Annotated in this window: 48 protein-coding genes and 1 pseudogene (2 of these 49 running past the window's edge); 38 read left to right on the forward strand and 11 right to left on the reverse strand. The window is 64.7% G+C overall.

Annotated elements, in window-relative coordinates:
• The 9 genes from AC2CGW_RS13385 to AC2CGW_RS13425 all read left to right on the forward strand — a co-directional run.
• Positions 1–562, forward strand: the 3' portion of a protein-coding gene (locus tag AC2CGW_RS13385) for a response regulator (protein ID WP_189657787.1). 137 nt of this gene lie to the left of the window's left edge; only the last 562 of its 699 coding nucleotides appear in the window; the start codon falls outside the window, past its left edge; it ends in the stop codon at positions 560–562.
• The gene (locus AC2CGW_RS13390; protein ID WP_426352558.1) at positions 543–2,009 is read left to right on the forward strand and encodes an ATP-binding protein; all 1,467 of its coding nucleotides are present in this window, start codon (positions 543–545) and stop codon (positions 2,007–2,009) included. Before AC2CGW_RS13385 ends, AC2CGW_RS13390 begins: the two co-directional genes overlap by 20 nt.
• 218 nt (positions 2,010–2,227) lie before the next feature.
• Positions 2,228–3,481, forward strand: a complete 1,254-nt coding sequence (locus AC2CGW_RS13395; protein WP_484574157.1) for a D-mannose isomerase — start codon at positions 2,228–2,230, stop codon at positions 3,479–3,481.
• Positions 3,482–3,588: 107 nt separating this feature from the next.
• On the forward strand, positions 3,589–4,875 hold the full coding sequence (locus tag AC2CGW_RS13400; RefSeq protein WP_484574158.1) for an ABC transporter substrate-binding protein: 1,287 nt from the start codon (positions 3,589–3,591) through the stop codon (positions 4,873–4,875).
• 138 nt (positions 4,876–5,013) lie between these two features.
• The gene (locus AC2CGW_RS13405) at positions 5,014–5,925 is read left to right on the forward strand and encodes a carbohydrate ABC transporter permease (RefSeq protein ID WP_054895154.1); all 912 of its coding nucleotides are present in this window, start codon (positions 5,014–5,016) and stop codon (positions 5,923–5,925) included.
• Complete coding sequence (locus tag AC2CGW_RS13410; protein WP_186667963.1) at positions 5,915–6,760, forward strand: carbohydrate ABC transporter permease; 846 nt, start codon at positions 5,915–5,917, stop codon at positions 6,758–6,760. The genes AC2CGW_RS13405 and AC2CGW_RS13410 overlap by 11 nt, the downstream gene beginning before the upstream one ends.
• 3 nt (positions 6,761–6,763) lie before the next feature.
• Positions 6,764–7,918: an ABC transporter ATP-binding protein gene (locus AC2CGW_RS13415; protein WP_186667965.1), complete on the forward strand. Its 1,155-nt coding sequence runs from the start codon at positions 6,764–6,766 to the stop codon at positions 7,916–7,918.
• Between the two features lie 40 nt (positions 7,919–7,958).
• The gene (locus tag AC2CGW_RS13420) at positions 7,959–9,302 is read left to right on the forward strand and encodes a carbohydrate porin (protein ID WP_484574159.1); all 1,344 of its coding nucleotides are present in this window, start codon (positions 7,959–7,961) and stop codon (positions 9,300–9,302) included.
• Between the two features lie 117 nt (positions 9,303–9,419).
• The gene (locus AC2CGW_RS13425; RefSeq protein ID WP_186667969.1) at positions 9,420–10,274 is read left to right on the forward strand and encodes a D-hexose-6-phosphate mutarotase; all 855 of its coding nucleotides are present in this window, start codon (positions 9,420–9,422) and stop codon (positions 10,272–10,274) included.
• Between the two features lies 1 nt (position 10,275).
• Here the strand turns inward: AC2CGW_RS13425 and hexR are convergent, their stop codons facing one another.
• Entirely contained in the window at positions 10,276–11,130 is an 855-nt protein-coding gene (hexR, locus tag AC2CGW_RS13430) for a DNA-binding transcriptional regulator HexR (RefSeq protein ID WP_200604055.1), read from the reverse strand.
• A gap of 210 nt (positions 11,131–11,340) precedes the next feature.
• Here hexR and zwf point away from each other — a divergent pair, with 210 nt between their 5' ends.
• Genes zwf through AC2CGW_RS13445 form a run of 3 tightly spaced genes read left to right on the forward strand, consistent with a single transcriptional unit; the run spans position 11,341 to position 14,202 of the window.
• A complete protein-coding gene (zwf, locus tag AC2CGW_RS13435) occupies positions 11,341–12,810 on the forward strand; it encodes a glucose-6-phosphate dehydrogenase (RefSeq protein ID WP_186667971.1) in 1,470 nt (489 codons plus the stop codon).
• Complete coding sequence (pgl, locus tag AC2CGW_RS13440) at positions 12,797–13,510, forward strand: 6-phosphogluconolactonase (RefSeq protein ID WP_484574160.1); 714 nt, start codon at positions 12,797–12,799, stop codon at positions 13,508–13,510. Before zwf ends, pgl begins: the two co-directional genes overlap by 14 nt.
• Positions 13,511–13,527: 17 nt before the next feature.
• Positions 13,528–14,202: a bifunctional 4-hydroxy-2-oxoglutarate aldolase/2-dehydro-3-deoxy-phosphogluconate aldolase gene (locus AC2CGW_RS13445; RefSeq protein ID WP_054895162.1), complete on the forward strand. Its 675-nt coding sequence runs from the start codon at positions 13,528–13,530 to the stop codon at positions 14,200–14,202.
• A gap of 146 nt (positions 14,203–14,348) precedes the next feature.
• On the opposite strand, the gene leuA is transcribed toward AC2CGW_RS13445, so the two are convergent.
• The 3 genes from leuA to xseA form a co-directional block, all read right to left on the reverse strand.
• Positions 14,349–16,022, reverse strand: coding sequence for a 2-isopropylmalate synthase (gene leuA / locus AC2CGW_RS13450; protein WP_186667975.1), 1,674 nt, complete (start codon positions 16,020–16,022; stop codon positions 14,349–14,351).
• 386 nt (positions 16,023–16,408) lie between these two features.
• The gene (locus AC2CGW_RS13455; protein WP_186711603.1) at positions 16,409–17,236 is read right to left on the reverse strand and encodes a M23 family metallopeptidase; all 828 of its coding nucleotides are present in this window, start codon (positions 17,234–17,236) and stop codon (positions 16,409–16,411) included.
• Between the two features lie 3 nt (positions 17,237–17,239).
• Entirely contained in the window at positions 17,240–18,619 is a 1,380-nt protein-coding gene (gene xseA / locus AC2CGW_RS13460; protein WP_186667979.1) for an exodeoxyribonuclease VII large subunit, read from the reverse strand.
• Between the two features lie 228 nt (positions 18,620–18,847).
• On the opposite strand from xseA, the gene AC2CGW_RS13465 reads away from it, so the two are divergent.
• The 4 genes from AC2CGW_RS13465 (at position 18,848) to guaA (ending at position 23,431) form a co-directional block, all read left to right on the forward strand.
• Positions 18,848–19,603: a sulfite exporter TauE/SafE family protein gene (locus AC2CGW_RS13465; protein WP_484574161.1), complete on the forward strand. Its 756-nt coding sequence runs from the start codon at positions 18,848–18,850 to the stop codon at positions 19,601–19,603.
• 49 nt (positions 19,604–19,652) lie between these two features.
• Entirely contained in the window at positions 19,653–20,204 is a 552-nt protein-coding gene (locus tag AC2CGW_RS13470; RefSeq protein WP_054895166.1) for a hypothetical protein, read from the forward strand.
• Positions 20,205–20,305: 101 nt separating this feature from the next.
• Entirely contained in the window at positions 20,306–21,775 is a 1,470-nt protein-coding gene (gene guaB, locus AC2CGW_RS13475) for an IMP dehydrogenase (protein WP_054895167.1), read from the forward strand.
• Positions 21,776–21,853: 78 nt separating this feature from the next.
• Positions 21,854–23,431 (forward strand): glutamine-hydrolyzing GMP synthase, encoded by a 1,578-nt coding sequence (guaA, locus tag AC2CGW_RS13480; RefSeq protein ID WP_426352500.1) that lies wholly within the window; start codon positions 21,854–21,856, stop codon positions 23,429–23,431.
• Between the two features lie 33 nt (positions 23,432–23,464).
• Here the strand turns inward: guaA and treR are convergent, their stop codons facing one another.
• Positions 23,465–24,169 (reverse strand): trehalose operon repressor, encoded by a 705-nt coding sequence (treR, locus tag AC2CGW_RS13485; protein WP_411383872.1) that lies wholly within the window; start codon positions 24,167–24,169, stop codon positions 23,465–23,467.
• A 219-nt stretch (positions 24,170–24,388) separates the two neighbouring features.
• Here treR and treP point away from each other — a divergent pair, with 219 nt between their 5' ends.
• The 9 genes and pseudogenes from treP (at position 24,389) to tadA (ending at position 35,763) form a co-directional block, all read left to right on the forward strand.
• Entirely contained in the window at positions 24,389–25,831 is a 1,443-nt protein-coding gene (gene treP, locus AC2CGW_RS13490) for a PTS system trehalose-specific EIIBC component (protein ID WP_484574162.1), read from the forward strand.
• 28 nt (positions 25,832–25,859) lie between these two features.
• On the forward strand, positions 25,860–27,506 hold the full coding sequence (gene treC, locus AC2CGW_RS13495; protein ID WP_484574163.1) for an alpha,alpha-phosphotrehalase: 1,647 nt from the start codon (positions 25,860–25,862) through the stop codon (positions 27,504–27,506).
• A gap of 69 nt (positions 27,507–27,575) precedes the next feature.
• On the forward strand, positions 27,576–28,796 hold the full coding sequence (locus tag AC2CGW_RS13500) for a carbohydrate porin (RefSeq protein ID WP_484574164.1): 1,221 nt from the start codon (positions 27,576–27,578) through the stop codon (positions 28,794–28,796).
• A gap of 42 nt (positions 28,797–28,838) precedes the next feature.
• On the forward strand, positions 28,839–31,370 hold the full coding sequence (ptsP, locus tag AC2CGW_RS13505; RefSeq protein WP_484574165.1) for a phosphoenolpyruvate--protein phosphotransferase: 2,532 nt from the start codon (positions 28,839–28,841) through the stop codon (positions 31,368–31,370).
• Between the two features lie 2 nt (positions 31,371–31,372).
• On the forward strand, positions 31,373–31,654 hold the full coding sequence (locus tag AC2CGW_RS13510) for a PTS sugar transporter subunit IIB (protein ID WP_186668777.1): 282 nt from the start codon (positions 31,373–31,375) through the stop codon (positions 31,652–31,654).
• Between the two features lie 255 nt (positions 31,655–31,909).
• Positions 31,910–32,512 (forward strand): alpha/beta fold hydrolase, encoded by a 603-nt coding sequence (locus AC2CGW_RS13515; protein ID WP_353886857.1) that lies wholly within the window; start codon positions 31,910–31,912, stop codon positions 32,510–32,512.
• 43 nt (positions 32,513–32,555) lie between these two features.
• Positions 32,556–33,733, forward strand: a pseudogene (locus AC2CGW_RS13520) (heavy metal sensor histidine kinase).
• Between the two features lie 162 nt (positions 33,734–33,895).
• Complete coding sequence (locus tag AC2CGW_RS13525) at positions 33,896–35,278, forward strand: multicopper oxidase family protein (RefSeq protein WP_288374389.1); 1,383 nt, start codon at positions 33,896–33,898, stop codon at positions 35,276–35,278.
• Complete coding sequence (gene tadA, locus AC2CGW_RS13530) at positions 35,278–35,763, forward strand: tRNA adenosine(34) deaminase TadA (RefSeq protein WP_186668771.1); 486 nt, start codon at positions 35,278–35,280, stop codon at positions 35,761–35,763. Before AC2CGW_RS13525 ends, tadA begins: the two co-directional genes overlap by 1 nt.
• Positions 35,764–35,780: 17 nt before the next feature.
• On the opposite strand, the gene mltF is transcribed toward tadA, so the two are convergent.
• Positions 35,781–37,238, reverse strand: coding sequence for a membrane-bound lytic murein transglycosylase MltF (gene mltF, locus AC2CGW_RS13535; protein WP_484574166.1), 1,458 nt, complete (start codon positions 37,236–37,238; stop codon positions 35,781–35,783).
• Positions 37,239–37,498: 260 nt separating this feature from the next.
• Here mltF and purL point away from each other — a divergent pair, with 260 nt between their 5' ends.
• Positions 37,499–41,398 carry a phosphoribosylformylglycinamidine synthase gene (gene purL / locus AC2CGW_RS13540; protein WP_186668768.1) on the forward strand — a complete coding sequence of 1,300 codons (3,900 nt, stop codon included), beginning with the start codon at positions 37,499–37,501 and terminating at the stop codon, positions 41,396–41,398.
• 3 nt (positions 41,399–41,401) lie between these two features.
• Positions 41,402–41,713 carry a YqfO family protein gene (locus AC2CGW_RS13545; protein ID WP_186668766.1) on the forward strand — a complete coding sequence of 104 codons (312 nt, stop codon included), beginning with the start codon at positions 41,402–41,404 and terminating at the stop codon, positions 41,711–41,713.
• Between the two features lie 75 nt (positions 41,714–41,788).
• Here AC2CGW_RS13545 and AC2CGW_RS13550 read toward each other — a convergent pair whose 3' ends face one another.
• From AC2CGW_RS13550 to tatA, 4 genes are all read right to left on the reverse strand, one after another.
• The gene (locus AC2CGW_RS13550; RefSeq protein WP_484574167.1) at positions 41,789–43,810 is read right to left on the reverse strand and encodes an HET-C-related protein; all 2,022 of its coding nucleotides are present in this window, start codon (positions 43,808–43,810) and stop codon (positions 41,789–41,791) included.
• An 84-nt stretch (positions 43,811–43,894) separates the two neighbouring features.
• Positions 43,895–44,638 (reverse strand): twin-arginine translocase subunit TatC, encoded by a 744-nt coding sequence (gene tatC, locus AC2CGW_RS13555; RefSeq protein WP_186668762.1) that lies wholly within the window; start codon positions 44,636–44,638, stop codon positions 43,895–43,897.
• Complete coding sequence (tatB, locus tag AC2CGW_RS13560) at positions 44,635–44,898, reverse strand: Sec-independent protein translocase protein TatB (protein WP_186711438.1); 264 nt, start codon at positions 44,896–44,898, stop codon at positions 44,635–44,637. The genes tatC and tatB overlap by 4 nt, the downstream gene beginning before the upstream one ends.
• Positions 44,898–45,098 (reverse strand): twin-arginine translocase TatA/TatE family subunit, encoded by a 201-nt coding sequence (tatA, locus tag AC2CGW_RS13565; protein ID WP_186668758.1) that lies wholly within the window; start codon positions 45,096–45,098, stop codon positions 44,898–44,900. The genes tatB and tatA overlap by 1 nt, the downstream gene beginning before the upstream one ends.
• Before the next feature lie 147 nt (positions 45,099–45,245).
• Here tatA and gspK point away from each other — a divergent pair, with 147 nt between their 5' ends.
• Positions 45,246–46,211 (forward strand): type II secretion system minor pseudopilin GspK, encoded by a 966-nt coding sequence (gene gspK, locus AC2CGW_RS13570; RefSeq protein WP_186668804.1) that lies wholly within the window; start codon positions 45,246–45,248, stop codon positions 46,209–46,211.
• Positions 46,212–46,272: 61 nt separating this feature from the next.
• Here the strand turns inward: gspK and AC2CGW_RS13575 are convergent, their stop codons facing one another.
• Positions 46,273–48,336, reverse strand: coding sequence for a PhoX family protein (locus AC2CGW_RS13575; RefSeq protein ID WP_484574168.1), 2,064 nt, complete (start codon positions 48,334–48,336; stop codon positions 46,273–46,275).
• 226 nt (positions 48,337–48,562) lie between these two features.
• Here AC2CGW_RS13575 and AC2CGW_RS13580 point away from each other — a divergent pair, with 226 nt between their 5' ends.
• The 10 genes in view from AC2CGW_RS13580 to gspL are tightly spaced (at most 14 nt apart) and all read left to right on the forward strand, a layout consistent with a single transcriptional unit that may run on beyond the window.
• Positions 48,563–50,203 (forward strand): bifunctional UDP-sugar hydrolase/5'-nucleotidase, encoded by a 1,641-nt coding sequence (locus tag AC2CGW_RS13580; protein WP_484574169.1) that lies wholly within the window; start codon positions 48,563–48,565, stop codon positions 50,201–50,203.
• Complete coding sequence (locus AC2CGW_RS13585; protein ID WP_288374397.1) at positions 50,200–50,625, forward strand: pilus assembly protein PilZ; 426 nt, start codon at positions 50,200–50,202, stop codon at positions 50,623–50,625. The genes AC2CGW_RS13580 and AC2CGW_RS13585 overlap by 4 nt, the downstream gene beginning before the upstream one ends.
• Positions 50,626–50,628: 3 nt before the next feature.
• On the forward strand, positions 50,629–52,584 hold the full coding sequence (gene gspD / locus AC2CGW_RS13590; protein WP_484574170.1) for a type II secretion system secretin GspD: 1,956 nt from the start codon (positions 50,629–50,631) through the stop codon (positions 52,582–52,584).
• Complete coding sequence (locus AC2CGW_RS13595) at positions 52,584–54,032, forward strand: GspE/PulE family protein (RefSeq protein WP_484574171.1); 1,449 nt, start codon at positions 52,584–52,586, stop codon at positions 54,030–54,032. Before gspD ends, AC2CGW_RS13595 begins: the two co-directional genes overlap by 1 nt.
• 2 nt (positions 54,033–54,034) lie before the next feature.
• Positions 54,035–55,237 carry a type II secretion system inner membrane protein GspF gene (gspF, locus tag AC2CGW_RS13600; protein ID WP_288374401.1) on the forward strand — a complete coding sequence of 401 codons (1,203 nt, stop codon included), beginning with the start codon at positions 54,035–54,037 and terminating at the stop codon, positions 55,235–55,237.
• A 14-nt stretch (positions 55,238–55,251) separates the two neighbouring features.
• Entirely contained in the window at positions 55,252–55,686 is a 435-nt protein-coding gene (gene gspG, locus AC2CGW_RS13605; RefSeq protein WP_186711446.1) for a type II secretion system major pseudopilin GspG, read from the forward strand.
• Position 55,687: 1 nt separating this feature from the next.
• Positions 55,688–56,125, forward strand: a complete 438-nt coding sequence (gspH, locus tag AC2CGW_RS13610; RefSeq protein WP_186668741.1) for a type II secretion system minor pseudopilin GspH — start codon at positions 55,688–55,690, stop codon at positions 56,123–56,125.
• Entirely contained in the window at positions 56,122–56,490 is a 369-nt protein-coding gene (locus tag AC2CGW_RS13615; protein WP_186668739.1) for a type II secretion system protein, read from the forward strand. Before gspH ends, AC2CGW_RS13615 begins: the two co-directional genes overlap by 4 nt.
• On the forward strand, positions 56,487–57,077 hold the full coding sequence (locus tag AC2CGW_RS13620) for a type II secretion system protein (protein ID WP_186711447.1): 591 nt from the start codon (positions 56,487–56,489) through the stop codon (positions 57,075–57,077). The genes AC2CGW_RS13615 and AC2CGW_RS13620 overlap by 4 nt, the downstream gene beginning before the upstream one ends.
• Positions 57,074–57,209, forward strand: the beginning of a protein-coding gene (gene gspL, locus AC2CGW_RS13625; RefSeq protein WP_484574172.1) for a type II secretion system protein GspL. 938 nt of this gene lie beyond the right edge of the window; the window shows 136 of its 1,074 coding nt (coding positions 1–136); its start codon is at positions 57,074–57,076; its stop codon lies off the right edge, out of view. Before AC2CGW_RS13620 ends, gspL begins: the two co-directional genes overlap by 4 nt.

A 57,209-nucleotide genomic window follows, 5' to 3' on the forward strand; every position in this document is an offset into this window, starting at 1 on the left:
CGACGTGATGCTGCCCGACGAGGACGGCTTCAGCCTGTGCCGTTGGGTGCGTCAGCATCCGCGTCAGTCGCGGGTGCCGATCATCATGCTCACCGCCAGCTCCGATGAAGCCGACCGTGTCATCGGCCTGGAGCTGGGCGCCGACGACTACCTGGGCAAGCCATTCAGCCCGCGCGAGCTGCAGGCGCGGATCAAGGCCCTGCTGCGTCGCTGTGACTTCACCACGGCCACCCCCGCCAGCGCGGTGCTCACCTTCGAAGACTGGCGCCTGGATACGGTCAGCCATCGCCTGTTCCACCGCGATGGTGAAGAAGTGATTCTCTCCGGTGCCGACTTCGCCCTGCTCAAGCTGTTTCTCGACCATCCCCAGCAGATCCTCGACCGCGACACCATTGGCAATGCCACCCGCGGGCGTGAACCGATGCCGCTGGACCGCATCGTCGACATGGCGGTCAGCCGCCTGCGCCAGCGCCTGCGCGACACCGACAAGCCACCGCGGCTGATCCGCACCGTGCGCGGCAGCGGCTACCTGCTTGCAGCGAATGTCAGCTGTGCCGGCTGAGCAGGCCAGCGAGCGCCGCTTGCGCCTGTTGCCGCGCTCGCTGCTCGGGCGCATGTTGCTGCTCACCTTGCTGGTGGTGCTGATCGCCCAGGGGCTGTCGAGCGTGATCTGGGTCGCCCAACTGCGCGCCAGCCAGCTGCAGGGGCTGCGCGCCAGCGCCAGCAGCCTTGCGCACTCGATGAGCGCCAGCGTCAGCTACTTCCGTTCCCTGCCGGTGGCCTACCGGCCGATGGTGCTCGACCAGTTGCGCAGCATGGGCGGTACGCGCTTTTTCGTCTCGCTCAACGAAAAGCCGCTGGGCATGCCGGTGCTGCCCATCACCCCGCGCAAGCAGGCGGTGATCGAGGTGTTCCAGCAGGTGCTGCACGAACGCCTGGGCCAGCAGATGGAAATCTCCGTCGAGTTCGTCAGCCCCGACGACCTGCGCATCTTCAACAGCGGCCTGAAGCTCGACGAGCTGCCGCGCTCCTGGGCCCACTACGCGCTGACCCTCGAACCGCTCAATCCGCCGGTGCTGGTCACCCAGATCCGCCTGGACGAAGGCGAGTGGCTGTACATCGCCTCGCTGCTGCCCGAGCCCTATACCGGCCTTGAACCCGAGCGCCTGCCGCGCCAGCAGATCGGCTTCATCGCCCTGACCACCCTGTTGCTGCTGTTGTTCATCGGCCTGCTGGTGCACTGGCAGAGCTGGCCGCTCAAGCGCCTGGCGCGGGCGGCGCGCGAGATGTCACTGGGGGCGGACGTGCCGCCGGTGGCTGAAGGTGGCGGCAGCGAAGTGGTCGAGGTGGGGCGCGCGTTCAATGCCATGCGTGAGCGCATCAGCCGCTACCTGACCGAACGCTCGCAGCTGTTCAGCGCCATCTCCCACGACCTGCGCACGCCGATCACCCGACTGCGCCTGCGCGTGGAACTGCTTGAAGACGAGCACCTGCAGGCCAAGTTCAGCCGCGATCTCGACGAGCTGGAGCTGCTGGTCAAGGGCGCGCTGCAATGCGTGAAAGATACCGACATCCACGAAAACATCGAACCGATCGACCTCAACCAGGTACTGGAGATTCTTGCCGAACCCTACCTGGGCGATGGGCGCATCACCTTGGAGGGCCGCGCGCTGGCGCCGTACCCTGGCAAGTCGCTGGCGCTGCGCCGCTGCATCGGCAACCTGATCGACAACGCCATCAAGTACGGCGAGCGTGCGCACCTGCGCATCATCGACAGCACCGAGGCCTTCGTGCTGCAGGTCGACGACCAGGGGCCGGGGGTGCCGGAGCAGCGCCTGGAGCAGGTGTTCGAGCCGCATTTCCGCCTGGCGGGGCAGCAGCAGGGGTATGGGCTGGGGCTGGGGATCGCGCGTAACATCGCCCACAGCCATGGCGGGGAGGTGAGTTTGTTGAACCTGCGTGAGGGTGGGTTGCGGGTGACCTTGTTCCTGCCCCGGAATATCGATTGATTGGGCCAGCCCTATCGCGGGACAAGCCCGCTCCCACAGGGCCCCGCTGATTTCGAAACCAGCGGGGCCCTGTGGGGCTTGTCCCGCGATGAGGCCACTGCAAGTGTCACAGGATGGTGACATTCAGGCAGGCCTTCGTGACATGCCCGCCGGGACGGCTGGCTAGAATTCGCTGACGACAGGCACCCGGCCTGTCCCTGGCAAGGATTGAGCAGGTGATGGACAGCGTTGATTTCCCTTTCTGCAGTTGGCTCGACTCCCCGGTTCACAACGCCTGGCTGGTCGCCGAGGGCCAGCGCCTGGTGACCTTCGCCAAGGCCTCGCGCCTGCCAGACGGCTTCGGCAGCCTCGATGCCCATGGCCTGCTGCCCGACAGGGCGATCGCCGAAACCCTGCACACTGCGCGCATGACCCACTGCTTCGCCATGGCGCATGTGCAGGGCATTCCTGGTTGCCTGCCGCTGGTGGAGCACGGCGTCGCAGCACTGCTCGCAGGGCCGTTGCGCGATGCGCGGGATGATGGCTGGTTCGCCCGCGCCGACGGTGAGGGCGACACCGGCAAGACCGCCTACCTGCATGCCTTCGTTGCCTTGGCCGCCAGTTCTGCGACAGTCGCCGGTGCACCAGGCGCCGAGCAGTTGCTCGGCGCGGCCATCGCGATCATCGAGACGCGCTTCTGGAGCGAGGAGGAGGGCGCCCTGCGCGAGTCCTTCGCCCGTGACTGGACGCAGCCGGAAGCCTACCGTGGCGCCAACAGCAACATGCACGCCACCGAGGCTTTCCTCGCCCTGGCCGATGTCACTGGCCAGACGCACTGGCTGGACCGTGCCCTGCGTATCGTCGAACGGATCATCCACACCTATGCCGCTGGCAATGACTTCGCTGTCATCGAGCATTTCGACGTCAACTGGCAGGCGCTGCCCGAGTACAACCACGACAACCCCACCGACGGCTTTCGCCCCTACGGCACCACGCCCGGTCATGCCTTCGAGTGGGCACGCTTGGTCCTGCACCTGGAGGCCGCGCGCCAGCGTGCCGGCCTGCCCGCCCCGCAGTGGTTGCTGAGCGACGCGCGCGGGCTGTTCGCCAATGCCTGTCGTCACGCCTGGCACGCTGATGGCGCGCCGGGCATCGTCTACACCCTCGACTGGCAGAACCGGCCAGTGGTCCGGGCGCGCCTGCACTGGACCCACGCCGAAGCCTGTGCGACGGCTGCAGCGTTGTTGCGTCGTACCGGGGAAGGTGAATACGAGCAGTGGTACCGGCGCTTCTGGGACTTCATCGACAGCCATTTCATCGATCGCGTCCACGGCAGCTGGCACCATGAGCTGGACCCGCAGAACCGCCCTGGCGCAAGCATCTGGGGCGGCAAGCCCGATCTCTACCACGCCTACCAGGCGGTGCTCCTGCCGCGCCTGCCGTTGGCACCAAGCCTGGCCACTGCGCTGGCCCTGGGCAATGTAACCAAGTGATGACATTCGCGCATCGCTTCGTTACCTGCCCTGGTCTGCGCGCTCATTAGACTTCATGCAACGCAAGCGAACGACTTGCACCGCATAACAACAAGAAAGGTATACCGATGAATTCCACTCTGCGCCTCGCCGCCGCTATTTCCCTCGCCTCGCTCATGCCCCTCAGCGCCTTCGCCGCCGAATCCAAAGGCAGCGTCGAGGTGGTGCACTGGTGGACCTCCGGTGGTGAGAAAGCTGCCGTTGATGTCCTCAAGGCCCAGGTCGAGAAAGACGGCTTCACCTGGAAGGACGGCGCTGTTGCCGGTGGCGGTGGTTCCACCGCGATGACCGTGCTCAAGAGCCGCGCCGTCGCCGGCAACCCGCCCGGCGTTGCCCAGATCAAGGGCCCGGACATCCAGGACTGGGCGGCCACCGGCCTGCTCGACAGCGATGTGCTCAAGGACGTCGCCAAGCAGGAGAAGTGGGACAGCCTGCTCGACAAGAAGGTCGCCGACACCGTCAAGTACGAAGGTGACTACGTCGCCGTGCCGGTGAACATCCACCGCATCAACTGGCTGTGGATCAACCCTGAGGTGTTCAAGAAGGCCGGCATCGACAAGGCGCCGACCACCCTCGACGAATTCTATGCCGCAGCCGACAAGCTCAAGGCCGCAGGCTTCATTCCCCTGGCCCACGGTGGCCAGCCATGGCAGGACAGCACCGTGTTCGAGAACGTGGTGCTGGCGGTGATGGGGGTGGAGGGCTACAAGAAGGCCCTGGTCGACCTCGACGAAAAAGCCCTGACCGGCCCGGAGATGGTCAAGGCCCTGACCGAGCTGAAGAAGGTCTCCACCTACATGGACCCTGACGGCAAGGGCCAGGACTGGAACCTCGAGGCCGCGAAGGTCATCAACGGCAAGGCCGGCATGCAGATCATGGGCGACTGGGCCAAGAGCGAGTGGACCCTGGCCAAGAAGACCGCCGGCAAGGACTACCAGTGCGTACCCTTCCCCGGCACTGACAAAGGCTTCCTGTACAACATCGACTCGCTGGCGGTGTTCAAGCAGAAGAACGAAGGCACCACTGCAGGCCAGCAGGACATCGCCAAGCGTGTGCTGGGTGAAGACTTCCAGAAGACCTTCAGCATTAACAAGGGCTCGATCCCGGTGCGCAACGACATGCTGGCCGACATGAGCAAGTATGGCTTCGACAGTTGCGCCCAGACCGCTGCCAAGGACTTCCTGGCGGACGCCAAGTCGGGTGGCCTGCAGCCGAGCATGGCGCACAACATGGCGACCACGCTTGCCGTGCAGGGGGCGTTCTTCGATGTGGTGACCAACTACATCAACGACCCGAAGGCCGATCCGGCCGATGCGGCGAAGAAGCTCAACGCAGCGGTCAAGGCCGCCCAATAACGGCCCAATCGCGGGACAAGCCCGCTCCCACAGGTTTGGCGCCATGCGCTGAACCTGTGGGTGGGCCAGATCTTTGTGGGAGCGGGCTTGTCCCGCGATGCGGTGCGCAGCACCGCCCTCGTTCCGGTATCTGAAATCATGACTACGACCACCGCCCAACTGCGGGCCTCACCCCTGGACGCGCTCCAGCGCTGGTTACCGAAACTGGTACTGGCGCCGAGCATGTTCATCGTGCTGGTGGGCTTCTACGGCTACATCCTGTGGACCTTCGTCCTGTCGTTCACCACCTCGACCTTCCTGCCCACCTACAAGTGGGCGGGCCTGGCCCAGTACGCGCGGCTGTTCGACAACGACCGCTGGTGGGTGGCGAGCAAGAACCTGCTGGTCTTCGGCGGAATGTTCATCGGCATCACCCTGGTGATCGGCGTGCTGCTGGCGGTGTTCCTCGACCAGCGTATCCGCCGCGAAGGGGTGATCCGCACCATCTACCTGTACCCCATGGCACTGTCGATGATCGTGACCGGCACCGCCTGGAAGTGGCTGCTCAACCCGGGCATGGGCCTGGACAAGCTGCTGCGCGACTGGGGCTGGGAGGGCTTTCGCCTGGACTGGCTGATCGACCCTGACCGGGTCGTCTATTGCCTGGTGATCGCCGCGGTATGGCAGGCCTCGGGCTTCATCATGGCGATGTTCCTTGCCGGGCTGCGCGGCGTCGACCAGTCGATCATCCGTGCTGCGCAGATCGACGGTGCGAGTATGCCGCGCATCTACTGGACCGTGGTGCTGCCGAGCCTGCGCCCGGTGTTCTTCAGCTCGCTGATGATCCTCTCGCACATCGCCATCAAGAGCTTCGACCTGGTGGCCGCGATGACCGCCGGTGGTCCTGGCTATTCCTCGGACCTGCCCGCGATGTTCATGTACTCGTTCACCTTCAGCCGCGGGCAGATGGGCATGGGCTCGGCCAGCGCGATCCTGATGCTCGGCGCGATCCTCGCGATCCTCGTGCCCTACCTGTATTCCGAGCTGAGGACCAAGCGCAATGACCACTAATCTCGACAAGCCGGCCCTCAGCCTGGGTCGCATCGCCATCCACGCCGTGCTGCTGCTGGCGGTGCTGCTCTACCTGGTGCCGCTGGTGGTGATGCTGCTGACCAGCTTCAAGACCCCGGAAGACATCAGCACCGGCAACCTCTTGAGCTGGCCGGAGCTGTTCACCGCGATTGGCTGGGTCAAGGCCTGGGGCACGGTCAGTGGGTATTTCTGGAACTCGATCCTGATCACCGTTCCGGCGGTGCTGATCTCCACGGCCATCGGCGCCCTGAACGGCTACGTGCTGTCGATGTGGCGCTTCCGTGGCTCGCAACTGTTCTTCGGCCTGCTGCTGTTCGGCTGCTTCCTGCCATTCCAGACCGTGCTGCTGCCAGCCTCGTTCACCCTCGGCAAGCTGGGCCTGGCCAGCACCACCTCGGGGCTGGTGCTGGTGCACGTGGTCTATGGCCTGGCCTTCACCACGCTGTTCTTCCGCAACTACTACGTGAGCATTCCCGAGGCGCTGGTCAAGGCTGCACGCCTGGATGGTGCCGGGTTCTTCACCATCTTCCGCCGCATCATCCTGCCGATGTCGACGCCGATCATCATGGTCTGCCTGATCTGGCAGTTCACCCAGATCTGGAACGACTTCCTGTTCGGCGTGGTGTTCTCCAGCGGCGATTCGCAACCGATCACCGTGGCCCTGAACAACCTGGTCAACACCAGCACCGGTGCCAAGGAATACAACGTCGACATGGCCGCGGCAATGATCGCCGCACTGCCAACCCTGCTGGTCTATGTGGTCGCAGGCAAGTATTTCGTGCGTGGGCTGACCGCCGGCGCAGTCAAGGGGTAAGTCATGGCAACGCTCGAACTTCGCAATGTAAACAAGACCTACGGCACCGGCTTGCCGGACACCCTCAAGGATATCCAGCTGGCGATCAAGGACGGCGAGTTCCTGATCCTGGTCGGCCCTTCCGGCTGCGGCAAGTCCACCTTGATGAACTGCATCGCCGGCCTTGAGAACATCACCGGCGGGGCGATCCTGATCGATGACCAGGACGTCTCCGGCATGAGCCCGAAGGACCGTGACATCGCCATGGTGTTCCAGTCCTATGCGCTGTACCCGACCATGAGCGTGCGCGAGAACATCGAGTTCGGCCTGAAGATCCGCAAGATGCCGCAGTCGGCGATCGACGAGGAAGTCGCGCGGGTGGCCAAGCTGCTGCAGATCGAGCACCTGCTCAATCGCAAGCCGGGCCAGCTCTCCGGTGGCCAGCAGCAGCGCGTGGCCATGGGCCGGGCCCTGGCGCGCAGGCCGAAGATCTACCTGTTCGACGAGCCGTTGTCGAACCTCGACGCCAAGCTGCGGGTCGAGATGCGCACCGAAATGAAACTGATGCACCAGCGCCTGAAAACCACCACGGTGTACGTGACCCACGACCAGATCGAGGCCATGACCCTGGGGGACAAGGTCGCGGTGATGAAGGACGGCATCATCCAGCAGTTCGGTACGCCCCAGCAGATCTACAACGATCCGGCCAACCTGTTCGTCGCCAGCTTCATCGGCTCGCCACCGATGAACTTCATCCCCGTGCGCATCAGCAAGCAGGACGGGCGCCTGTTCGCCCTGCTCGACAGCGGCCAGGCCCGCTGCGAACTGCCCCTGGGCGCGGCCAGCGAAGCGCTGGACGGCCGTGAGGTGATCCTCGGCGTACGCCCCGAGCAGATCGCACTCGGTAGCGCCGAAGGCAACGGCTTGCCGGCGGTGCGTGCAGAAGTGCAGGTCCTGGAGCCCACCGGGCCCGACCTGCTGGTGTTCGTCACCCTCAACCAGACCAAGGTCTGCTGCCGGTTGGCGCCGGATGTCGCCTGCAATGTCGGTGACAGCCTGAACCTGCAGTTCGATCCGGCGCGGGTCCTGCTGTTCGACGCGAGCAGCGGCGAGCGCCTGGACCTGCCGGCAGCGGACGCGCCAGTCAAGGACAACGTGACACGTATCAAGGGACGTTGAAGCAGCAAACCATCGATAACAAGAAAAGAGGAAACAAGGGATGGACCATCGCAAGCGTATCAAGGCACTAGGCTCGCTGACCCTGCTCGCCCTCGTGGGCAGCAATGGCGTGCATGCTGCCGAGGCTTTCTCCAGCGAGTCGAAATGGATGACTGGCGACTGGGGTGGGGCTCGCACCGAGCTGTTGGAAAAAGGCTACGACTTCACTCTCGACTACGTGGGTGAAGTGGCCGGTAACCTGCACGGTGGCTACAACAACGACAAGACCGCGCGCTACAGCGATCAGTTCGCCCTCGGCGCGCACCTGGACCTGCAGAAGATCCTTGGCTGGCACGATGCGGAGTTCAAGCTGGCGATCACCGAGCGTAGCGGACGCAACCTGTCCAACGACCGCATCAGCGACCCGCGCGCCGGGCAGTTCAGCTCGGTGCAGGAAGTCTGGGGCCGTGGCCAGACCTGGCGCCTGACGCAGATGTGGGTCAAACAGAAGTACTTCGACGGCGCGCTGGACGTGAAGGTCGGCCGCTTCGGTGAAGGCGAGGACTTCAACAGCTTCCCCTGCGACTTCCAGAACCTGGCGTTCTGCGGTTCGCAGGTGGGTAACTGGGTGGGCGGCATCTGGTACAACTGGCCGGTCAGCCAGTGGGCGCTGCGGGTGAAGTACAACATCACGCCGGAGTTCTTCGTCCAGGTCGGTGCCTACGAGCAGAACCCGTCCAACCTCGAGACCGGCAACGGCTTCAAGCTCAGTGGCAGCGGGACCAAGGGCGCGATCCTGCCGGTGGAAATGGTCTGGTCGCCGAAGGTCAACGGCCTGCCGGGCGAATACCGCCTGGGCTACTACTACAGCACCGCCAAGGCCGACGACGTCTACGACGACATCAACGGCAACCCGCAGGCGTTGACTGGCCAAGCCTTCAAGTCGCACTCGAGCAAGCATGGCTGGTGGGTCGTGGCCCAGCAGCAGGTCACTGCGCACAACGGCGATGCCAACCGCGGCCTGAGCCTGTTCGCCAACTTCACCGTGCACGACAAGGCCACCAACGTGGTGGACAACTACCAGCAGGTGGGGATGGTCTACAAGGGCGCGTTCGATGCACGGCCCAAGGATGATATCGGCTTCGGCATCGCACGCATCCACGTCAACGACGACGTGAAGAAGCGCGCCGAACTGCTCAACGCCCAGAGCGGTATCGACGACTACGACAATCCGGGCTTCGTGCCACTGCAGCGCACCGAGTACAACGCCGAGCTGTACTACGGCTTCCACGTCACCAACTGGCTGACCGTGCGCCCGAACCTGCAGTACATCAAGAGCCCGGGCGGTGTGGACGATGTCGACAACGCGTTGGTCGCAGGCTTGAAGATTCAGTCGTCATTCTAAGAAAAATTGTTGTAAATTTACGCCATCCACCCCCACACCCCGAGATCCACTGTTCTGCAGTGGATCTCGGGCTTGGGTAAAGACAGCGCTATCTCAAACAACAAGAGCTTTCTGAACATGTCTGAACATCCGCTCCATCGCTTTTTCACTTCGCAACGGCCACGGCCGGTTTTCGAGTGGGAGCGTCACCAGCAGCGCGATGTCCTGATCATCGATCACCCATGCTGCCAGGCGGTGTTCAGCCGCCAGGGGGCACAATTGCTGCACTTTCAGCCGACCGGCGAGAAACCCTGGCTGTGGTGCGCCGAACAATGGCCACAGGTCGGTGCGATCCGTGGCGGCGTGCCGGTGTGCTGGCCCTGGTATGGCCGTCATCCCAGCGAGGACCTGTGGCCGGCTCATGGCTGGGGGCGCTTGCTGGACTGGAAGCTGCTCGACAGCCGCGAAGACGAGGAGGGCGTCACGCTCAAGTGGCGTCTGGACCTGTGCGACTGGCAGGTCGACTTGCACGCCCGGCTGGGCTCGAGCATGGAACTGCGCCTGTGCACCGAGCACCAGGACAGCGAACCCTGCCAGCTGAGCCACGCATTGCTGGCGTTCTGGCGCATCAGCGATGTGTCGCAGATCGCTTTGTCGGGCCTGGAGGATATCGACGGCTACGACCGCCTCAACCGACAGGCATGCCGTGAAGATGGCGTGCTCACGCTCAAAGGGGGTTGCCAGAAGGTCTACCCGGGCACGCCGAAGGTGCAGTTGCATGACTCGGCCTGGGCGCGCGAACTGTGCATCGACACCAGCGACAGCGACGACACGGTGGTCTGGCACCCTGGCAATCGCCCATTGATGGGGGTGAGCGGGCGCGAGAGCCAGGGGTTCGTCTGCGTCGAGGCTGCCAGTGGCAGCGGCGAAGGATTGAGCCTGGCGCCCGGGCAGCGCGCGCAGTTGCGGCTGCAGGCGCATCGGCTCAGTTGAGTCAGCTGTCTTCGGCGGGGTAGCGGCTGGCGTTGAGGCTTTCCTTGATCTTGCGCAGGTGTGGCTGGAAATCCGAGCCGCGGCGCAGGGTCATGCCGGTGGCCAGCACATCGAGCACCGTCAACTGGATGATCCGCGAGGTCATCGGCATGTAGATGTCGGTGTCCTCCGGCAGCGGCAGGTGCAGGCTCATGCTGCAGGCCTTGGCCAGGGGCGAACCGGCGGCAGTGATACCCAGCACCGAGGCGCCGTTTTCCCTGGCCTGTTTCGCCACTTCGACCAGTTCGCGGGTGCGCCCGGTGTAGGAAATGATCACGAACAGATCGCCGGTGTGCGCGACCGATGCCAGCATGCGCTGCATCAGCACGTCGGGGTGTGCCGACACCGCCAGGTTGAAGCGGAAGAACTTGTGCTGGGCGTCCATGGCCACCGGCGCCGAGGCGCCCAGGCCGAAGAAATGGATCTGCCGGGCCTGGATCATCATGTCCACGGCGCGGCTGACCTGCTGCGGGTCGATCTGCTGGCAGGCGCTGTCGAGCGATGCGATGGCGCTGGCGAAGATCTTCTGGGTGTAGGCGGCAGGATCGTCGTCGGCTTCCACCGCGCGGCTTACGTAGGCCGCGCCGCTGGCCAGGCTCTGCGCCAGTTGCAGCTTGAGCTCGGGGTAGCCGCTGACGCCGAACGAGCGGCAGAAGCGGTTGACGGTCGGTTCGCTGACCTTGGCCGCCTGGGCCAGGGCGGCAATGCTGAAACGGGTGGCTTGCTGCGGGTTGAGGAGGATGACTTCGGCGACTTTGCGTTCGGCCTTGTTCAGCTCGTCGAGGCGTCCCTGGATCTGTTCCAGGAGGTTTCGCACACGGTCCATGGGATGTCCTTGGGTCGGAAAGACGGCCGGCTGAGGGAACAGTCGGCTTTTTGCACGGTTGTCTATCGTACTGATGGTGGGATTGTCATACCACTTGTCTGTAATCGCTGTACGAGATGTTGTTATTTTTACTACATCGCGCTTGAAAATTGTCATCGAAAACGGTATTTCTAGGCCAACTTTAATAAAAGAACCAACATCATGGTTGCTATCAGTGTAGAACCTTGCACATTCGCCCTCTTTGGCGCCCTTGGCGACCTGGCGTTGCGCAAGCTGTTTCCTGCCCTCTACGAGCTGGACCGCGCCGGCCTGCTGCATTCCGACACCCGGCTGCTGGCCCTGGCCCGCGAAGCTGGCACCCCCGAGCAGCACCTGGCGAACATCGAAGCCCAGTTGCGCCGCTTCGTGCCGGCTGCCGATATCGAACCCCAGGCCCTGCAACGGTTTCTCGACCGCCTGAGCTACCTGCACCTGGACTTTGTCCAGCCCGAAGGCTACCAGGCCCTGGCCGAGCAGGCCGGTGAAGGACAGCCACTGATCGCCTATTTCGCCACTGCGGCGGCGGTCTACGGGGCCATCTGCGAAAACCTCGACAAGGCCGGCCTGGCATCGCGCACCCGCGTCGTGCTGGAAAAACCCATCGGGCACGACCTGGAGTCGTCGCGTCGGGTCAATGACGCCGTGGCGCGCTTCTTCCCCGAAAGCCGGGTCTATCGCATCGACCACTACCTGGGCAAGGAAACGGTACAGAACCTGATCGCCTTGCGCTTTGCCAACAGCCTGTTCGAAACCCAGTGGAACCAGAACTCCATCTCCCACGTGGAGATCACCGTTGCCGAGAAAGTCGGCATCGAAGGGCGCTGGGGCTACTTCGACAAGGCCGGCCAACTGCGCGACATGATCCAGAACCACCTGCTGCAGCTGCTGTGCCTGATCGCCATGGACCCGCCCAGCGATTTGTCGGCCGACAGCATCCGCGACGAGAAGGTCAAGGTGCTCAAGGCGCTGGCGCCGATCACCGGCGAGGGGCTGAGCACCCGTGTGGTGCGCGGCCAGTACATCGCCGGCTACAGCGACGGCACGCCGGTGCCGGGCTACCTGGAAGAAGAGAACGCCAACGCCCAGAGCGACACCGAAACCTTCGTCGCCCTGCGCGCCGACATCCGCAACTGGCGTTGGTCGGGCGTGCCGTTCTATCTGCGTACCGGCAAGCGCATGCCGCAGAAGCTGTCGCAGATCGTCATCCACTTCAAGGAAACGCCGCACTATATCTTCGCCCCGGAGCAGCGTTTGCAGATCGGCAACAAGCTGATCATCCGTCTGCAGCCCGACGAAGGTATCTCGCTGCGGGTGATGACCAAGGAGCAGGGGCTGGACAAGGGCATGCAACTGCGCAGCGGCCCACTGCAACTGAATTTTTCCGACACCTGGCGCAGCGCGCGGATTCCGGATGCCTACGAGCGTTTGCTGCTCGAAGTGATGCGCGGCAACCAGAACCTGTTCGTGCGCAAGGACGAGATCGAGTACGCCTGGACCTGGTGCGACCAGTTGATCGCCGGCTGGAAGAACGCCGGTGACGCGCCCAAGCCTTATGCGGCCGGGTCCTGGGGGCCCATGAGCTCGATTGCACTGATTACACGCGATGGGAGAGCCTGGTATGGCGATATCTGAACTGCAACTGCCGGCGACCGCGAAGGTTCACGCGCTGACAGACGCCAAGCGCCTGGCCGCGACGCTGGCCGGCGATGTGGCCGAGCGCCTGCGCGCCGCCATCGCCAGCAAGGGTCAGGCCTGTGTGGTGCTGTCTGGCGGGCGTAGCCCGGTCCCGTTTCTCGAGCAACTGGCCCTGGAAAAACTCGACTGGTCGAAGGTGACCGTGTCGCTGGCCGACGAGCGCTGGGTGCCGGTCGAGCATGCCGACAGCAATGCCGGGCTGCTGGCCCGGCACCTGCTCAAGGGCGAGGCGGCCAAGGCGCGGTTCATGGGCCTGTACCAGCGCGCCGACAACCTCGACGCCGCGGCGCAACAGGCCGACCAGGTGCTTGCCGACCTGCCGCCGATCGACGTGCTGGTGTTGGGCATGGGCGACGACGGCCATACCGCATCGCTGTTCCCGGACAGCCCGAACCTGGTCGAGGGCCTCGATCCAGAGAGCGCGCGCCGCTGCCTGCCATTGCTGGCACCGAGCGTGCCGCACCAACGCCTGTCGATGACCCGCGCGCTGCTGTCGAGCGCTGCTTTCGTCGCACTGTCCGTGCAGGGGTCAAGCAAACTCGCTACCCTGCGCGCCGCTCTGGCTGGCGACGACCTCACGCAAATGCCCATTCGCGCCTTTCTTCACGACCCCCTGGACATCTACTGGTGCCCATGAGCCAAGGATCCACTGTCATGACCACGCTTGAACGTCCACAACCTCTGCTCTCGATGGCCGAGAAAGCCGCCCGGATCGATGAAATCTGCGGCAAGGCGCGCATCCTGCCGGTGATCACCATCGCCCGCGAGGAAGACATCCTGCCGTTGGCCGATGCCCTGGCAGCCGGTGGCATCCGTACCCTGGAGGTGACCCTGCGTTCGCAGCACGGTCTCAAGGCCATCCAGGTGCTGCGTGAGCAGCGTCCTGAACTGTGCATCGGTGCCGGCACCGTGCTCGATCCTGCGATGTTCGCGGCCGTGGAAGCGGCGGGGGCGCAGTTCGTGGTGACGCCGGGGATTACCCGCGAAGTGCTCGAGGCTGGTGTGCAGAGTGATATTCCGCTGCTGCCGGGCATCAGCACGCCGTCGGAAATCATGGCGGGCTACGCGCTGGGCTATCGTCGCTTCAAGCTGTTCCCCGCCGAGATCGTTGGCGGCGTGGCGGCGATCAAGGCCTACGGCGGCCCATTCGGCGATATCCGCTTCTGCCCGACCGGCGGGGTGAACCCGGCCAACGCGCGCAACTACATGGCATTGCCGAATGTGATGTGCGTAGGCGGGACCTGGATGCTGGATAGCAGCTGGATCAAGAACGGTGACTGGGCGCGGATCGAAGCCTGCAGCGCCGAGGCGATGGCGCTGCTGGACTGATACGAATTTCGTTGTGTGCTGTACGGCTTGTGGGGCGCTTGGTCGGCGCCCCTTTTTTTATGTGCAGGTTTTGCCTCCATCATGGCCCGCCATGAAATGAAAAAGCCCGCATCGACCGATGCGGGCTCTGTGTGCTGCGCGTGCCGTTACGCCGCCTTGGCGGCCTGCTGGCTCAGCGAGCGGTTCAATGCACTGAACAGCGCCTTGAAGCTTGCGGTGGTGATGTTCTCATCGATACCCACGCCATGCACCGGACGACCGCCGGCCACGCGCAATTCGATGTAGGCCGCGGCCTTGGCATTGGTGCCGGCACCGATGGCGTGCTCGTTGTAGTCCATGATCTCGACTGCAATCGGCAGCCCGGCTACCAGGGCTTCGAGGGCGCCGTTGCCCTTGCCGCGCCAGTGCAGGGTGGTCTCGCCTTCACCGGCGACTTCCACTTCCACGGCACTGTTGCCGTTCTCTTCCTGCAGGCGATGGCTGACCAGTGCATAAGGGGCGTTGGCCTGCAGGTACTCTTTGTGCAACAGGCTGTAGATCTGTTGGGCGGTCATTTCCAGGCCGAGACGGTCGGTCTCGCCCTGGACCACCTGGCTGAATTCGATCTGCATGCGGCGCGGCAGGCTGATGCCGTATTCCTGTTCGAGCAGGTAGGTGATACCGCCCTTGCCGGACTGGCTGTTGACGCGGATGACCGCCTCGTAGCTGCGGCCGATGTCGGCCGGGTCGATCGGCAGGTACGGCACTTCCCACAGCTCGCCGTCCTGCTGCTTGGCGAAGCCCTTGCGGATGGCGTCCTGGTGCGAGCCGGAGAAGGCGGTATGCACCAGATCACCGACATACGGATGACGTGGGTGCACCGGCAACTGGTTGCACTCTTCGACGACCTTGCGCACGCCGTCGATGTCGGAGAAGTCCAGTTGTGGGTCGATACCCTGGGTGTAGAGGTTCAGCGCGAGCGTGACCAGGTCGACGTTGCCGGTACGCTCGCCGTTGCCGAACAGGCAGCCTTCGGCGCGGTCGGCGCCAGCCATCAGGCCCAGCTCGGTGGCGGCGATGCCGGTGCCGCGGTCGTTGTGGGTGTGCAGGCTGATGATCACGCTGTCGCGGCGGCTGACGTTGCGGCAGAACCATTCGATCTGGTCGGCGTAGACGTTTGGCGTGGCGACTTCCACGGTGGCCGGCAGGTTGAGAATGATCTTGTGCTCGGGGGTCGGATTCCACACCTCGATCACCGCGTCGCACACTTCCTTGGCGAACTCCAGCTCCGTGGCGCTGAAGGTTTCCGGCGAGTACTGGAAGGTCCAGTGCGTTTCCGGCTGCTGGGCGGCGTACTTGACGAACAGCTTGGCTGCGTTCACCGCGATGTCCTTCACGCCTTGCTTGTCCTGGTTGAAGACGATGCGGCGGAACGCCGGGCATGTGGCGTTGTACAGGTGGACGATGGCCTTCTTCGCGCCACGCAGGGACTCGAAGGTGCGGGCGATCAAGTCTTCACGGGCCTGGGTCAGTACCTGGATGGTGGTGTCGTCCGGGATGTGGCCGTCTTCGATCAGGGTGCGTACGAAGTCGAAGTCAGTCTGCGAGGCAGACGGGAACGACGCCTCGATCTCTTTCACGCCAACCTGCACCAGGGTTTTCCAGAAACGCAGCTTCTTCTCGGCGTCCATCGGCTCGATCAGCGACTGGTTCCCGTCACGCAGGTCGGAGCTGCACCAGATCGGCGCCTGGGTGATGGCCTTCGACGGCCAGGTACGGTCTGGCAGGTCGATGGTCGGGAAGGCGCGGTATTTCTTCGACGGGTCTTTGAGCATGGTCATTTGGAGCAATCCTTTAATGTGCGGCCTGATCGGGCCTGCCAAGCGATAACGAGATGAAGAGGCGAGGCGACGCGGTTCACCCAGGTAGTCGTGCACTGACCAGGCAAAGGCTGCGGTGTTGGCGGAGCAGAATGAGGGTGATCGAGGTTTTCATGCCCTCAACCCTAACCAGTGGGAGTGGGAGATGGCAAGTGTTCAAAAAAAATTGAGAGGAATGCTTAAAAAAAGCTTATGGGTGAGATTTTATGGCTGTCGTTTGATTGTTATTGATTTTTTATTGTGCCGAGGTTTGTTGCTGCGCAAGGTGATGCGACTGCGGCGCGGCCATCGCGGGACAAGCCCGCTCCCACAGGAAATCCCCGGTGTGAGCGGGCTTGTCACCGATCTCAGGGCTGGAACGCTCCGATGAAGATCGCCGGGTCCACTCGAGCATCGTTCAGGCTGACGTTCCAGTGCATGTGCGGCCCGGTTGCCCGGCCCGTGGAGCCGACCTTGCCGACCACGTCGCCGCGGCGCAGCACCTGCCCCGGTTGCACATCGACCTTGGACATGTGGCAGAACATGCTGATGAAGCCCTGGCCATGGTCGACGAACACCGTGCGGCCATTGAAGAAGTAGTCGCCAACCAGGATCACCTTGCCGTTGGCCGGGGTCTTGATCGGGGTGCCGGCGGGCACGGCGAAGTCCAGCCCGGCGTGGGGGTTGCGCTCCTCGCCATTGAAGAAGCGGCGCACGCCGAACTTGCTCGACAGGGGGCCGTTGACCGGTTTGTCGAGGATCAGGTTGCTCGGCATGCCCGGGCTGAAGCTGCGGTATGCCTTGACCTGCTCGGCCAGCTCGCGGTCGATGCGCTTGAGGTCATCCGGCTCGGGATTGACCTGGCGCTTGTTCTTCAGCGTGATGTGCTGCTCGGGGTATTTCTTGCTGCCCACGCTGAAGGGCAGGGAGCGTGCGCCCTGAGTGAGGGTGGCTGTGCCGGGTTTCTGCGTCAGCGGGATACCGACGATGGCCAGCCAGGTGTCCTGTTCCTTGACCACCAGCACCGGCTTGCCGTCGAAGCGCGCGCTCGGTGCACTGGCGGCGGGGCCGAGGTCGACCACCGCTACGCCACCGGGGACTGGCTTGTTGAGGGTGCGGGTGATGTAGCTGGCCTGGGCCGTGCTGGCCAGCAGCAGGGCGCAGAGTGCGAGCAGGGGGGCAAGCAGACGGGGCATGTGTCAGTCCAGTAGAGAGAGGGTGACCGGAGTCTGGTGGTTGTCTTCGACCCGGACCTGCAGATCGCCTTCGTTCAGGCGCGCGGTCAGGCGCTGGCCGTTGCGGGTCTGGGCAGCGCTGCGGATGGCCTGGCCGCGTTCGTCGAGCAGGATGCTGTAGCCGCGGGCCAGGGTGGCCAGCGGGCTGACCACCTGCAGCGTCTGCAATTGCGCCTGGAAGCGCTGGCGGCGGTCCTTGAGCGTTTCGCGCATGGCCCGCGGCAGGCGCTCGGCGAGGCTGTCCAGGCGCTGTCCGAGCAGCTTGAGGGTGCGCCCGGGATGCTGCGCGGCCAGGCGCGTGTCGAGGCGGCCCAGGCGTTGCTGGCGCTGGCTCATGTCGAGCATGAAGGCGCGGCGCAAGCGCATGTCCAGGTCATCCAGGCGCTGGGCCTGCTGGCGCAGGCGTTCGCCGGGGTGACGCAGGCGACGGGCCAGGCCTTCCAGGCGCAGGCGATCGTGGCTCAGGCGGTGCTGCATGCGCAGTAACAGGCGCCGTTGCAGGCTGTCGAGGCGTTGCTGCAGGCCGCTGTTGTCAGGTGCGAGCAATTCGGCGGCCGCCGAAGGGGTCGGGGCGCGCACGTCGGCGACGAAGTCGCTGATCGACACGTCGGTCTCATGGCCCACCGCACTGACGATGGGGGTCACGCAGGCGGCGATGGCACGTGCGACGGCTTCTTCGTTGAAGCACCAGAGGTCTTCCAGCGAGCCGCCGCCACGGGCCAGGATCAGTGCATCGAAACCAAGGCTGTCGGCCAGTTGCAAGGCGCGGACGATCTGGCCGATGGCTTCGCGTCCTTGTACTGCCGTGGGGACCAGGTTCAGCTCGACTTGCGGTGCACGGCGGGCAAAGACGCTGATGATGTCGCGGATCACCGCGCCGCTTGGCGAGGTGACGATGCCGATGCGGCGCGGGTGAGCCGGCAGCGGCTGCTTGCGTTCGGCACTGAACAGCCCTTCGTTGCCGAGCTTTTCCTTCAGCGCCTCGAAGGCCAGGCGCAAGGCGCCGTCACCGGCGGGCTCGACGGTATCGACGATCAACTGGTAATCGCCGCGCCCCTCGAACAGCGAGACCTTACCGCGTACCTTGACCGCCAGGCCGTCACGCAGGGCCTGGCGGACCCTGGCAGCGTTCTGCCGGAACAATGCACAGCGGATCTGGGCACCGCTGTCCTTGAGGGTGAAGTACAGGTGGCCGGAGGCCGGGCGGGCGAGGTTGGATATCTCGCCTTCCACCCAGACACTGCGGAACACGTCTTCGAGCAGCACACGGGCGCGGCCGTTGAGCTGGCTGACGGTGAGGACCTCGCGGTCCAGGCCGAGTCGTTCGAAAGGGTCTCTGATCATGGCGGGCATGATAAGGGGGAGGGTGGGGGGGGTATCAAGGGGCAGAGGGGGTTGGGCGCAGATAGCATCTGGGCGGTCTGTGGCCTGGCTTGGGATTTTCGGGGATCTTGAGATCGAGCGCCGCAGAATCCAAGCCAGGCCCCTTGAACCCCCTCACACCTCTCGAGCCCCCGCCAATTCCTGTAAGCTCCAGCCCACCCCCAAAGGACTGCCTCAGGACCCGGCACGATGCTCGAACTTCTCCCCGCCACCCCACTGGAATGGCTCCCGATCCTGCTGGCCATCGCCGCCGCCTACGTCGTCTTCGGCATCGCCGGCTTCGGCACCGCGCTGGTAGCCGGCCCGGTGCTGATCCACTTCATGCCGTTGTCGCGGATCATCCCCCTGCTGGTGCTGCTGGACTTCGTCGCCGCCTTCGGCAACCTGCTGCCCTCGCGCCGCGATGTGGTTCGCGGCGAACTGCTGCGTTTGCTGCCGTGCATGGCAGTGGGCTGTACCCTGGGCGTGCTGTTCCTGTTGCACCTGAAATCCGACCTGCTGCTGTTGCTGATGGGCCTGTTCGTCACCGCCTATGCCATCTACAGCCTGGCGGTGAAGGTCCGGCCGGCCAGGCTGTCGGGCCTGTGGGCGGTGCCGATGGGCACGGTGGGCGGGCTGTTCGGTGCGCTGTTCGGCAGCGGTGGCTTCCTCTATGCGATCTACCTGAGCGCCCGGCTGGAGGTGAAGGAGCAGGTACGCGCCACCCAGAGCGCGCTGATCAGTTGCAGCACCCTGGTGCGCCTGTCGCTGTTCCTGATTGCCGGGGTCTATGCCGACGCCAGCCTGTTGATGCTGGCAGCCTGCTTGCTGCCTGTGATGTTCGCAGGGCTCTGGGTCGGCAGGCGCCTGAGCCTGAAACTGTCCCGCGAAGCCTTCGTGCGGCTGGTCACCTGGCTGGTGCTGGCCAGCGGGGTGGCGCTGATCGGTCGCTACCTGAGCGGCTGAGCAGGGCGTAGACTTACGCGATTACCGCAGTCTCAGGCCCGTCCCGTTCATGAACACCCAGAGCATCATCGTCCCCAAGCAGTCCACCGTTCCGGTTCACGAGGCCCGCGCACGGGCGATCCTGCGCTGGCTGGTGCGCGAGAAGATCGTCGAGGAGCAACTGAGCACCTGCGGGCGCACCGGCAATCGCATGGGCCACGCCCTGGCCCAAGGCGCGCGCAAGGTGGCGCTGCATCCCGAGAAACTGCCCTTCGGCGAGCCAGTCAACGGCCTGGAGGTGATGCTCAAGCGCTGCATCTATACCCCCACCGACGGTTTTCGCGAGGAAGCGGGATGCCCTGAGTGTCGGCGTGAGGTGGGCGAGCCGCTGTTCGAAAGTCTGGAAGAGTGGATGCCCGGAGTCAGTGACAACTTCACCTGCCCGCTGTGCGGCTTCGAGGATGACATCAACGGCTTTCTGTATCTGCAACCCTGTGCCTTTTCCAACCTGGGGTTCATCTTCAACAACTGGGGCGAGGCCGGGTTTACCCAGGCGTTCCTCGACAGTTTCGCCGACTGGCTGGATCAGCCGGTCGCCGTGGTGCAGGTGAAGGTGGCCTGAGCGGCAGGAACTGGACCGAAGGCCCCTTTTTTGCATTGAGCGGCGCGCCATGGATGAGTATAATGGCGCGCTTCCATTTTTCCCGCCCGGGAGCCCCCGCGATGCTGCGTATCAGCCAAGAAGCCCTGACCTTCGACGATATCCTCCTTGTACCTGGTTACTCCGAGGTACTGCCCAATGAAGTCAGTCTCAAGACCCGTTTGACCCGTGGCATCGAGCTGAACATTCCACTGGTTTCCGCCGCCATGGATACCGTGACCGAAGCGCGCCTGGCCATCGCCATGGCTCAGGAAGGCGGCATCGGCATCATCCACAAGAACATGACCATCGAACAGCAGGCCGGCGAAGTGCGCAAGGTCAAGAAGTTCGAGGCTGGCGTGGTCAAGGATCCGATCACCATCGATGCCGACGCCACCGTACGCGACCTGTTCGACCTGACTCGCCTGAACAACATCTCTGGTGTTCCGGTGCTGGAGAACGGTGACCTGGTCGGTATCGTCACCTCCCGCGACGTGCGTTTCGAGACGCGTCTGGAAGCCAAGGTACGCGACGTGATGACCCCCAAGGAGCGTCTGGTCACCGTCCGCGAAGGCGCCGACAAGAACGAAGTCCGCGAGCTGCTGCACAAGCACCGCCTGGAAAAAGTCCTGATCGTCGACGACAAGTTCGCCCTCAAGGGCATGATGACCGTCAAGGACATCGAAAAAGCCAAGGCCTACCCACTGGCCAGCAAGGACGACCAGGGTCGCCTGCGCGTCGGCGCTGCAGTCGGGACCGGCAAGGACACAGGAGAGCGTGTCGCGGCACTGGTTGCCGCTGGCGTCGACGTGGTGGTGGTCGACACCGCACACGGCCACTCCAAAGGCGTGATCGACCGCGTTCGCTGGGTCAAGGAGAACTACCCGCAGGTGCAGGTGATCGGCGGCAACATCGCCACCGGTGCCGCCGCCAAGGCCCTGGCCGAAGCCGGCGCCGATGCGGTCAAGGTTGGCATCGGCCCGGGCTCGATCTGCACCACCCGTATCGTCGCCGGTGTCGGCGTGCCGCAGATCAGCGCCATCGCCAACGTCGCCGCAGCACTGGAAGGCACGGGTGTGCCACTGATCGCCGACGGCGGTATCCGTTTCTCCGGTGACCTCTCCAAAGCCATCGTCGCTGGCGCCTCGTGCGTGATGATGGGCTCGATGTTCGCCGGTACCGAAGAAGCCCCGGGTGAAGTCGAGCTGTTCCAGGGCCGTTCGTACAAGGCATACCGTGGCATGGGCTCGCTGGGTGCCATGGCACAGGCGCAGGGTTCTTCGGACCGTTACTTCCAGGACTCCTCGGCCGGTGCCGAGAAGCTGGTTCCGGAAGGTATCGAAGGCCGCGTCCCTTACAAGGGTGCCCTGGCTGCGATCATCCACCAGCTGATGGGCGGGCTGCGTTCCTCCATGGGCTACACCGGCAGCGCGACCATCGAAGAGATGCGCACCAAGCCGGAGTTCGTGCGCATCACCGGTGCCGGCATGGCCGAGTCCCACGTGCACGACGTGCAGATCACCAAGGAAGCCCCTAACTACCGCGTAGGCTGAGGCTTCAGCAACAACCGAGAGCGGGGCTGTCACGAACAGCCCCGCGTCGTTTCCGATTTCCACTGACGAGATTGAGTCATGGCCCTCGACATTCACGCTCACCGAATCCTGATCCTCGATTTCGGTTCCCAGTACACCCAGCTGATCGCCCGCCGCGTGCGCGAGATCGGTGTCTACTGCGAACTGCACCCGTTCGACATGGACGATGAAGCGATCCGCGCCTTCAACCCGCGCGGCATCATCCTGGCCGGTGGCCCCGAGTCGGTCCACGAAGCCAACAGCCCGCGTGCACCGCAGGCGGTGTTCGACCTGAACGTACCGCTGCTGGGCATCTGCTACGGCATGCAGACCATGGCCGAGCAACTGGGCGGCAAGGTCGAAGGTTCCGACCTGCGCGAGTTCGGCTACGCCCGCGTCGACGTGGTCGGCAAGAGCCGCCTGCTCGACGGCATCGAAGATCATGTCGACGCTGACGGCGTACTGGGCCTGGACGTGTGGATGAGCCACGGCGACAAGGTCACCCAGATGCCGGGCGACTTCCACGTGCTGGCCAGCACCCCGAGCTGCCCGATCGCCGGCATGTTCGACGATGCCCGCGGCTACTACGGCGTGCAGTTCCACCCGGAAGTGACCCACACCAAGCAGGGTGGTCGCATCCTCTCGCGCTTCATCCAGGACATCTGCGGCTGCGAAGCCCTGTGGACCCCATCCAACATCGTCGAAGACGCCATCGCCCAGGTGCGTGAGCAAGTCGGTTCGGCCAACGTCCTGCTGGGCCTGTCTGGCGGCGTCGACAGCTCGGTGGTTGCCGCGCTGCTGCACCGCGCCATCGGCGACCAGCTGACCTGCGTATTCGTCGACAACGGCCTGCTGCGCCTGCACGAAGGCGACCAGGTGATGGCCATGTTCAAGGAGAACATGGGCGTCAAGGTGATCCGTGCCGATGCGGAGCAGCAGTTCCTCGACAACCTGGCCGGTGAGGCCGACCCGGAGAAGAAGCGCAAGATCATCGGCCGTACCTTCATCGACGTGTTCGATGCCGAAGCCAGCAAACTGGAAAACATCCAGTTCCTCGCCCAGGGCACCATCTATCCCGACGTGATCGAGTCGGCTGGCGCCAAGAGCGGCAAGGCCCACGTGATCAAGTCGCACCACAACGTCGGTGGCCTGCCGGAGGAAATGAACCTCAAGCTGGTCGAGCCGCTGCGTGAACTGTTCAAGGACGAAGTGCGCAAGATCGGCCTGGAACTGGGCCTGCCGTACGACATGGTCTACCGCCACCCATTCCCGGGCCCAGGCCTGGGCGTGCGCATCCTCGGTGAAGTGAAGAAAGAGTACGCCGACATCCTGCGCCGTGCCGACCACATCTTCATCGAAGAACTGCGCAAGGCCGACTGGTACCACAAGACCAGCCAGGCATTCGTGGTGTTCCAGCCGGTGAAATCGGTCGGTGTGGTCGGCGATGGCCGTCGCTACGCCTGGGTCGTCGCGCTGCGCGCCGTCGAGACCGTGGACTTCATGACCGCACGCTGGGCGCACCTGCCGTACGAGCTGCTGGAGACTGTCAGCGGCCGTATCATCAACGAGATCGACGGTATCTCGCGGGTGACCTACGACGTGTCGAGCAAGCCGCCGGCGACGATCGAGTGGGAATGATGTGAAGAGGGCGCCGCAAAGGCGCCCTTTTTGTTACCGCCGCGCAATATCCGAGAAGTAGAACTTGTCCAGCGTATGCCGCGACTCGGTGTACTCGAATTGCCGCCCATCCTGCAGGAACGTCTGGTTGCTCACCACGATCACGTGACTCTGCCCGTCCAGGTCGAGCAGGGCCTTGTCGTCCTTGCTGCGCGGCTGCGCCTCGATGGTGCGGCGGGCGTAGCTGATCTGCAGTTGCAGGGTCTGCTCGATGTAGGCGTAGATCGACTGCCCGGCAATCGCCTGGTCCAGCCCCGGGATCAGGTCGGCGACGAAATGGTTGATGTCCAGGATCACACGTTTGCCATCAATGCGCCGCACCCGCTTGATACGAGTGATGAGGCTGCCGGGTTCGGCTTCGATGTGCTGCAGCAGGGCACCTTCGAGCGGCAACTGACTGAACTCCACCACTTCGGTGCCGACATCGTCGCCCAGATCCAGGTGTGTCTCGTGAAAACTGACGATGCCGCCGAGCTGGAACTCGATCGGGTTGGGTGAGAGCACGAACGTGCCCTTGCCGTGGATCTTCTGCGCGAAGCCGCGCTCCTGCAGTTGCTCGATGGCCCGGCGGACGGTGCCGCGGCTGGCCTGGTAGGCGTCCATCAACTCGGTTTCCGAGGGCAGGCGGGTGCCGCGCTCAAGGCGTTCGGTGGTGATGCTGGCAAGCAGATCGCTGTAGATCTGGTTGTATTTGCTCATGAGATGGCTCTGTGCCGCGTCCGCGTTCAAGCCAGGAACCTTAAGGGGGCCGGGGCCGTTTTGTCCATGGCCGAGGTGTCGTTGTGCCCGGTTGAAAATGACATTTTACAACTCGTACAGACGAGTTGTTGCTTTAACTCGTCTGTACGAGTACTTTTGCTCTCGGCGTGCTGCCACAGAACTCTGCATAACAAGAATTCCAAGAATGGAAGAACAAGCATGAGCCACGATTACCCGCAGATTGCCCGCGACCTTCTCGAGAGCCTCGGGGGCCGCGACAACCTCGAACAAGCTGCCCATTGCGTGACCCGCCTGCGTCTGGCGGTGAAGGACACGGCCCAGGTCGACCGCGCCGCGCTCGCCCGCATCGACCTGGTCAAGGGCTCGTTCTTTACTGGCGGGCTGTTCCAGATCGTCATCGGGCCCGGCGAAGTGGAGCGGGTCTATGCCGCGCTGCGCCAGGAAACCGGGATGGCGGCCTCGACCATCGCCGACGTGAAGAAAACCGGTGGCGACAAGGCCAACGCCATGCAACGCCTGGTTCGGGTGTTCTCCGATGTGTTCATGCCGATTCTGCCGGCGCTGATCATTGCCGGCCTGCTGATGGGCGTGAACAACCTGATGGGCGCCAAGGGCATGTTCATCGAGGGCAAGACGCTGCTGGAGGCGTACCCCAATCTCGACGGGCTGTGGAGCCTGATCAACCTGATGGCCAACACCTCGTTCGTGTTCCTCCCGGCGCTGGTTGGCTGGTCGGCGGCCAAGCGCTTCGGCGGCAGCGAGATCCTCGGCATCGTGCTGGGCCTGATGCTGGTCCACCCCGACCTGCTAAACGCCTGGAACTACGGCAAGGCCGTCGCCGGTCTCGACGGCCAGAGCCTGCCGTACTTCGATATTTTCGGTTGGTTCCAGATCGAGAAGGTCGGCTACCAGGGGCAGATCCTGCCGATTCTGATGGCCGCCTACGTAATGAGCGTGATCGAGAAATGGCTGCGCGCCCGGGTGCCGAATGCCATCCAGCTGCTGGTGGTGCCGATCACTACCATCGTCGTCACCGGCGTGCTGGCGCTGGCGGTCATCGGCCCGGTCACCCGCCACCTGGGCATCCTCATCACCGAGGGCGTGGTGACCTTGTTCGACCTGGCGCCCATGGTCGGTGGGGCAATCTTCGGCATGCTCTATGCGCCACTGGTGATCACCGGGATGCACCACATGTTCCTGGCCGTGGACCTGCAACTGATCTCGACCCAGGGTGGCACCTTCATCTGGCCGATGATCGTCATGTCCAACCTGGCCCAGGGCAGCGCTGCGCTCGGGGTGTTCTACATGAGCCGCAACGCACGGGACAAGAGCATGGCCTCGACCTCGGCGATCTCGGCCTATTTCGGCATCACCGAGCCTGCCATGTTCGGCGTCAACCTGCGCTTCAAGTTTCCTTTCTACGCCGCCCTGCTGGGCTCGGCCCTGGGCAGCATCGTGCTGTCGCTGAACAAGGTGCAGGCCTCGGCCATTGGGGTGGGCGGGTTGCCGGGCTTCATCTCGATCATTCCGCAGTACATCCCGACCTTCGTCCTCGGCATGTTCGTGGCCATTGTCGTGCCCTTCGTCCTGACCTGCGCGCTGAGCGTGAAGATCGTCCGCCCAGGCTATCGCGTCGCCTGACCCTGCAACCGTCGTCGAGGAATCCACCATGCAAGACTGGCAACACCAGGTGATCTACCAGATCTACCCGAAAAGCTTCCACAGCCATGGGGGTAACGCCACCGGTGACCTGCTTGGCGTGGTCGACAAGCTCGACTACCTGCAGTGGCTGGGGGTCGAGTGCCTGTGGCTGACACCCTTCCTGCGCTCGCCCCAGCGCGACAACGGCTATGACATCAGTGACTACTACGCCATCGACCCCAGCTACGGCAGCATGGACGATTGCGACCTGCTGATCCGCGAGGCCGGCAAGCGCGGCATCAAGCTGATGCTCGACATCGTGGTCAACCACACCTCGATCGAGCACGCCTGGTTCCAGCAGGCACGCAGCAGCCTCGACAACCCTTACCGCGATTTCTACATCTGGCGCGACCAGCCGAACAACTGGGAATCCAAGTTCGGCGGTTCGGCCTGGGAATACGAAGCGCAGACCGGCCAGTACTACCTGCACCTGTTCGACCACACCCAGGCCGACCTCAACTGGGACAACCCCAAGGTCCGCGCCGAGGTGTACAAGCTGATGCGCTTCTGGCGCGACAAGGGCGTGGGCGGCTTCCGCCTGGATGTGATCAACCTGATCTCCAAGCCCGCCGACTTCCCCGAAGACCACAGCGATGGCCGACGTTTCTATACCGACGGCCCGAACGTGCACGACTACCTCCAGGAAATGCACCGCGAAGTCTTCGAAGGCCACGACCTGATCAACGTCGGCGAGATGTCCTCGACCACCCTGGAGCACTGCGTGCGTTATTCCAGCCCGGCGTCGAAGGAGTTGTCGATGACCTTCAACTTCCATCACCTGAAGGTGGACTATCCCAACCTGCAGAAGTGGGTGAAGGCCGACTTCGACTTTCTGCAGCTCAAGCGGATCCTCTCCGACTGGCAGGTGGGCATGCAGGCCGGCGGCGGCTGGAACGCCTTGTTCTGGTGCAACCACGACCAGCCGCGGGTGGTCTCGCGTTTCGGCCACGACGGCGAATACCGCGTGGTGTCGGCGAAGATGCTCGCCAACGCGCTGCATTTCCTTCAGGGCACGCCCTTTATCTACCAGGGCGAAGAGCTGGGCATGACCAATCCGGGCTTCGAGCACATCGACCAGTACCGCGATGTCGAGACGCTGAATATCTTCCGCCTCAAGCGCGATGCCGGGGTTTCACAAGCCGACAGCATGGCGGCGATCATGCAGAAGTCGCGCGACAACGGCCGTACGCCGATGCAGTGGACTGCCGGGGCGCACGCCGGTTTCAGCAGCGCCGAGCCATGGATCGGTGTTGCAGCCAATGCCGCGCAGATCAACGTCGAGCAGCAGTTGGACGATCCCGACTCGGTGCTGCACCACTACCGCGCGCTGATCGCCCTGCGCCGTCGTGAGCCGCTGATCCAGGACGGGGTGTACCGCCTGTTGCTGGACGACCACCCGCACGTCTGGGCCTACCTGCGCGAGGGCCAGGGCGAGCGCCTGCTGGTGCTCAACAACTTCTACGCCGCCCCCTGCCATGTCCGCCTGCCGGACGGGCTGATGCTCGATGACACCGAGCAGCGGGTGCTGATCAGCAATTACCCCGACTGCCCGCAGCGTACCGCCAGCATTGCTTTGCGGCCCTACGAATCGTTCGTGCTGCACCTGAAGGCCTGAGCCTTTGCAATACCCCCGTCCGGGAGTGCGGGGGGCTGGAACACCATAATAAAAATACCGGAGTGCTTCATGAGAACAACAATAAAGCTCGGCCTCGTCGCGTCCTGTTTCTGTGTTCCCGTTGCCGCCCAGGCCCTGGAGTTTGCCGGCTACCTGCGCAGCGGCGCCGGCACCTCCACCGGCAGTGGTCCGCAGCAGTGCTTCCAGTTGCCGGGTGCGCCTTCGAAGTACCGCCTGGGCAACGAGTGCGAGCAGTACGCCGAGCTGGAATTGCGCCAGGACCTGCTGACTTTCGACGACGGTTCGGTGCTGAGCGTCGATGCCATGGCCTCGCTGTACAACAAGTACGACCGCTCGCTGCAGTTCCAGGGCGACGACCACGGCAGCGCGCGCATGCCGCAGATGTATGCGCAGTGGTCGAACCTGCCCAGCCTCAATGGGGGTTCGATCTGGGCCGGGCGGCGCTACTACAAGCGCAACGACATCCACATTTCCGACTTCTACTACTGGAACCAGAGCGCCACGGGCGGCGGGATCGAGGATGTGAAGATCGGCGACCTCAGGTACAGCTACGCGATCTCGCGCAAGGACAACCTGTACCAGAAGGAATACGCCACCCGCCACGACTTCAACGTCGCCGGCTTCGACACCAACAAGAATGGCGAGCTGGAACTGGGCCTGAGCTACATCGACAAGGCCGGAGGTCGCGACACCCATACTGGCTGGGCGGTGACCGCGCAGCACGTGCAGAAACCCTTCCTCGGTGGCCGCAACAAGTTCGCCCTGCAGTACGGCGAAGGGCCGGGCACCGGCCTTGGCTACACCGGCAATACCGCACTGGACGACAGTAGCAAGAGCTACCGGGTGGTGGAGTTCTTCGACTGGCAGGTGACGCCGCGCTTCGGTGGCCAGGTCGAGGCCGTCTACCAGAAGGATATCCGCCCTGGCAGCCAGGATCAGACCTGGATGTCGCTGGGCGTGCGCCCGGCCTATGCCATCAGCGAACAGTTCAAGCTGGTGGCCGAGCTGGGGCATGATCAGATCGATGCCAGCGGCGGTACCCGCAAGCTCAGCAAGTTCACCTTCGCCCCGACCTGGTCGCCCAAGGGCCCCGAGTTCTGGGCGCGCCCGGAAATCCGCCTGTACTACACCTACGCCACCTGGAACGAGGCGGCCAAGCGCGCAGCCAACGAACTGGCGGCGGGTTCCGCCTTGTCCGATACCGGCTCGTACGGCACCGCGCGCCATGGCGCCAACGTCGGTGTGCAGATCGAGTACTGGTGGAAGTAGACCGCTCCGATGACTTTCAAGAACACGACAGCAGGTGACGTCATGACCTCATCCCAACCGCTGGAACTGCTGGCTCCCCTGTCCGGGGTGCTGCTTGCCCTGGACAAGGTGCCCGATCCTGCCTTCTCCAGCCGCCTGGTCGGCGATGGCCTGTGCCTCGATCCGACTTCCTCGGTGCTCTGTGCGCCGCTCGCCGGCACGGTCAGCAATATCCAGGACAGCGGCCATGCCGTCAGCATCACCGATGACCAGGGCGTGCAGGTGCTGTTGCATGTCGGCCTGGACACCGTGAACCTGGCGGGTAAGGGCTTCACCCGCCTGGTCGTGGAAGGCCAGCGGGTCGAGGCAGGGCAACCACTGATCGAGTTCGATGCCGACTATATCGCCCTGCATGCGCGCAGCTTGCTGACGCTGATGCTGGTGGTCAGTGGCGAGCCGTTCACCGTGCTGGCCGACGACGGCAGCCTGGTGCAACAGGCGCAGCCGGTGTTGCGTGTGGCCCTGCAGGCGGGTGAACAGCAGGCGCAAGAGGAGGAGGGTGAGGCACTGTTCACCCGGCCACTCATGCTGCCCAATGCCAACGGCCTGCATGCGCGTCCGGCGGCGGTGCTGGCCCAGGCGGCCAAGGGTTTCAAGGCGAGCATTTGCCTGCACAAGGGCGTCGAGAGCGCCAATGCCAAGTCGCTGGTGGCGATCATGGCGCTGCAGACCTCGCAGGGGGATGCCGTGCAGGTCAGTGCGGCAGGCGAGGATGCCGAAGCAGCGCTCGCCGCATTGACCGCACTGTTGCTGGAAGGTTGTGGCGAGGTGGTGAGCGTTGTTGACGAGGGGCAGCCAGTGGTGGCGGACAACGAACTGGAAACCCTGTTGCGTGGCGTCTGCGCCTCGCCCGGCTCGGCGTTTGGGCAGGTGGTCCAGGTTGTCGAGCCTGAGCTGTCGATCAGCGAATCGGGTGTCGGGCAGGCGCTGGAGCGCGCCGCGCTCGACCGCGCCCTGCAAGAGGCCGATCTGGCACTGCAGGCGATGCAAGCCAAGGCGGGCAGCGCGGCCCAGGCCGAGATCTTCCGGGCCCACCAGGAACTGCTGGAAGACCCGACCCTGCTTGAGCAGGCCCATCAGTTACTGGCCGAGGGCAAGAGCGCCGCGTTCGCCTGGAACCGCGCCACGCAGGCAACCGGTGCGCTGTTCCAGGGGCTGGGCAGTGCCTTGCTCGCCGAGCGAGCCGCCGACCTCACGGATGTCGGACAGCGGGTGCTGAAGTTGATTCTCGGCGTGGCGGACAACGCCTGGACCCTGCCCGAGCAGGCGATCCTGGTGGCCGAGCAGTTGACCCCGTCGCAGACCGCGAGCCTCGACCCCGACAAGGTGCTGGGCTTCGTCACCGTTGGTGGTGGTGCGACCAGCCATGTGGCGATCCTCGCTCGGGCCCTGGGGCTGCCGGCGATCTGTGGCGTGCCAGCGAGTGTACTGGCGCTGGCCGATGGGACTCAGGTGCTGCTCGACGCCGACAAGGGTGAGCTGCACTTGAGCCCGGACCCTGCGGCCATCGAGCGTCAGCGTATCGATCGCCAGCAACAGGGCCTGCGGCGCGCCCAGGACCTGCAGCAGGCACAGGCGCCTGCGATCACCCGTGATGGGCATCGGATCGAGGTGACGGCCAACGTCGCCTCGCAGCAGGAGACACAACAATCGGTGGAGCTGGGCGGCGAAGGCGTCGGCCTGCTGCGTTCGGAGTTTCTCTACCTGGACCGCAACCGTGCGCCCAGCCCGCAGGAGCAGGCCGATACCTACAGCGCGATCGCCCAGGCATTGGGCCCGGAGCGCAACCTGGTGGTGCGCACCCTGGATGTCGGCGGCGACAAGCCGCTGGCCTATGTGCCGATGGCGGCCGAACAGAACCCCTTCCTCGGTCTGCGCGGTATCCGCCTGTGCCTGGAGCGCCCGCAACTGTTGCGCGAGCAGTTTCGCGCCATCCTCGCCAGTGCAGGCCAGGCTCGCCTGCATATCATGCTGCCGATGGTCAGCCTGCTCTCGGAGTTGCGCCAGGCCCGCAAGATCCTGCAGGAGGAAGCGCATGCCCTCGGCCTGGCGAACCTGCCCAAGCTGGGAATCATGATCGAGGTGCCGTCGGCGGCGCTGATGGCCGATGTGTTTGCGCCTGAGGTGGATTTCTTCTCCATCGGCACCAATGACCTGACCCAGTACACCCTGGCCATGGACCGCGACCATCCGCGCCTGGCCGGCCAGGCCGACAGTTTCCACCCGGCGGTGCTGCGCCTGATCGCGACCACGGTCAAGGCGGCCCATGCCCATGGTAAGTGGGTCGGGGTGTGCGGCGCGCTGGCGTCGGAGTCGCTGGCCGTGCCGGTGCTGCTGGGATTGGGGGTGGATGAGTTGTCGGTCAGTGTGCCGCTGATTCCGACCATCAAGGCCCGGGTGCGCGAGATGGACCTGCAGGATTGTCAGCAACTGGCTCGCCAGGTGCTGGGGCTGGAGGAGGCCGATCAGGTGCGCGAAGCCCTGCGCGGCTATCAGGCACGTGACGTCGAAACCTCATTGGCCGTGGAGGGCTGAGCATGTTCGAGAAATTGCAGCGGGCATTCTGGAAGGCGCTGACGCCGGACCTGATTGCCGAGGAGCCCGCGCCGGCGGCGGTCGGTGAGCTGTTGCCAGACGTGCTGGCGGCATTGGGTGGGGCGGGGAATCTCAAGTCGCAGCAGCGCGTCGCGTTGACCCGCGTGCGCGTGCAGTTGCTGGACCCGGCGCGGCTGGACGAGGGCGCGCTGAAGGCGGCCGGGGTGCCCGGGGTCATGGTGCTGGCGGGTGGGGTTGTGCACCTGCTGGTGGGGGTTGTGTAGCCTGTTCTGGCCCTATCGCGGGACCAGCCCGCTCCCACAGGCGCAAGATCATGGTGCCTCTGAACTGCCCCCAAAGGTTGGATTGGTGTCCAACTTCTTGGGGGCAGTCCATTCTGTGGGAGCGGGCTGGTCCCGCGATGACGCCCGAACAGGCACGCCCAGCTCCGTCATTCTTTTGTAATGACCGGGTCATGCCCCGGTTTCCCCTGGCTTCGTACAGTGAGCTCACTCCCGTACGCACCCAGAGGAACACCCATGAAACTCCGCTCGCTCGTCCTTGCCCTGTCACTCGCCGGCGCTGCTTTCGGCGCCACCTCTACCTGGGCCGCCGATACCGCGCCGCAGGAAGTGAAGAACATCGTGCTGGTTCACGGCCTGTTCGCCGATGCGTCCAGCTGGTCCAAGGTGATTCCGTTGCTGCAAGCCAAAGGCCTGCACGTGACCGCAGTCCAGAACCCGACCACCTCGCTCGACGACGACGTCGCGGCCGTCAATCGGGCGCTCGCCCAGCAGGACGGCCCGGTGATCCTGGTCGGTCACTCCTACGGGGGCATGGTCATCAGCCAGGCCGGTGATGCCGAAAAGGTCAAAGGCCTGGTCTACATCGCCGCCCGTGCCCCGGAAGCGGGCGAAGACTACCCTGCATTGACCAAGCGCTTCCCGGCAGCGCCGGCTGGGGCTGGCCTGCAGTGGTCGGCGGACGGTTACGGCATGCTCAGCGAAAATGCCTTCGTCAACGACTTCGCCGGCGACCTGCGCCTGGATCTCGGCAAGCACCGCTGCGAACGCGCAGGCATTCGCATCGACCTGACCAGCAAGGAGTTCAAAAAGTCGACGAACCCTTTGCGGTGCGCCTGATCCATACCGTGCACGGCGTTGGCTATCGCTGCGAGCTCGAGGCATGAGGCGCCTGTCGCTGACCGTGCGCCTGGCGGTATTGCTGGCAACCTTTTCCTTCGTCGCCCTGGCTCTGCTGGGCGGCGCACTGTATGTCGCACTCGGGCAACAACTGGCGCTGCGTGACGACGGCGCGCTGCTGACCCGCGTCGAGCAGATCCGTACCTTGCTGCGTGACATGGATGCCCGAGAACTGGTGCGTGACAAGCCGCAGCTGTTTGCCAACATGCTGGGCAATACCGAATCCTTGCTGGTTATCCGGTCGGTCGCCGGGGCGCCACTGCTGGAGGTCAACCCAGGGCGCCGCGAAGTGCCGCAGGTCACGCCTCTGCCCGCCGCGGCATGTCGCCACTGCGCCGGTTGGCGCGCCAGACGGCAACCATTGGCGTCGGCACCTTGTCGCAGCGGCTGCAGCGCGACGATGCACCCGCCGAGCTGGATGCCCTGATCGAGCAGTTCAATGCCATGCTCGCGCGGCTCGAACGCGGTTTCGAGCAGCTCAAGCAGGTCAGTGCCGACATGGCCCACGACCTGCGTACACCCATCAACAACCTGCTGGGCCAGACTGAGGTCGGCCTTGGTCAGGTGCGTGAACCGCATTACTACCAGCACCTGCTGGGCTCGCACTTCGAAGAGTTGCAACGGCTGTCACGAATGATCGACAACATGCTGTTCCTGGCCCGCGCCGAACATGCCGACCACCCCATCGATCGCACCGGGCTGGAATTGGCCCAGGAGTTGGGGCGTCTGTGCGATTACTTCGAAGACCTCGCCTGCGAGCGCGACGTGCGGCTGGTATGGCATGGCGAAGGCACGGTCTGGGCCGACGCCGCGTTGCTGCGCCGGGCACTGGCCAACCTGCTGGCCAATGCGGTGCGCTTTGCCGAGCAGGGCAGTGTCATCGAGGTGACCGCCGGTGAGCAGGGCGATGAGGTGTTGATCCAGGTGCGTAACCGTGGGCAGGCAATTGCGCCTGAGCACCTTGAAAGCGTGTTCGAACGTTTCTACAGGGTCGATGCCTCGCGTCAGCATTCGTCACAGTCCAGTGGGCTGGGCCTGTCGATCGTGCGGTCGATCATGCAATTGCACCAGGGGCACTGCTGGGCCGAAAGCAGCGAGGGTTCGACCTGTTTCACCCTCGCGTTCCCGCGTGTCAGCCACGATAGGCCACCCAGCCCTTGAAGGACAGCGCGCAATAGACCATCTCGATACCGCTGAAGCGGGCCTGGTGCAGCAGCGCGACAACAGTTCACTTAATCTTTCTCAATTGCAGGTGTATCGTATTCGCCCTTCATTGCCAGCGGTGCTGGCAGCTTGATTGCGCAAAACGAGGTGCCTGCACGTATGTCCTTTACCCGTCGACAAATGCTCAAGGGCCTCACCGGCCTCGTCGTGGTTGGCCTGGGCGCCGGAGGCGCGGCTCGCTACTGGCTGGGCAAGGTCGAGGACGACAATGCCGGGCACGACTACGAGCTGATCGCGGCGCCCCTGGATGTCGAGCTGGTCCCCGGATTCAAGACCGAAGCCTGGGCTTTCGGGCCGTCGGCACCGGGCACCGAGTTGCGGGTGCGCCAGGGCACCTGGTTGCGGGTACGCTTCATCAATCACCTGCCGGTGGAAACCACCATCCATTGGCACGGCATCCGCCTGCCGCTGGAAATGGACGGCGTACCTTATGTGTCGCAACTGCCGGTCAAGCCGGGCGAGTTCTTCGACTACAAGTTCCGTGTGCCGGATGCCGGCAGCTACTGGTATCACCCGCATGTCAGCAGCTCCGAAGAGCTGGGGCGCGGCCTGGTCGGGCCGCTGATCGTCGAGGAGCGCGAGCCGACGGGTTTCCGGCATGAACGCACCCTGAGCCTGAAGACCTGGCACGTGGACGAACAGGGCGAATTCATGCCATTCAGTGTGCCTCGCGAAGCGGCGCGCAATGGCACGGCTGGCCGCTTGATCACCATCAACGGCAAGGCCGAGGCAGTCACCGAGTTGCCTGCGGGCCAAGTGGTGCGCGTGCGGCTGCTCAACCTGGACAACACCTGGACCTACCGCATCAACCTCAAGGGCAACTACGAGGCGATGGTCTATGCGCTCGATGGCAACCCAGTGACCCCGAGGCCGCTCGAGGACGAGTACTGGCTGGGCCCCGGCATGCGCATCTGCCTGGCCATCCGAATTCCCGAGGCCGGCGAGGAGATTTCCCTGCGCGACGGTTTCGTGCGCCTGGGCACATTGCGTTCGGTCGCCAGCAGCGAGGCGCCGGGCGACTGGCCCAAGGCGTTGCCGCCGAACCCGATCGCCGAGCCGGACCTGGAGAACGCCGAGAAGCTGAACTTCAATTTCGAGTGGGCGGGCAAGGTTTCGGTGAACACCGACAATGGCAAGCCACCGAGTCTGTGGCAGATCAACGGCCAGGCCTGGGACATCACCGACAAGACCTGCGCCGACCGGCCGATCGCCACGTTGAAAAAGGGCAACAGCTATATCTTCGAGCTGAAGAACATGACCCAGTACCAGCACCCTATCCATCTTCACGGTATGAGTTTCAAGGTGATCGCCTCCAATCGCCGCAAGATCACCGAGCCCTGGTTCACCGACACCTACCTGCTGGGCAAGAACGAACGTGCCCAGGTGGCGCTGGTGGCGGATAACCCGGGCACCTGGATGTTCCACTGCCATGTGATCGACCACATGGAAACCGGCCTGATGGCCGCGATCGCGGTGGTCTGATGCGTCCGCGGATCATCGATCGCAGCGGCGATCAGGCATTCATGCAGTTGGCCCTGGAACTGGCGGCTGAAGGCGCCTTGCTGGGCGAGGTGCCGGTAGGTGCGGTGCTGGTGCAGCAGGGGCAGGTGATTGGCCGAGGTTTCAACCGGCCCATCACCGACAGTGACCCCAGCGCCCACGCCGAAATGGTCGCCATCCGCGATGCGGCCAAGGCTGTCAGCAACTACCGGCTGCCGGGCAGCACCCTGTATGTGACCCTTGAACCCTGCAGCATGTGTGCGGGGCTGATCGTCCATTCGCGAATCGAGCGGGTGGTGTATGGGGCGCTGGAACCCAAGGCCGGGGTGGTGCAGAGCCAGGGGCAGTTCTTCGGGCAGGGCTTTCTCAACCACCGGGTGATGGTCGAAGGCGGGGTACTGGCTGAGGAGTGCGGGGCAATACTGACCGAGTTCTTCAAGGCCCGACGGGCCAAGGTTAAACCTTGACCGGCCTTTTCGCGGGCTTACATCGGCGGTGATTGTTCCGCCGGCTTGTCCTTGTTGACCCCCGGCACATGCAGGTTGCCCTCGGCCACCTGGCCTTCGAGCTGCGGCTGGGTCACCCAGGTGAGGATGTCGTAGTAGCGACGGATGTTGGCCACGAAGTGCACCGGCTCGCCGCCGCGGGCGTAGCCATACTTGGTCTTGCTGTACCACTGCTTTTGCGACAGGCGCGGCAGCATCTTCTTCACGTCCAGCCACTTGTTCGGGTTCAGGCCTTCACGCTTGGCGAGTGTGCGGGCGTCCTCGAGGTGGCCGCTGCCGACGTTGTAGGCGGCCAGGGCGAACCAGGTGCGGTCCGGCTCCTGAATGCTGTTGTCCAGTTGCTCCTTGATGAGCATGAAGTATTTCGCCCCACCCATGATGCTCTGCTTCGGGTCCAGCCGGTTGGACACGCCCATGGCCTGGGCGGTGCGCTGGGTCAGCATCATCAGGCCGCGTACGCCGGTCTTGGAGGTCACCTCGGGCTGCCACATCGATTCCTGGTAACCGATCGCCGCCAGCAGCCGCCAGTCGACCTGCTCGACCTTGGCGTAGCTCTTGAAGTGCTTTTCATACTTGGGCAGGCGCTGCTGCAGGTGCTGGGCGAAGGTGTAGGCACCGACGTAGCCAAGCACGTCCACATGGCCGTAATAACGGTCTTTCAGACGCTGAAGCGTGCCGTTCTTCTGCGCCTTGTCGAGAAACTCGTTGATCTCGTTGAGCAGGCTGTTGTCTTCGCCGGCCGCCACGGCCCAGCGCTGGTCGCGGGCATCACCCAGGTCGAAGGCCACGCGCACGTTGGAGAAGTACACCTGGTTCATCGCCAGCTCGTTGGAGTCGACCAGTGTCAGGTCGATCTGGCCTTCGTCGACCATGCGCAGCAGGTCGACCACCTCCACGGCGTCGGACTCTTCGTATTCAAGCGTCGGATACTGTTTCTTCAGTTCGGCCAGCTGTTCGGCGTGGCTGCTGCCCTTGAGCACCATGATCTTCTTGCCGATCAAGTCCTTGGGTTCGGTGGGGCGGGAGCGGCCGTTGCGGTAGATGACCTGGGGGGTGACTTCGAGATACGGGTGGGAAAACTTCGCCTGGGTGGTGCGTTGCTCACTGCTGACCAGGCCGGCGGCGGCCAGCACCGGGCCGGAAGGCTTGCCCAACTGGTCGAAGAGATCGTCGAGGTTGTCGGCGGTCTCGATCTCCAGCTTGACGCCGAGATCGTCGGCGAAACGCTTGACCAGCTCGTACTCGAAACCGGTTTCGCCGTTGCGGTCCTGGAAGTAGGTGGCCGGGCTGTTGCGGGTTATGACGCGCAGCACGCCGTCCTCCTTCACGCGCTCGAGGGTGCTGGGTTTTTCAACACAGGCACCGAGCATCAGCAAGAGTCCGGTTGCGAAGAGCCATCTGGCGCAGCGCTGGCGCAAAGCAGTGTGGGCGAACATAGGTTGCAGTATACGCAAAGGACCGCCCGCGCCATATCTCGACAACCGTTAGCTTGTCTGGTAGCGGGTCATGTGTTTGCGGGTGCTTGCCTTCAGGGGATCGCTCAGGCGAAAACCCCTCCGGCCAGGCCGTAGAATTCTGACCCCCAGGTCCGGTTCCGCCGCCCGGCAGCATTGCCCTCTGGCGGGTGCCGAAAGCCGTCGAATTAGGCTAGAATGCACGGCCTCTAAGCACACCCCTTCCTGAGGCTGTCCCGACGATGTTGATCCTGCGCGGCGCTCCTGCCCTTTCTGCCTTTCGCCACGGTAAATTACTCGAGCAACTGAGCCAGAAAGTCCCCGCTGTTACTGGTTTGTATGCCGAATTTGCCCACTTCGCCGACGTCGACGGCGAGCTGACCGCCGACCAGCAGCAGGTGCTGGGGCGTCTGCTCAAGTACGGCCCGAGCGTGCCGGTACAGGAGCCGAGCGGCCGCCTGTTCCTGGTCGTGCCGCGTCTGGGCACCATTTCGCCCTGGGCTTCCAAGGCCAGCGACATCGCCCACAACTGCGGCCTGCAGTCGATCCAGCGCCTGGAGCGCGGCATCGCCTACTACGTTGCCGGCTCGCTCAGCGACGCCGACGCCGCGCAGGTCGCGGCCGAACTGCACGATCGCATGACCCAGCGCGTGCTGACGCAACTGGAACAGGCCGCTGACCTGTTCAGCCACGCCCAGCCCAAGCCGATGACCTCGGTCGACATTCTCGCAGGTGGCCGCGCCGCCCTGGCCCAGGCCAACGTCGACCTGGGCCTGGCCCTGGCCGAAGACGAGATCGACTACCTGGTCAACGCTTTCCAGGGGCTCAAGCGCAACCCGAACGACATCGAGCTGATGATGTTCGCCCAGGCCAACTCCGAGCACTGCCGCCACAAGATCTTCAACGCCAGTTGGGACATCGACGGCCAGGCTCAGGAAAAGAGCCTGTTCGGCATGATCAAGAACACCTACCAGATGCACAACGAAGGTGTGCTGTCTGCGTACAAGGACAATGCCTCGGTGATCGTCGGCAACGTCGCCGGCCGCTTCTTCCCGAACCCTGAAACCCGCCAGTACGGTGCGGTGCAGGAGCCGGTGCACATCCTGATGAAGGTCGAGACGCACAACCACCCGACCGCCATCGCCCCGTTCTCCGGCGCCTCCACCGGCTCCGGCGGCGAGATTCGCGACGAAGGCGCCACCGGCCGGGGCGCCAAGCCCAAGGCCGGCCTCACCGGCTTTACCGTCTCCAACCTGCGCATCCCGGGCTTCGAGCAGCCATGGGAGCAGGCCTACGGCAAGCCGGAGCGTATCGTCGACGCCCTCGACATCATGATCGAAGGCCCGCTGGGCGGCGCTGCGTTCAACAACGAATTCGGTCGTCCGGCCCTGACCGGTTACTTCCGCACCTTCGAGCAGTCCATCAACACCCCGCACGGTGAAGAAGTACGCGGCTACCACAAGCCGATCATGCTCGCAGGCGGCATGGGCAACATCCGCGAAGACCACGTGCAGAAGGGCGAGATCACCGTTGGCGCCAAGCTGATCGTGCTCGGTGGCCCGGCAATGCTGATCGGCCTGGGCGGCGGCGCTGCCTCGTCGGTGGCCACCGGTGCAAGCTCGGCTGACCTGGACTTCGCCTCGGTACAGCGCGAAAACCCGGAAATGGAGCGCCGCTGCCAGGAAGTCATCGACCGCTGCTGGCAGTTGGGCGACGCCAACCCGATCGCCTTTATCCACGACGTCGGTGCCGGCGGCATCTCCAACGCCTTCCCGGAGCTGGTCAACGACGGTGGCCGCGGTGGCCGCTTCGAGCTGCGCAACGTGCCCAACGACGAGCCGGGCATGGCCCCGCACGAAATCTGGAGCAACGAATCGCAGGAGCGTTACGTGCTGGCCGTCAGCGCCGTCGATTTCGAGCGCTTCAAGGCCATCTGCGAGCGTGAGCGCTGCCCGTTCGCGGTGGTCGGCGAGGCCACCGAAGAACAGCATTTGACTGTCACCGACAGCCACTTCAAAAACACGCCGGTCGACATGCCGCTCGACGTGCTGCTGGGCAAGCCGCCGCGCATGCATCGTTCGGTTACCCGCGAAGCCGAGCTGGGCGATGATTTCGACCCGAGCGAGCTGGACCTCGACCAGGCTGTGCAGCGCGTGCTGAGCCACCCGGCCGTGGCCAGCAAGAGCTTCCTGATCACCATCGGCGACCGCACCATCACCGGCCTGGTCGCCCGCGACCAGATGGTCGGCCCGTGGCAGGTGCCGGTGGCCGACTGCGCCGTCACCGCCACCAGCTTCGACGTCTACACTGGCGAAGCCATGGCCATGGGCGAGCGTACACCGCTGGCACTGCTGGATGCCCCGGCGTCCGGGCGCATGGCCATCGGCGAAACCATCACCAACCTGGCCGCCTCGCGCATCGACAAGCTGTCCGACATCAAGCTGTCGGCCAACTGGATGTCCGCTGCCGGCCACCCGGGTGAAGACGCGCGCCTGTACGACACCGTCAAGGCTGTCGGCATGGAGCTGTGCCCCGAGCTGGGCATCACCATTCCGGTCGGCAAAGACTCGATGTCGATGAAGACCAAGTGGAGCGAAGAGGGCGTCGAGAAGAGCGTCACCTCGCCGATGTCGCTGATCATCACAGGCTTCGCCCCGGTCACTGACATCCGCAAGACCCTCACCCCGCAACTGCGCATGGACAAGGGTGAAACCGACCTGATCCTGATCGACCTGGGCCGCGGCAAGAACCGCATGGGCGCCTCGATCCTGGCCCAGACCTACGGCAAGATCGCCGCCCAGGCACCGGACGTCGACGACGCCGAAGACCTCAAGGCGTTCTTCGCCGTGATCCAGGGCCTGAACGCCGACGGTCACCTGCTGGCCTACCACGACCGTTCCGACGGCGGCCTGGTCACCACCGTGCTGGAAATGGCCTTCGCCGGTCATTGCGGCCTCGACCTGCAACTCGATCCGCTGACCGACAGCAAGGGCGACGTGCCGGCCATCCTCTTCAACGAAGAGCTGGGCGCGGTCATCCAGGTTCGCCAGGACGCCACTCCGGACGTATTGGCCCAGTTCAGCGCCGCCGGCCTGGGCGAGGAGTGCGTCGCGGTGATCGGCAAGCCGGTCAACAACGGTGAGGTGTCCATCAGCCTGAACGGCGAAGTGCTGTTCGACGATGACCGCCGCATGCTGCAGCGCCAGTGGGCCGAGACCAGCTACCAGATCCAGCGCCTGCGCGACAACGCCGACTGCGCCGACCAGGAGTTCGATGTCCTGCTCGAAGAGGACAATCCAGGCCTGTCGGTCAAGCTCGGCTACGACGTCAACGACGACGTTGCCGCGCCTTACATCAAGAAGGGTGTGCGGCCGCAAGTGGCGATCCTGCGTGAGCAGGGCGTCAACGGCCAGGTCGAGATGGCTGCGGCCTTCGACCGTGCAGGCTTTGCCGCCATCGACGTGCACATGAGCGACATCCTCGCCGGTCGTGTCGACTTCGAAGCCTTCAAGGGCCTGGTCGCCTGCGGTGGCTTCTCCTACGGCGACGTACTGGGTGCCGGTGAAGGCTGGGCCAAGTCGGCGCTGTTCAACAGCCGTGCCCGCGATGCCTTCCAGGCCTTCTTCGAGCGTACCGACAGCTTCGCCCTGGGCGTGTGCAACGGTTGCCAGATGATGTCCAACCTGCACGAACTGATCCCGGGCACCGAGTACTGGCCGCACTTCGTGCGCAACCGCTCGGAGCAGTTCGAAGCGCGTGTAGCCATGGTCGAGGTGCAGAAGTCCAACTCGATCTTCCTGCAGGGCATGGCCGGTTCGCGCATGCCGATCGCCATCGCCCACGGTGAAGGCCATGCCGAGTTCGCCAGCGAAGAGGCGCTGCTGGAAGCCGACCTGTCCGGTTGCGTGGCCCTGCGTTTCGTCGACAACCACGGCAAGGTCACCGAGCAGTACCCGGCCAACCCGAACGGTTCGCCACGGGGCATCACCGGCCTCACCAGCCGCGACGGTCGCGTCACCATCATGATGCCGCACCCTGAGCGTGTGTTCCGCGCCGTGCAGAACTCCTGGCGTCCGGATGACTGGCAGGAAGACGCCGCGCTGATGCGCATGTTCCGCAACGCGCGGGTGTGGGTGAACTAAGCGGTGCACAAGCTCGCCTTCTTCGTCCCCGCCAGCCATGTCGAAGTGGTCAAGGCCGCCGTGTTCGCTGCTGGAGGCGGACGTATCGGTGACTACGATCACTGTGCCTGGCAGACACTTGGCCAGGGTCAGTTCCGCCCGTTGGATGGCAGCCAGCCATTCCTCGGGCAGGTGGGCCAGGTCGAGGTGGTGGAGGAGTGGAAGGTGGAGCTGGTGGTGGCCGATGAGCGGGTTCGTCAGGTGGTTGCTGCATTGAAGCAGAGCCATCCTTATGAAACGCCGGCGTATGAGGTCTGGCCTTTGCTCGACGTCTGAATGCGCTGAAGTTTCGCTGCTGCAAACCGACAAGCCCCGGCAGTCTCCTGCCGGGGCTTGTCGTTTCTACAGGTTTTAACTGAACAGCCCTTTCAGACGTTCCCAGGCGCTTTCATCCACCGCTGGCGCCTCATGATGGTGATGGAGCTCTTCGAAGACGGCTGGGTTGCTGGATTTCTGGATTTCCTTGGGATGCTCGCTAGCCCATTTGCTGACCAGTTCGTCCTGCCATTCGCTGTCATTGGGGTGGGTAAAGTAGCTGCGCGCTACCTTGACCGGATCGCGCAACCGGCCGCCCTGCCAGTATTTGTACATGGCGAAGCCGACATCGCGCACCGCAACCCGGGCCATCAGAGTGGCCAAGGTATGCAGCGGATGCACGTCATGGTCCTTGGCAAGCTGGGAGTGGGTCGGATTGGTCGAACCGGTGAGCATGGGATTGCCCATCCTGTACGTCTGGATATCGTCGACCGAGTTGCCGATCAGGTTGAGGATGGCGCGATAGCCGATCTTGGGCAGGTCGGTTGCAAGGCGCAGCGGTGAGCCCGTGATCCAGGAAACGCGCCTCGCCACATTGAACCCGGGAAGGTCCGCCAATGTATCGCGAATTTCCAGTGCACTGTTCAGGTGTTCCTGCCACTGCGGATCGGGGTGATCCTGAAGCAGGATCAGCAGCGCCAGTTCAGTGTCCGAGCGTTGCCCTGGCGTGATGTTCTCGAAGTCGCCGGAGGGCGCGAAGAGTACTTTGGCCATCGGCTCGGCCAGGCTGGCTATCACATCGCTACCGGCGAACATGCCAGTGACAATGGGCCAGCCGTGCTTGCAGTCGGCTTGTGCGGTCCAGGTCAGTACAGTGTCGTGACCCTGCTTGTGCAGGCTCAATTCGGCGTAGTTGGAGTGGGCGAAGTAATCTTCCAGCACGTGCAGTGCTGCACCGAATTTGCGCATGCCCTCAGGGGTCGGGCCGGCCGCCATTGCCTCGCGTAGTCGTTGGCACATGTAATCGACCGAACTGAAGATGTGGCGCTTCATGGACGTATCCGGATCGACCTGCAACCGCGGATCGTCCTGTGCCACAGGCGGCTCGAAGTCTGCATCGATGGTGCGCGGATCAGTCACTGACGGGCTGGGGTTGTAGGGATTGTCGATGTGCTCGGTAGGACGATACACCCCGAGCATCTGCGGTGTGATCACGTAGTGCGCGCGCTCTTGCGGCGTGGATTGCAGGCTGGGGAATGCCTTGAGCGCCAGCAGGTCTACGAGTTGGGTCAGGACTTTCCGGGAGAGCTTGCGCGGGAACTCTTTGGGCGCGTCCTCGGCGCGGACCAGCTTGGGATCGAGCAACTGCGAGTAGTCGCGCAACCAGTTGCCGAAATAGATCGCCTTGCGTTGTTGCTCATTGAACCCGGCGTACTTGAGGTCTTCCTCGATCGACTCATGCCCCCAGGACATTTCAGGGTTTTTCTTGTCGCCCTTGCCCGCAGAAAAGCCCTCGGTGCTGCCTTCATTGGTGTTGGCGCGTTGCGCATGTTCATCCTGGCTCTGGCGGATGAACAGACGCATGGCCTGGTCATCGGCTCGCAGGGTGATGGTTCGGCCTGCTTCGGTCAGCTGGGCGATCGGCAGATCACCGCTCGGGCCTGACTCCATGCAGCCGATCAGGTAGGCGAAGCGCGCACCTTCCTCGAGTTCTGCATCCTCGGCCACCGAGGCTAAGCCATCGTCCAGGCCTTTCGCGAAGTCTTGGCGCAGAAGGTTGTCCAGGTGATGACCGAACTCGTGCAGCAGGATGGTCGCCAGTTCACAGGCTGCCTGTGGCTGCAGCAGCGCGCCAGCGATCACCTCGGGGTGCAGGTGGATGATACGCGTGGCATTGTCGTAGCAGGCTTTGCCCGCCACCTGTGGGTTCACCTGGTGTACAGGGTTGCTCAACGTGCCGTCGCGCAGTGCGTCCTGCAGCTGCTGGTAGCAACTGTCTGGCAGGTCGTCACCGAACACAGGGATGAGCATTTCGCGAAAGGCCTGTGCTGAGAGCGGCCGGCTGATTTCGGTGAGTCGATCAAGAGCGAAGCGGGTGTGCAGGCTTAGTGGGATCATGCTGGGGACTCATCAACTGACGGAGCCCCAGCATGTGAGCCGCATGGTGCGAGAGGGAGCAGGCAACGCCTCCCGCTGTAGGCGCTACGAAAGGCGGGTGCGGTTTTGAAGGGCCCCGCAGGCCAGCAGGCCGATCTCGAACAGCAACCACATCGGGATGGCGAGCATGGTCTGGGAGAACACGTCAGGAGGCGTGAGGATCATACCGGCCACGAAACAGCCGACGATCACGTAGGGCCGGCTACGGCGCAAGCTGGCAACATCGGTCATGCCTGCCCAGACCACGATGAAGGTCGCCACCGGAATCTCGAATGCCAGGCCGAACGCCAGGAAAAGCGCGAGGATGAAGTCCAGGTACTGGCTGATGTCGGTCATCATTGCCACGCCTTCGGGCGTCACGCTGGCGAAGAAACCGAACATCATCGGAAACACCAGGAAGAACGCGAATGCCATGCCGCCGTAGAACAGCAGGATGCTCGACACCAGCAGCGGCAGGGCGATGCGTTTCTCCCGCCGATACAGCCCCGGCGCGATGAAGCCCCAAGCCTGATGCAGCAGCACTGGCATGCTGATGAACAGCGCGCACATGGCCGTCAGCTTGAAGGGCGTGAGAAACGGCGAGGTGACGCTGGTCGCGATCATGCTCGCGCCTTCGGGCAGGAAGCGGCGCAGCGGTTCGGAGACCAGGGTGTAGAGGGTCTGGGCGAAGGGGAACAACCCGGCGAACGCCAGGGCGATGGCCAGCAGGCAACGCACCAGGCGCTTGCGTACGTCACGCAGGTGTTCGGTCAGCGGCATTGCCGACCTTCCGTGGATAGCGAAGCTCATGATCTACCTTCCCTGGCGGGGGCTTCATCGAGGCTGACACCCTGGCGGATATCCTGCTCCAGTTTGCGCAGCGCCGCATCGTCCAGGGCTGGCATGTCGATTTCCCGCTCGACCTGGGCGCGCAGCATGTTCATGGCCTGCCGCGCCTGCCCAAGGCCGCGCCCGACGGTGCGCATCGCCACCGGCAGGCGTTCGGGCCCCAGGACCAGCAGAGCGACGACGCCAACCAGCAGCAGTTCGCTGAAACCGATCTCGAACATCAGCCTTGGCGATCCGTTGGCTGCTGTTGAACCTGTGCGTTGGGTGATGCGCTGCTGTTGTCGTCACCGCCCATCGACTTGCGAAAACCCTGGATCGCTTCGCCGACATCGCTGCCCAGGCCTTTGAGGCGCTTGGTGCCGAACAGCAGGAAAACGATCAGCAGCACGATCACCAGTTGCCAGATGCCTATACCGCCCATTTGTGAGAACCCCTGTAAGGTCATGAAAAGGAAGGCCAATCCTGCCTGCTTCAGATGACGCCAACGTGACTGTCGGGAAACATTGCCATGTGCTTGCAACACGCACCGTGTTGACTGGCGCCTCCACGGATGAAGAGGCGCGGTGCAATGGGTGGCGGGCGACAACAGGGTGCAGCGTTGCTGATGGTGATGGTGGCGCTGGCGATGCTTGCGGCGGGCCTGGCCTGGCTGGTGGAGGAGGGACGTCGCCAGGTCGATGAAACGCGCTTGCTGCGTCAGCGCGTGCAGGTGCGGGCGATGGAGCAGGCTGGCCTTGCCTATGCCAGCCAGGCCCTACGCGATCCGGCCTGGCGCGCCAGCCCCCTGTTCTGGCAGGCCCTGCGCGGCCAGGCGCTGGAGTATGACTTTGGTGCAGGCAAGGCACGCCTGCGGGTGCGCGACCAGCACACCTGCTTCAACGTCAATGCCTTGCTGGGCGAAGACGCCGAGCGTGCCGAGCGTCAGCTGCGCCGGTTGCTCGGCGACGACATGGCGGCCGAGCGATTGGTCGACGCCCTGGCCGATTGGCTGGACGCTGACAGCGACACGCGCCTGCAAGGTGCCGAGAGCGGCCAGTACCTGCGTCAGCAGCCACCGCGTCTGGCGGCCAACCAGGCGATGCTCGACCCGAGCGAACTGAACCTGCTGCTCGAGCCCGATGCCGGGCGTCAGGGGCGTTATCCGATGCTGTGCGCATTGCCGCAGACCAGCGGCTGGCGGCTCAATGCCAATGCCTTGAACCTGGAGCACCTGCCGTTGCTGGAGGCGCTCTACGAGGGGCACTTTTCCCGATCGCTGCTCAGCCGGATCATCAGTAATCGGCCGGCTTCGGGTTATGTCGATGCTGGAGCTTTACGCCAGGCGCTGGGCGCTCTGGATGACGAGAGCTTTGCCCGGTTGAGCGAGGGGTTGTTGCTTAACAGCGGGCTCTTCCTGTTGCAGCTTTCGTTCGAGGAAGAGGGGCGGTCGGTGCGCAGTCAGTTTCAGATCGAGGCGCTGGGGGTGGTGCAGTGGCATGCGCGGGTGCCGGCGCAGCAGGTGCGGGTGCTGGGGCGGGAACCGATGGCCTGGTAAGCCTGACCTGCCCGCGAAGAGGCCGGTGCAGCCAGCACAAGGCTGACTGCCCGGCCCAGGCTCAGGCGGTCCCGATTTCCCCGCCATCATTACGTTGAATCACCACGGTAGATGCCCGTGGTCGCACCCGGCTCCCTGCCGGGGTCACATCTGTCGCCTTGTCGGTATACGGCCAGTTCCCCGGGTGCTGGATGTTGATGAACAGCGTCTTGTTGTCCGGCGTGAAGCTGATCCCCGTCACCTCGCAGCCGTTAGGGCCGACGAAGAAGCGCCGCAGGTCCACCTGGTTCTGGGCGTTGACCGGGATCTGCTTGCCGGTGGCATCGACCAGGTCGGTGGGGATCACCGCCAGCAACTGGTCATTGGTGTAGCTGGTCAAGGTGGTCTCGCCGTTGTCGGTCTCGAACCACAGCACCCCACGGCTATCGAAGCTCATCCCGTCTGGGCTGGCGAACTGGTTCAGTTCGGTCAGGCCCGAGCGGTTGATGTCCGGTGTACCGGCAGCGTTGGCGCCGAACACGAAGATGTCCCAGGTGAAGCTCTTGTGATCGTCGCTGTCGTGCCAGCGGATGATGTGGCCATGGCGGTTCGGGCCGCGCGGGTTGGCCGCATCCACCTTGGCGGCAGTACGCGCGCTGTTGTTGGTCAGCGTCAGGTAGACATCGCCATTGAGCGGGTTGACGGCGGTCCACTCAGGGCGGTCCATCGGCGTCGCGCCGACTGCGTCAGCCGCGCCGCGGGTGTTGAGGATGATGCCCGGCAGATCACCGTACAGCGCCCCCAGCGTGCTCCCGGCGGTGGTGGGGGTGGCCACGTCCAGCAGCAGCCATACGCCCTTGCCGTCGGCATTGAAGCGGGCGACGTAGAGCTTGCCCTTGTCCATGTACTTGGCACCGGTAGCCAGACGGTCGGCCGGGGTGGCGTCGGCTGGATCCCATACGGCGTCGGAGACGAACTTGTACAGGTACTCGTTGTTCGAGTCGTCGCCGGTGTACCACACCAGCGGCTTGCCCGCGACCGGCAGGCCGGGGCAGCAGCCCTCGTGGCGGAAGCGGCCAAGGGCGGTGCGCTTCACTGCAAGGGTGGCGCTGTTGTACGGGTCGATCTCGACGATGTAGCCATAGGTGCTGGCTTCGTTGCGGTAGTCGTCGGTGGCGCTGGCGCCGGTCGGGGTCACGTTGAAGCGGGCGAACTCGCCGTTGACCTCGCTGGCGTCGCCAGCAACGGTTTCCCACTTGTACTGGCCGCCGCTGGCACTGACGCCGATGCGCACCTGATCAGCCGGGCGCACACCCTTGTTGACGAAGATGCCAGGCCAGTTCTCCTCGCAGGTCAGGTAGGTGCCCCACGGCGTGTAGCCGTTGCCGCAGTTGTTGTTGGTGCCGCGCGCCTGGGTGCCGGTCGGCGAGAACTTGGTCTTGACGTGATCGGTGCCGCGCATAGGGCCGGCGATGTCCATCAACGAGGCAGTGGTGAAGCGGCGGTTGAGCGGGTCGTTCTGCATTACCTGCCAGCGGCCGTTGACCTTGCTCAGGCGCACCACGCCAGCGCCGTGGGCGTTGATCTCCTTGCGCACTTCTTCGACCGGGCGCTTGCCGGTGCCATCGGTGGTCGGGCCGTTCGGGTGCAGCGCGTCGGCTTCGATGTATTCGAAGTTGATCGCCAGCAACCCATCGTCGGAGCTGCCGTTGATGGGGAAGAAGTGCATGCCGTCATGGTTCATGCCCATCGCGTTGGCCTGGTCGGTCGAGGTGTTGCTGCCGTCGGACTTCCACGGATTACCGTTGCTGTTCAGCGGCGTGCCCCACGGCGCGATCACATAGGCGCTGTAACCGGGGGCAATGACGCAGGCGTCGGTGCGCGAGCCGGCGATGGACTGGAAGCCCAGCTTGAGCTTGGCTGGTGGTTCGGTCACAGGCGGCTCGGTGGCCGGGTCATCGTGATGTGAGCTGCCGCCACCCCCGTCGAAACAGGCGGTCAGGCCGGTGCCTGCGATCATCGCGATGGCCGCGCCGAGGCTGCCGCGCATCACGGTACGACGGCTCAGGTAGGTATCCATCACGCTGGCCATCGGCAGGTTGCCGCTCTGGTTCCGGTCCAGGTTATCGCCGGTTTCTCGACTCATCAGGGTGTCCTTGTAATGGCTGAGTAAGAGGAACCGCGACTTTAGGGGGCAAGTGTGATGATTGATTGGCAAAAATATTAACGGGGTTTTAAAGCCTAGCGCCATTAGTAACAAGATTTGTCAGAGCTTTACCGCATCGGCTGTCGGATTTCTGCCATCAAACTGTCACGCAGCCACCCCAATATCCGGGGCCGAACGTGAACTCAGGTTAGGGATGGCGGGGGCGATGGCGAGCAGTGTGCGCAGACGCGAAGTGATTGGCTGGATGGGCGTCGGGGCCTTGGCGCCTTTGTTGGGCGCCTGCTCCGCGATCCCCGGTCAGCGCGGCGGCGACGCCTCGCTCGAACTGCTCTATGTCGCCGACACCCTCGATGCCCGCGAGCCTGGCCTGCCAGTGGTGCCGGCCACGCGCCTGGGGCCGGTCAGCCATCTGGGACGTGCTCCGTGGATGACCGGCAGCCATGCCAGTAGCGGCCATGCCGAGCTCGCGCCATTGCTCGATGCCGGCCAGGCCAGCCAGGCGCGCCTTGGCGGTTATGCCGTATTGGCCGCACTGATGGAGCAGATGCGCAACGAGGCCGGCGCCGAGCGCTGCCTGACCCTGGAAAACGGCCAGAACTGGAACGGCAGCGGCCTGGCCTACCTGACCCAAGGCGATAGCGGCGTGCAAGGCAGTCGGATGCTGGCCAGCGACGTGCGTGTGAGCAGCGATGAGCGCGTGCTGTGGCCGCAACGCTGCGCCGCTCTTTATCGTCAGTCCCCTGCGATTACCCTCGGCGCCGGGCTTGGCGTTGAACAGGCCAAGGGCCTGGGTGTCGAGCCCCTGCGTGTGTTCGAGCGCGGCGGCGTGCGCATTGCGGTGGTCGGTGTGACCGACCCTTACGCCCAGGATCAGAAAGCCTCGCTCAAGCAGTGGTACCAATCATTGCTGCCAAGTTTCCAGCAAGCCCGGCGCGAGGCCGACCTGGTGGTCGCCCTGGCGGATGTCGGTACTGGCCCCGGCCTTTGGCTGGCCGAGCGGATCGACGAAATCGATGTCCTGCTGTGTGCCCGTGGCCAGGATCTATGGCCGACACCGGTGCCTGTCACGCAAGCGTCGGGGCGCCAAGTGCCGGTGCTGTTCGCCGGGTGCCGCGCCAGTGGTGTCTATCGCCTGCGTTGCCAGCAAACCGCGGGGCAGTGGCAATTCGAGGCGCGTTTCGTGCCCGCTTTCGAGGATCGACTTTCGCCAACTGCCCAAGCGCGCGCCAGCCAGTTACGCATCACGCTGCGCCAGCAGCGCGCCGGTCATGCGGCCTGGCTTGACCAGCCGCTGGCGCGCGCGCCGCAGGCCTTGTGGCGCCGTGATACCCGTGGCGGCAGTTGGGATCGTCTCTTGCATCAGGCCCTGGCCGACGACTCGAGCATGCCGGTGCTGCTGCCGGGGCTGCGTTACGACCATCCACTGCCTGCTGGCCAGGCGATCACCCGCGAGCATCTGATCAGCCTCACTGGCGGCTACTCGGCGCCTGTGGTCGAGGCCCCTGCGCGCCAGGTGGAACAGGTGCTGGAGAATGCCGCCGAGCAATTGTTCGGCGACCCGCTGCTGCTCGACAACAGCCAGGACCTGCCGCGCTGGCAAGGCCACGCCTGGCAGGTCAGCTACAGCCCAATGGGCAAGCGCGTCGCCGGGCTCCCCACGGTGCAGGGCTCGTGTCGCACCTTCGGCCTGCACTTCGACGCCCAGGCCGGTGAGCCGCTGTGGCAGAAGGTCGAGGCCTGGCTGGCGCGCCAGGCGCCGAACTGGCAACTGGCGCCGTTGCAATGGCCCGAGGTGCGCTATGTACAAGGGCATCCGGGGTGGCATCCGCGCCAGGTGGCGTCGTGATCGGGCTGTCGCGCCTGCCCAACGTGCTGCTGCTGACCTTGGCCGGCTGGCTCGCCGCCCAGTGCATCCTGCAACTGAGTCGCCAGCCGCAACCGCTCGGTGTCCCGCGTGAACAGGCATCGACCTTGCCAGGCCTGATGGCTGGCCACTGGCAGGCGCCATCCGATGAGGGTGGCATCCCCCTGACACGCCTGCCGCTGCACTACCTCGGCGGGCTCAAGGCCGAGCCGCTGTCCGCCACGGTGGTGGTGCTGCGTTTCGGCCAGCAGGTCCGCACCCTGGGCCGTGGCCAGCGACTGGCGCCAGGGATCGTGCTGCAGGACATCGATGCCGATGGCCTGATTTTCGACAACCAGGGGCGGCGCGAGCGCCTGCCCTGGCCGCCACGGCCCGCCGTGACCGGCTTCAAGCGGCAAGGATGAGCAATGATCGCAAGATACGCTGTGGCCTGCGTGCTGAGCCTCGGCCTGTGCTCTGCGCAGGCCTGGGCCGAAGACCCTGAGGTCGACGAAGACGGGGTGCCGCAATACGAGGTGAACTTCGTCGACACCGACATGGGCGAGTTCATCGACAGCGTCTCGCGCATCACGGGCACCACCTTCATCGTCGATCCACGGGTCACCGGCAAGGTCACGGTACGCACCGTCGATCGCCACGACGCCGAAGCCATCTACGACATCTTCCTCGCCCAGTTGCGTGCCCAGGGCTTTGCCGCCGTGGACCTGCCCAACGGCAGCGTGAAGATCGTCCCCGACCAGGCCGCGCGCCTGGAGCCGGTGCCGGTGGAGAACGCCGGCAAGCAGAGCAAGGGCAGCGACGGCGTGGCGACCCGGGTATTCAATGTGCGCAACGTCGCCAGCGAACAGATGCTCGGCATTCTCAAGCCGCTGATCGACCCGCGCGTCGGGGTGATCACCCCATACCCTGCCGCCAACCTGCTGGTGGTCACCGACTGGCGCAGCAACCTGGAGCGCATCGACAAGCTGCTACGCCAGCTCGACCAGGTCAGCGACGAACCCTTGCAGGTGATGCCACTCAAGCATGCCAGCGCCGCTGACACCGCGCCCCTGGTCACCCGCCTGCTGGCCCGCGAGCAGGGCGCCGACAGTGCCCAGGTGGTGGCCGACCCGCGCAGCAATGCGCTGCTGGTGCGTGGCAGCGCCGACAGCCGCGAGCGCGTCCGTGCGCTGCTTGGCCAGCTCGACCGACCCAGCGACAACCTGCACAGCAGCAACACCCAGGTGATCTACCTGCGTCACGCCAATGCTGCGGAAGTGGTCAAGGTGCTGCGCGGTCTCGGCCAGGACGGCGGGGTGCCCGATGCGCCCGCAGGCGAAGGCAAGGAGGCGCCAGTACGCACCGCCAGCGATTCGGGCGTGCGCCTGGAGTATGAAGAGGGCGCCAATGCGGTGGTCATGGTCGGCCCCGACAGTGAGCTGGCGGCCTATCGCAACATCGTCGAGCAACTCGATATCCGCCGCGCCCAGGTGGTGGTCGAGGCGATCATCGCCGAAGTGTCCGACAGCAGCGCCCAGGAGCTGGGCGTGCAGTGGCTGTTCGCCGACGAGAAGTTCGGCGCCGGCATCGTCAACTTCGGCAGCAACGGGGTGAACATCGCCAACATCGCCGGCGCTGCCGCCAGCGGCGACAACAAGGAACTGGGCAAGCTGCTCTCGGCCACCACGGGCGCCACCGCCGGCATCGGCCATTTCGGCGGCGGTTTCAACTTCGCCATGCTGATCAACGCGCTCAAGGGCAAGAGCGGTTTCAACCTGCTGTCGACCCCGACCCTGCTGACCCTGGACAACGCCGAGGCGTCGATCCTGGTCGGCCAGGAAGTCCCTTTCGTCACCGGCTCCGTGACCCAGAACAACGCCAACCCCTACCAGACCATCGAACGCAAGGAGGTGGGGGTGAAGTTGCGCATCAAGCCGCAGGTCAACAGCGACAACAGCGTGCGCCTGGACATCGTCCAGGAAGTGTCCTCGATCGCCGATTCGCGCGCCGCCAGCGACGTGATCACCAACAAGCGCGAGATCAAGACCAAAGTGATGGTCGACGACAATGGCCTGGTGATTCTCGGTGGCCTGATCAGCGACGAGTCCACCACCAGCAATAAGCGCGTGCCGTTGCTCGGTGACATTCCCGTGCTCGGCCGTTTGTTCCGCTCCGACAGCAACCGCAACGTGAAGCAGAACCTGATGGTGTTCATCCGCCCGCGGATCATGCGTGACGGGCCGAGCCTTGCCGGGCTGAGCCAGGAAAAGTACCGCAGCCTGCAGCAGGACACGGCCTTGCAGATGCCGGAACTCGCCGAGGGTGGCGCCTTGCTCAAGGCGTTCCCGGCCAGCCGCGCGCGGCTTGAAGGCGGTAACTGGTGATGCTCGGCTACCGCCTGGCGCGTCAGGCTGGCGTGGCCATGGCCCCGGACGACCAGGGCTGGCAGCTATGGTTGCGCGAGGATGCCGACAGCGACCAAGTGCAAGAGCTGCTGCGCGTGCATGGCCAGCCACTGCGCCTGGAGCGCCTCGATCGCGTCGCTTTCGACGAGCGTCTTGGCCAGCTCTACCAGGCTGCCGACTCGGCCACCGCCGCATTGATCGAAGGCATCGGCGAGCAGGTTGACCTCGACAGCCTGATGAGCGAAATGCCACGCATCGAAGACCTGCTCGAAAGCGACGACGAAGCCCCGGTGATCCGCCTGATCAACGGCCTGTTCGGCCAGGCCCTGCGCCTGCGTGCCTCGGACATCCACATCGAGACCTTCGAGCAGAGCCTGGTGGTGCGCCTGCGCGTCGATGGTCATCTGCGCGAGGTTCTGCGCCCGCCGCGAGCGCTTTCGGCCATGCTGGTGTCGCGAATCAAGGTCATGGCGCGCCTGGACATCGCCGAGAAACGCCAGCCCCAGGACGGACGCATCACCCTGCGCGCCGCCGGACGCGAAGTGGACGTACGGGTCTCGACACTGCCCGGCATCCATGGCGAGCGCGTGGTGATGCGCGTGCTCGACAAGCAGGCCAGCCTGCTGGCGCTGGACAACCTCGGCATGCCGGCCGCAGCGTTGCAGGGCCTGCGCGCGTGCCTGGCGCGGCCCAATGGCATCGTGCTGTCCACCGGCCCCACGGGCTCGGGCAAGACCACCACGCTGTACGCCAGCCTCAACAGCCTCAACGACGGCAGTCGCAATATCCTCACCGTCGAAGACCCGGTGGAGTACGCCATTGCCGGTATCGGCCAGACCGCGATCAACCCGCGTGCCGGGCTGACCTTCGCCACCGGCTTGCGCGCGATCCTGCGCCAGGACCCGGACGTGATCATGCTCGGTGAGATCCGCGACCAGGAGACGGCGCAGATCGCCGTGCAGGCCAGCCTGACCGGCCATCTGGTGCTCTCGACCTTGCACACCAACAGTGCGATCGGCGCGGTGACGCGCCTGCGTGACATGGGCATCGAACCCTTCCTGATCGCCTCCAGCCTGCGCGGGGTGCTGGCCCAGCGCCTGGTCCGGCGCCTGTGCAGTTGTGCCGAGCCACGCCCGTTGCTTGCCGCCGAGCGGCGCCTGTGGCCGGAGTTGGCCGCCTTGCAGGCCACCCACCATCCGGTGGGTTGCGACAGTTGCCAGGGCAGCGGTTATGTCGGGCGCTTGGGCCTTTATGAATTCATCGAGCTGGATGCAGGCTTGGTCGCCCTGCTTTATGAGGGCGCCAGCGAAGTGACGATGCAGGCCCACCTGGCCACACGCCGGCAGAGCCTGGTGGCCATGGCCAGTGACTGCCTGGCCCGTGGCGAGACCAGCCTGGCCGAAGTGTTGCGCGTGGTGCAGGGCTGAGCATGCCGACCTATCGCTACCAGGCCCTGGACCTGGCAGGCAAACCGCACAAGGCCAGTGTGCAGGCCGACAGCGAGCGCCATGCGCGCCAGTTATTGCGTGAGCAGGGCCTGTTCGCACGCAAGTTGCAACGCCATGAAGGCAGCTTGCGGCAACCGCGTCGCCAGCGCCTGAGCCGTGCCCAGCTGTGCGAGCTGACCCGCCAGTTGGCCACGCTCACCGGTGCCGGCATTCCCCTGGTCGATGCCCTGGCCACGCTCGAACGGCAATTGCGCGCGCCCGCCTTGCAGGCCGTGCTGGTATCGGTGCGCGGCGCGCTGGCCGAAGGCCTGGGGCTGGCCCGCAGTCTTGCGCGGCAAGGCGCGCCGTTCACCGGGTTGTATTGCGCACTGGTCGAGGCGGGCGAGCGCTCCGGGCGCCTGGCGCAGGTGCTGACGCGCCTGGCGGATCACCTGGAGCAGGTCCAGCGCCAACAGCACAAGGCGCGCACTGCGCTGATCTATCCCTGCGTGCTGATGGGCGTGTCGCTGGCGGTGGTGGTCGGTCTGATGACGTTCGTGGTGCCCAAGCTGACCGAGCAGTTCGCCCATTCCGGACAGGCGCTGCCGCTGATCACCTCGTTGCTGATCGCCATCAGCCAGGGCCTGGCCAGCGCTGGGCCCTGGCTGCTGGGTGCGGCGATCCCGCTGACGCTGCTGTGCGGTTGGCTGTTGCGCAAGCCGCACTGGCGCCTGCGCCGCGACGACCTGCTGCTGCGCCTGCCGCGTGTCGGCAGCCTGCTGCAGGTGCTGGAGAGCGCACGTCTGGCGCGCAGCCTGGCGATTCTCTGCGGCAGTGGCGTGGCCCTGCTCGAAGCATTGCAGGTGGCCAGCGAAACGGTCGCCAACCAGCGTATCCGCCTGGCCCTGGAGCAGGTGCGCCTGCAGGTCCAGGGCGGCACCAGCCTGCATCGGGCGCTGGATGCCAGCGGCCAGTTTCCACCACTGCTGGTGAACATGGTCGGCAGCGGCGAGGCCAGCGGCACCCTGGCCGACATGCTCGAGCGCGTGGCCGACGACCAGGAGCGCGGCTTTGCCCGTCAGGTCGACACCGCCATGGCGCTTTTCGAACCTCTGATGATCCTGGTGATGGGCGGCGTGGTGCTGTTCATCGTGCTGGCGGTGCTGTTGCCGATCATGCAGCTCAACCAGGGTCTGCAACTGTGAAAAGGAGTCTTTGCATGCAGTATCGCGCCAAGCGTCAGCGCGGCTTCACCCTCATGGAAATCATGGTGGTGATTTTCATCATCGGCCTGCTGATCGCGGTGGTCGCGCCCAGCGTGCTGGGCAACCAGGACAAGGCCATGCGCCAGAAGGTGATGGCCGACCTTGCCACCCTCGAGCAGGCGCTGGACATGTACCGGCTCGACAACCTGCGCTTTCCCAGCAGCGAGCAAGGCCTCGCCGCATTGGTGAAGAAGCCGGGCCAGGAGCCGCTACCGCGTGCCTGGCGCAGCGATGGCTACATTCGTCGCCTGCCGGAAGACCCATGGGGCACGCCTTACCAGTACCGCATGCCGGGCGAGCATGGCCGTGTCGATGTCTATTCGCTCGGCGCCGATGGCGTGGTCGGTGGCGAAGGGCTGGATGCCGACCTGGGCAACTGGGACCTCTGACTTGCCTTCCCAGCGCGGCTTCAGCCTGCTCGAATTGCTGGTGGTGCTGGCCATCGCCGGGCTGATGACCGGCTTGAGCGTGGCCTGGCTCGACAGCGGTCGTACGCGAGTAGACCAGGCCATGCAGCGGCTGGTCGCCGCGACCCGCGAGCAGTCCGCCGTGGCCCGGCATACCGGCCAGTTGCGTGGCCTGCGCTGGAGCGGCAAGCGCCCTGAGTTCGTTCGCCATGACGGCACCGGCTGGGTGCTGGAGACGGTCGCGTTGGGGGATTGGCCGCAAGACCTGCGCCCGGACTGGCAGGCGGCAGCAGCGCCGCAACTGGTGTTCACCCCCGAAGGTTGGGCAAGGCCCGGCAAGGTGAACTGGCGTGGCGCCGAAGGCGGGCAGCGCTGGAGCTGGGGGCGCGAGGGGCAGTTGCAGGTCGTGGCGCTTCCATGAGGCGGCGACAGCGCGGTTTCACCTTGCTTGAAGTCAGCGTGGCGCTGGGTATTGCCGCCGTACTGGCGGTGATCACCAGCCAGGTGTTGCGCCAGCGCCTGGCGGTGCAGGAAGGCGTGCAGCAGCACCGCCTTGGCGCCCTGTGCGCCCGTGAGCTGCAGGCACGGTTTGCGGTCGAGCAGTATTGGCCGGCCAGCAATCGCACCGCCGGGGCGCTGCAACAGGGCGCGCAGGTGTGCCACTGGGACCTGCAACTGCGCAGCACCGGCGTGCGCGATCTGCGCCGTGGCGAGCTGCGCCTGTTCGCCGACCGCGATCAGCGTGTGCCGCTGGGTTTGTACACCCTGTTTCTGGAGCGGCCATGAAGCGCCGCCAAACGGGGTTGACCCTGATCGAACTGATGGTGGCGCTGGCGCTGACCGCGGTGCTGGGCATCCTGCTGGCGGCCTTGGTGCATGGCTGGCTCACGGTGCGCGAGCGTCTCGCCGAGCAGCAGAACGAGCCCGGTGTGCTGGAGTTCTGCCTGGCGCTGGAGCGGCGGTTCGACAGCCCGGTGCTGCGCCAGGTGTACGAGCAGCGCCTGCCACTGGCCATGCGCTGGCTCGATTGGCAGGCGCAGAACCAGCAGTTGCTGTGGGTCGCTGCTGCGGCCTGGCCCCAGGCCGAAGGCGGTTCCCGCTTGCAGCGTCAGCGCCTGCGTTTCGAGCCGAGGGAGCAGCGCGTGCTGCTGGAAACTTCCGCCGATCTCTACGCCGCCGACAAGCCGCGTTGGGTGGTACGCGAGCGCCTGGAGCGGGTCAGCGAGATGAGCATTCTGTATTTCCAGGGCGGCAGTTGGCTGGCCTGGCCTTCCGATCAACCGACGCACCCCGGCCGTGGCGTGCGCCTGCATCTGCAGCGTGACGGAGCACCTTATGTCTGCACATTCGTCCTGCCCTGGGGGCGCTCATGAAGTTTGAATGGCGGCGGCGCTCGCCTGCGCGACCCTGGTTGCTGTTGCGTCCTGGGGCTGACGGCGGTTGGCACTGGTGCCTGCTGGAAAGCGGCATGCTGCGTGACGAAGGGCAGGGACGCCCGCCGCAGG

Source organism: Pseudomonas sp. SYWMCR5, assembly GCF_057197165.1.

What these genes read in the sequence shown, in the direction of transcription:
- AC2CGW_RS13575 (WP_484574168.1), bottom strand. Translation starts at nt 48,336, where the DNA reads ATGAGTCGAGAAACCGGCGATAACCTGGACCGGAACCAGAGCGGCAAC.
- xseA (WP_186667979.1), bottom strand. Translation starts at nt 18,619, where the DNA reads ATGATCAGAGACCCTTTCGAACGACTCGGCCTGGACCGCGAGGTCCTC.
- AC2CGW_RS13410 (WP_186667963.1), top strand. Translation starts at nt 5,915, where the DNA reads ATGACCACTAATCTCGACAAGCCGGCCCTCAGCCTGGGTCGCATCGCC.
- mltF (WP_484574166.1), bottom strand. Translation starts at nt 37,238, where the DNA reads ATGTTCGCCCACACTGCTTTGCGCCAGCGCTGCGCCAGATGGCTCTTC.
- tatB (WP_186711438.1), bottom strand. Translation starts at nt 44,898, where the DNA reads ATGTTCGAGATCGGTTTCAGCGAACTGCTGCTGGTTGGCGTCGTCGCT.
- AC2CGW_RS13515 (WP_353886857.1), top strand. Translation starts at nt 31,910, where the DNA reads ATGAAACTCCGCTCGCTCGTCCTTGCCCTGTCACTCGCCGGCGCTGCT.
- treC (WP_484574163.1), top strand. Translation starts at nt 25,860, where the DNA reads ATGCAAGACTGGCAACACCAGGTGATCTACCAGATCTACCCGAAAAGC.
- AC2CGW_RS13400 (WP_484574158.1), top strand. Translation starts at nt 3,589, where the DNA reads ATGAATTCCACTCTGCGCCTCGCCGCCGCTATTTCCCTCGCCTCGCTC.
- treP (WP_484574162.1), top strand. Translation starts at nt 24,389, where the DNA reads ATGAGCCACGATTACCCGCAGATTGCCCGCGACCTTCTCGAGAGCCTC.
- guaA (WP_426352500.1), top strand. Translation starts at nt 21,854, where the DNA reads ATGGCCCTCGACATTCACGCTCACCGAATCCTGATCCTCGATTTCGGT.
- AC2CGW_RS13595 (WP_484574171.1), top strand. Translation starts at nt 52,584, where the DNA reads ATGCTCGGCTACCGCCTGGCGCGTCAGGCTGGCGTGGCCATGGCCCCG.
- AC2CGW_RS13425 (WP_186667969.1), top strand. Translation starts at nt 9,420, where the DNA reads ATGTCTGAACATCCGCTCCATCGCTTTTTCACTTCGCAACGGCCACGG.
- AC2CGW_RS13445 (WP_054895162.1), top strand. Translation starts at nt 13,528, where the DNA reads ATGACCACGCTTGAACGTCCACAACCTCTGCTCTCGATGGCCGAGAAA.
- gspD (WP_484574170.1), top strand. Translation starts at nt 50,629, where the DNA reads ATGATCGCAAGATACGCTGTGGCCTGCGTGCTGAGCCTCGGCCTGTGC.
- AC2CGW_RS13580 (WP_484574169.1), top strand. Translation starts at nt 48,563, where the DNA reads ATGGCGAGCAGTGTGCGCAGACGCGAAGTGATTGGCTGGATGGGCGTC.
- gspF (WP_288374401.1), top strand. Translation starts at nt 54,035, where the DNA reads ATGCCGACCTATCGCTACCAGGCCCTGGACCTGGCAGGCAAACCGCAC.
- ptsP (WP_484574165.1), top strand. Translation starts at nt 28,839, where the DNA reads ATGACCTCATCCCAACCGCTGGAACTGCTGGCTCCCCTGTCCGGGGTG.
- AC2CGW_RS13470 (WP_054895166.1), top strand. Translation starts at nt 19,653, where the DNA reads ATGAACACCCAGAGCATCATCGTCCCCAAGCAGTCCACCGTTCCGGTT.
- gspK (WP_186668804.1), top strand. Translation starts at nt 45,246, where the DNA reads ATGGGTGGCGGGCGACAACAGGGTGCAGCGTTGCTGATGGTGATGGTG.
- AC2CGW_RS13615 (WP_186668739.1), top strand. Translation starts at nt 56,122, where the DNA reads ATGAGGCGGCGACAGCGCGGTTTCACCTTGCTTGAAGTCAGCGTGGCG.
- AC2CGW_RS13405 (WP_054895154.1), top strand. Translation starts at nt 5,014, where the DNA reads ATGACTACGACCACCGCCCAACTGCGGGCCTCACCCCTGGACGCGCTC.
- AC2CGW_RS13455 (WP_186711603.1), bottom strand. Translation starts at nt 17,236, where the DNA reads ATGCCCCGTCTGCTTGCCCCCCTGCTCGCACTCTGCGCCCTGCTGCTG.
- zwf (WP_186667971.1), top strand. Translation starts at nt 11,341, where the DNA reads ATGGTTGCTATCAGTGTAGAACCTTGCACATTCGCCCTCTTTGGCGCC.
- AC2CGW_RS13525 (WP_288374389.1), top strand. Translation starts at nt 33,896, where the DNA reads ATGTCCTTTACCCGTCGACAAATGCTCAAGGGCCTCACCGGCCTCGTC.
- leuA (WP_186667975.1), bottom strand. Translation starts at nt 16,022, where the DNA reads ATGACCATGCTCAAAGACCCGTCGAAGAAATACCGCGCCTTCCCGACC.
- AC2CGW_RS13550 (WP_484574167.1), bottom strand. Translation starts at nt 43,810, where the DNA reads ATGATCCCACTAAGCCTGCACACCCGCTTCGCTCTTGATCGACTCACC.
- AC2CGW_RS13510 (WP_186668777.1), top strand. Translation starts at nt 31,373, where the DNA reads ATGTTCGAGAAATTGCAGCGGGCATTCTGGAAGGCGCTGACGCCGGAC.
- pgl (WP_484574160.1), top strand. Translation starts at nt 12,797, where the DNA reads ATGGCGATATCTGAACTGCAACTGCCGGCGACCGCGAAGGTTCACGCG.
- purL (WP_186668768.1), top strand. Translation starts at nt 37,499, where the DNA reads ATGTTGATCCTGCGCGGCGCTCCTGCCCTTTCTGCCTTTCGCCACGGT.
- AC2CGW_RS13420 (WP_484574159.1), top strand. Translation starts at nt 7,959, where the DNA reads ATGGACCATCGCAAGCGTATCAAGGCACTAGGCTCGCTGACCCTGCTC.
- AC2CGW_RS13395 (WP_484574157.1), top strand. Translation starts at nt 2,228, where the DNA reads ATGGACAGCGTTGATTTCCCTTTCTGCAGTTGGCTCGACTCCCCGGTT.
- AC2CGW_RS13620 (WP_186711447.1), top strand. Translation starts at nt 56,487, where the DNA reads ATGAAGCGCCGCCAAACGGGGTTGACCCTGATCGAACTGATGGTGGCG.
- AC2CGW_RS13415 (WP_186667965.1), top strand. Translation starts at nt 6,764, where the DNA reads ATGGCAACGCTCGAACTTCGCAATGTAAACAAGACCTACGGCACCGGC.
- AC2CGW_RS13465 (WP_484574161.1), top strand. Translation starts at nt 18,848, where the DNA reads ATGCTCGAACTTCTCCCCGCCACCCCACTGGAATGGCTCCCGATCCTG.
- gspG (WP_186711446.1), top strand. Translation starts at nt 55,252, where the DNA reads ATGCAGTATCGCGCCAAGCGTCAGCGCGGCTTCACCCTCATGGAAATC.
- AC2CGW_RS13390 (WP_426352558.1), top strand. Translation starts at nt 543, where the DNA reads ATGTCAGCTGTGCCGGCTGAGCAGGCCAGCGAGCGCCGCTTGCGCCTG.
- tadA (WP_186668771.1), top strand. Translation starts at nt 35,278, where the DNA reads ATGCGTCCGCGGATCATCGATCGCAGCGGCGATCAGGCATTCATGCAG.
- treR (WP_411383872.1), bottom strand. Translation starts at nt 24,169, where the DNA reads ATGAGCAAATACAACCAGATCTACAGCGATCTGCTTGCCAGCATCACC.
- tatA (WP_186668758.1), bottom strand. Translation starts at nt 45,098, where the DNA reads ATGGGCGGTATAGGCATCTGGCAACTGGTGATCGTGCTGCTGATCGTT.
- guaB (WP_054895167.1), top strand. Translation starts at nt 20,306, where the DNA reads ATGCTGCGTATCAGCCAAGAAGCCCTGACCTTCGACGATATCCTCCTT.
- AC2CGW_RS13500 (WP_484574164.1), top strand. Translation starts at nt 27,576, where the DNA reads ATGAGAACAACAATAAAGCTCGGCCTCGTCGCGTCCTGTTTCTGTGTT.
- tatC (WP_186668762.1), bottom strand. Translation starts at nt 44,638, where the DNA reads ATGAGCTTCGCTATCCACGGAAGGTCGGCAATGCCGCTGACCGAACAC.